This window comes from Actinomyces sp. Z5, from assembly GCF_003287795.1.
GTDB classification, from domain to species: Bacteria; Actinomycetota; Actinomycetes; order Actinomycetales; family Actinomycetaceae; genus Actinomyces; species Actinomyces glycerinitolerans.
The window spans coordinates 1-55,427 of record NZ_QMIN01000082.1; the positions used below are offsets into that span (position 1 = coordinate 1).

General features: G+C 68.5%; 45 protein-coding genes. 31 read left to right on the plus strand and 14 right to left on the minus strand.

The features are described 5' to 3' along the window. Window positions 1-207: 207 nt before the first annotated feature. Together DRB06_RS11770 and DRB06_RS11775 are read left to right on the plus strand one after the other, a co-directional pair. Entirely contained in the window at window positions 208-687 is a 480-nt protein-coding gene (locus tag DRB06_RS11770; protein WP_073330999.1) for a hypothetical protein, read from the plus strand. Window positions 688-893: 206 nt separating this feature from the next. Continuing rightward, window positions 894-2,282 carry an arginine deiminase family protein gene (locus DRB06_RS11775; protein ID WP_073330997.1) on the plus strand — a complete coding sequence of 463 codons (1,389 nt, stop codon included), beginning with the start codon at window positions 894-896 and terminating at the stop codon, window positions 2,280-2,282. A 125-nt stretch (window positions 2,283-2,407) separates the two neighbouring features. On the opposite strand, the gene DRB06_RS11780 is transcribed toward DRB06_RS11775, so the two are convergent. Then, window positions 2,408-3,112, minus strand: coding sequence for a CoA pyrophosphatase (locus DRB06_RS11780; RefSeq protein WP_111820044.1), 705 nt, complete (start codon window positions 3,110-3,112; stop codon window positions 2,408-2,410). Between the two features lie 451 nt (window positions 3,113-3,563). Between DRB06_RS11780 and DRB06_RS11785 the strand changes: the two genes are divergently transcribed. Both DRB06_RS11785 and DRB06_RS16390 read left to right on the plus strand, forming a co-directional pair. Next, a complete protein-coding gene (locus DRB06_RS11785) occupies window positions 3,564-4,739 on the plus strand; it encodes a serine protease (protein ID WP_234415892.1) in 1,176 nt (391 codons plus the stop codon). A 52-nt stretch (window positions 4,740-4,791) separates the two neighbouring features. Beyond that, entirely contained in the window at window positions 4,792-5,313 is a 522-nt protein-coding gene (locus DRB06_RS16390; protein ID WP_199912496.1) for a hypothetical protein, read from the plus strand. 324 nt (window positions 5,314-5,637) lie between these two features. On the opposite strand, the gene DRB06_RS11795 is transcribed toward DRB06_RS16390, so the two are convergent. From DRB06_RS11795 to DRB06_RS11825, 7 genes are all read right to left on the minus strand, one after another. Continuing rightward, window positions 5,638-6,930 (minus strand): galactokinase family protein, encoded by a 1,293-nt coding sequence (locus DRB06_RS11795; RefSeq protein WP_111820045.1) that lies wholly within the window; start codon window positions 6,928-6,930, stop codon window positions 5,638-5,640. After that, complete coding sequence (locus DRB06_RS11800; protein WP_234415891.1) at window positions 6,927-7,736, minus strand: nucleotidyltransferase family protein; 810 nt, start codon at window positions 7,734-7,736, stop codon at window positions 6,927-6,929. The genes DRB06_RS11795 and DRB06_RS11800 overlap by 4 nt, the downstream gene beginning before the upstream one ends. A 4-nt stretch (window positions 7,737-7,740) precedes the next feature. After that, the gene (locus tag DRB06_RS11805) at window positions 7,741-9,165 is read right to left on the minus strand and encodes a phosphoglucomutase/phosphomannomutase family protein (protein WP_108968081.1); all 1,425 of its coding nucleotides are present in this window, start codon (window positions 9,163-9,165) and stop codon (window positions 7,741-7,743) included. Window positions 9,166-9,232: 67 nt separating this feature from the next. Beyond that, window positions 9,233-10,183, minus strand: a complete 951-nt coding sequence (locus tag DRB06_RS11810) for a carbohydrate ABC transporter permease (protein ID WP_199912495.1) — start codon at window positions 10,181-10,183, stop codon at window positions 9,233-9,235. Continuing rightward, window positions 10,183-10,965, minus strand: coding sequence for a carbohydrate ABC transporter permease (locus DRB06_RS11815; RefSeq protein WP_159097683.1), 783 nt, complete (start codon window positions 10,963-10,965; stop codon window positions 10,183-10,185). Before DRB06_RS11815 ends, DRB06_RS11810 begins: the two co-directional genes overlap by 1 nt. 170 nt (window positions 10,966-11,135) lie before the next feature. Further along, a complete protein-coding gene (locus DRB06_RS11820; protein ID WP_159097682.1) occupies window positions 11,136-12,338 on the minus strand; it encodes an ABC transporter substrate-binding protein in 1,203 nt (400 codons plus the stop codon). Window positions 12,339-12,579: 241 nt separating this feature from the next. Continuing rightward, complete coding sequence (locus DRB06_RS11825; protein ID WP_111820047.1) at window positions 12,580-14,502, minus strand: DUF5107 domain-containing protein; 1,923 nt, start codon at window positions 14,500-14,502, stop codon at window positions 12,580-12,582. Between the two features lie 122 nt (window positions 14,503-14,624). On the opposite strand from DRB06_RS11825, the gene DRB06_RS11830 reads away from it, so the two are divergent. The 8 genes from DRB06_RS11830 (at window position 14,625) to DRB06_RS11855 (ending at window position 24,640) form a co-directional block, all read left to right on the plus strand. Continuing rightward, complete coding sequence (locus tag DRB06_RS11830) at window positions 14,625-15,860, plus strand: ROK family transcriptional regulator (RefSeq protein ID WP_111820048.1); 1,236 nt, start codon at window positions 14,625-14,627, stop codon at window positions 15,858-15,860. A gap of 246 nt (window positions 15,861-16,106) precedes the next feature. Continuing rightward, on the plus strand, window positions 16,107-17,162 hold the full coding sequence (gene argF, locus DRB06_RS11835; RefSeq protein WP_111820049.1) for an ornithine carbamoyltransferase: 1,056 nt from the start codon (window positions 16,107-16,109) through the stop codon (window positions 17,160-17,162). 77 nt (window positions 17,163-17,239) lie between these two features. Further along, window positions 17,240-17,842: a hypothetical protein gene (locus DRB06_RS15875; protein ID WP_108968071.1), complete on the plus strand. Its 603-nt coding sequence runs from the start codon at window positions 17,240-17,242 to the stop codon at window positions 17,840-17,842. Between the two features lie 306 nt (window positions 17,843-18,148). After that, window positions 18,149-18,298: a hypothetical protein gene (locus DRB06_RS16240; RefSeq protein WP_159097680.1), complete on the plus strand. Its 150-nt coding sequence runs from the start codon at window positions 18,149-18,151 to the stop codon at window positions 18,296-18,298. 76 nt (window positions 18,299-18,374) lie between these two features. Continuing rightward, the gene (locus tag DRB06_RS11840) at window positions 18,375-19,550 is read left to right on the plus strand and encodes an o-succinylbenzoate synthase (RefSeq protein ID WP_234415890.1); all 1,176 of its coding nucleotides are present in this window, start codon (window positions 18,375-18,377) and stop codon (window positions 19,548-19,550) included. After that, window positions 19,547-21,436: a 2-succinyl-5-enolpyruvyl-6-hydroxy-3-cyclohexene-1-carboxylic-acid synthase gene (menD, locus tag DRB06_RS11845; RefSeq protein WP_111820050.1), complete on the plus strand. Its 1,890-nt coding sequence runs from the start codon at window positions 19,547-19,549 to the stop codon at window positions 21,434-21,436. Before DRB06_RS11840 ends, menD begins: the two co-directional genes overlap by 4 nt. 137 nt (window positions 21,437-21,573) lie before the next feature. Continuing rightward, window positions 21,574-23,115 carry a S1C family serine protease gene (locus DRB06_RS11850; protein WP_111820051.1) on the plus strand — a complete coding sequence of 514 codons (1,542 nt, stop codon included), beginning with the start codon at window positions 21,574-21,576 and terminating at the stop codon, window positions 23,113-23,115. 1,039 nt (window positions 23,116-24,154) lie between these two features. Further along, window positions 24,155-24,640, plus strand: coding sequence for a hypothetical protein (locus DRB06_RS11855; protein WP_258522254.1), 486 nt, complete (start codon window positions 24,155-24,157; stop codon window positions 24,638-24,640). Here the strand turns inward: DRB06_RS11855 and DRB06_RS11860 are convergent. Then, the gene (locus DRB06_RS11860; RefSeq protein WP_073330956.1) at window positions 24,618-25,250 is read right to left on the minus strand and encodes a TetR family transcriptional regulator; all 633 of its coding nucleotides are present in this window, start codon (window positions 25,248-25,250) and stop codon (window positions 24,618-24,620) included. The genes DRB06_RS11855 and DRB06_RS11860 overlap by 23 nt on opposite strands. 27 nt (window positions 25,251-25,277) lie before the next feature. Here DRB06_RS11860 and DRB06_RS11865 point away from each other — a divergent pair, with 27 nt between their 5' ends. The 3 genes from DRB06_RS11865 to DRB06_RS11875 are packed head-to-tail and all read left to right on the plus strand — an operon-like array spanning window position 25,278 to window position 28,539. Then, the gene (locus DRB06_RS11865) at window positions 25,278-26,264 is read left to right on the plus strand and encodes an ABC transporter ATP-binding protein (RefSeq protein WP_073330954.1); all 987 of its coding nucleotides are present in this window, start codon (window positions 25,278-25,280) and stop codon (window positions 26,262-26,264) included. Further along, a complete protein-coding gene (locus tag DRB06_RS11870) occupies window positions 26,261-27,391 on the plus strand; it encodes an ABC transporter permease (protein WP_073330951.1) in 1,131 nt (376 codons plus the stop codon). Before DRB06_RS11865 ends, DRB06_RS11870 begins: the two co-directional genes overlap by 4 nt. Before the next feature lie 8 nt (window positions 27,392-27,399). After that, window positions 27,400-28,539, plus strand: a complete 1,140-nt coding sequence (locus tag DRB06_RS11875; RefSeq protein WP_159097678.1) for an ABC transporter permease — start codon at window positions 27,400-27,402, stop codon at window positions 28,537-28,539. A gap of 64 nt (window positions 28,540-28,603) precedes the next feature. On the opposite strand, the gene DRB06_RS11880 is transcribed toward DRB06_RS11875, so the two are convergent. Together DRB06_RS11880 and DRB06_RS11885 are read right to left on the minus strand one after the other, a co-directional pair. Next, window positions 28,604-30,016: an isochorismate synthase MenF gene (locus DRB06_RS11880; RefSeq protein ID WP_111820052.1), complete on the minus strand. Its 1,413-nt coding sequence runs from the start codon at window positions 30,014-30,016 to the stop codon at window positions 28,604-28,606. Between the two features lies 1 nt (window position 30,017). After that, entirely contained in the window at window positions 30,018-30,758 is a 741-nt protein-coding gene (locus tag DRB06_RS11885; protein ID WP_111820053.1) for a demethylmenaquinone methyltransferase, read from the minus strand. Between the two features lie 342 nt (window positions 30,759-31,100). Between DRB06_RS11885 and DRB06_RS11890 the strand changes: the two genes are divergently transcribed. The 16 genes from DRB06_RS11890 (at window position 31,101) to DRB06_RS11965 (ending at window position 50,069) form a co-directional block, all read left to right on the plus strand. Beyond that, window positions 31,101-32,393 carry a geranylgeranyl reductase family protein gene (locus DRB06_RS11890; RefSeq protein WP_073330943.1) on the plus strand — a complete coding sequence of 431 codons (1,293 nt, stop codon included), beginning with the start codon at window positions 31,101-31,103 and terminating at the stop codon, window positions 32,391-32,393. Then, window positions 32,390-32,749: an NADH-quinone oxidoreductase subunit A gene (gene ndhC / locus DRB06_RS11895; protein ID WP_073330941.1), complete on the plus strand. Its 360-nt coding sequence runs from the start codon at window positions 32,390-32,392 to the stop codon at window positions 32,747-32,749. Before DRB06_RS11890 ends, ndhC begins: the two co-directional genes overlap by 4 nt. 13 nt (window positions 32,750-32,762) lie before the next feature. Continuing rightward, window positions 32,763-33,383, plus strand: a complete 621-nt coding sequence (locus tag DRB06_RS11900; protein WP_073330938.1) for an NADH-quinone oxidoreductase subunit B — start codon at window positions 32,763-32,765, stop codon at window positions 33,381-33,383. Then, window positions 33,380-34,150, plus strand: coding sequence for an NADH-quinone oxidoreductase subunit C (locus DRB06_RS11905; protein WP_073330935.1), 771 nt, complete (start codon window positions 33,380-33,382; stop codon window positions 34,148-34,150). Before DRB06_RS11900 ends, DRB06_RS11905 begins: the two co-directional genes overlap by 4 nt. An 8-nt stretch (window positions 34,151-34,158) precedes the next feature. Continuing rightward, the gene (locus tag DRB06_RS11910; RefSeq protein ID WP_395994452.1) at window positions 34,159-35,529 is read left to right on the plus strand and encodes an NADH-quinone oxidoreductase subunit D; all 1,371 of its coding nucleotides are present in this window, start codon (window positions 34,159-34,161) and stop codon (window positions 35,527-35,529) included. Continuing rightward, complete coding sequence (gene nuoE / locus DRB06_RS11915) at window positions 35,529-36,296, plus strand: NADH-quinone oxidoreductase subunit NuoE (RefSeq protein ID WP_111820055.1); 768 nt, start codon at window positions 35,529-35,531, stop codon at window positions 36,294-36,296. The genes DRB06_RS11910 and nuoE overlap by 1 nt, the downstream gene beginning before the upstream one ends. 71 nt (window positions 36,297-36,367) lie before the next feature. Further along, on the plus strand, window positions 36,368-37,654 hold the full coding sequence (gene nuoF, locus DRB06_RS11920; protein ID WP_111820063.1) for an NADH-quinone oxidoreductase subunit NuoF: 1,287 nt from the start codon (window positions 36,368-36,370) through the stop codon (window positions 37,652-37,654). Between the two features lie 4 nt (window positions 37,655-37,658). After that, window positions 37,659-40,376: an NADH-quinone oxidoreductase subunit G gene (locus DRB06_RS11925; RefSeq protein ID WP_111820056.1), complete on the plus strand. Its 2,718-nt coding sequence runs from the start codon at window positions 37,659-37,661 to the stop codon at window positions 40,374-40,376. After that, entirely contained in the window at window positions 40,373-41,806 is a 1,434-nt protein-coding gene (nuoH, locus tag DRB06_RS11930) for an NADH-quinone oxidoreductase subunit NuoH (RefSeq protein WP_073330923.1), read from the plus strand. The genes DRB06_RS11925 and nuoH overlap by 4 nt, the downstream gene beginning before the upstream one ends. Next, window positions 41,799-42,494 carry an NADH-quinone oxidoreductase subunit NuoI gene (gene nuoI, locus DRB06_RS11935; protein WP_073330921.1) on the plus strand — a complete coding sequence of 232 codons (696 nt, stop codon included), beginning with the start codon at window positions 41,799-41,801 and terminating at the stop codon, window positions 42,492-42,494. The genes nuoH and nuoI overlap by 8 nt, the downstream gene beginning before the upstream one ends. After that, window positions 42,491-43,474 (plus strand): NADH-quinone oxidoreductase subunit J, encoded by a 984-nt coding sequence (locus DRB06_RS11940; RefSeq protein ID WP_108968053.1) that lies wholly within the window; start codon window positions 42,491-42,493, stop codon window positions 43,472-43,474. The genes nuoI and DRB06_RS11940 overlap by 4 nt, the downstream gene beginning before the upstream one ends. Further along, the gene (gene nuoK, locus DRB06_RS11945; protein ID WP_073330915.1) at window positions 43,471-43,776 is read left to right on the plus strand and encodes an NADH-quinone oxidoreductase subunit NuoK; all 306 of its coding nucleotides are present in this window, start codon (window positions 43,471-43,473) and stop codon (window positions 43,774-43,776) included. The genes DRB06_RS11940 and nuoK overlap by 4 nt, the downstream gene beginning before the upstream one ends. A gap of 14 nt (window positions 43,777-43,790) precedes the next feature. Beyond that, window positions 43,791-45,815: an NADH-quinone oxidoreductase subunit L gene (gene nuoL, locus DRB06_RS11950; protein WP_111820057.1), complete on the plus strand. Its 2,025-nt coding sequence runs from the start codon at window positions 43,791-43,793 to the stop codon at window positions 45,813-45,815. Window positions 45,816-45,832: 17 nt separating this feature from the next. Beyond that, the gene (locus tag DRB06_RS11955) at window positions 45,833-47,404 is read left to right on the plus strand and encodes an NADH-quinone oxidoreductase subunit M (protein WP_073330911.1); all 1,572 of its coding nucleotides are present in this window, start codon (window positions 45,833-45,835) and stop codon (window positions 47,402-47,404) included. Then, on the plus strand, window positions 47,401-48,966 hold the full coding sequence (nuoN, locus tag DRB06_RS11960; protein WP_111820058.1) for an NADH-quinone oxidoreductase subunit NuoN: 1,566 nt from the start codon (window positions 47,401-47,403) through the stop codon (window positions 48,964-48,966). Before DRB06_RS11955 ends, nuoN begins: the two co-directional genes overlap by 4 nt. Further along, window positions 48,963-50,069 carry a polyprenyl synthetase family protein gene (locus tag DRB06_RS11965; protein WP_108968043.1) on the plus strand — a complete coding sequence of 369 codons (1,107 nt, stop codon included), beginning with the start codon at window positions 48,963-48,965 and terminating at the stop codon, window positions 50,067-50,069. Before nuoN ends, DRB06_RS11965 begins: the two co-directional genes overlap by 4 nt. 68 nt (window positions 50,070-50,137) lie before the next feature. Here the strand turns inward: DRB06_RS11965 and DRB06_RS11970 are convergent, their stop codons facing one another. The 3 genes from DRB06_RS11970 to DRB06_RS11980 all read right to left on the minus strand — a co-directional run bounded on the left by DRB06_RS11970 (window position 50,138) and on the right by DRB06_RS11980 (window position 54,706). Further along, a complete protein-coding gene (locus tag DRB06_RS11970) occupies window positions 50,138-51,466 on the minus strand; it encodes a hypothetical protein (RefSeq protein WP_111820059.1) in 1,329 nt (442 codons plus the stop codon). A gap of 242 nt (window positions 51,467-51,708) precedes the next feature. Beyond that, on the minus strand, window positions 51,709-53,184 hold the full coding sequence (locus tag DRB06_RS11975) for a hypothetical protein (protein ID WP_111820060.1): 1,476 nt from the start codon (window positions 53,182-53,184) through the stop codon (window positions 51,709-51,711). Window positions 53,185-53,350: 166 nt separating this feature from the next. Further along, the gene (locus DRB06_RS11980; protein WP_146750880.1) at window positions 53,351-54,706 is read right to left on the minus strand and encodes a hypothetical protein; all 1,356 of its coding nucleotides are present in this window, start codon (window positions 54,704-54,706) and stop codon (window positions 53,351-53,353) included. Between the last annotated feature and the right edge of the window lie 721 nt (window positions 54,707-55,427).

Consider the following 55,427-nt stretch of genomic DNA (forward strand, 5'->3'; position numbering starts at 1 on the left):
TAATCACCCCGACTTCCCCGCACCACAGCAACCAAAATCCCGATCTTTAGCAACACGTTCACGCCGATAACTCGAAAATGACCCCCACACCCGAAACGACCACCCACATCACAGCCTCAACCCGAACCACCACACCCACAAATACGAAGAGCCCCTTATGTTAGAATCATTTCTATCAGGCCGTGTTCCCTGACGAGGAGGTCGTAGATGCCTTCCGTGAAGAAGATGCTCACTGTTGCCTGCGCTGCGCTTGGCGTGGTGACGGTGGCTGCCTGCGGCTCGGGCGATGATCGCGTCGCGGAGGACTCGCCCTATTACGGTTCGTTGAGTGAGTTGGAAGCCGCTTCGGATTATGCGCTGCGCATCTCGGTGACCGATGTTGAGGCGAGTGTCGTGGATGGTGCGGCGTGGGATGTTGTCCACTGTGACGTGCTTGCGAGTGATCCGAGTTTCAGTGATGAGGCGGTCACCCTGGAGATTCCAGCGGATACTGGCACGGCCGAGTCGGTTGAGATGGCGTCCGGCGGCGAGTATGCGATCTTCGTCAGAGTTTCCGATGATGGGGATGTGTTCCTGACCTCGGCGGATCAGGGTGTGTTTCCGGTTTCTGACGGCGTTGCTGGAAGCAGCGATGCCGGGACATTCTCCCTAGGTGACGCGGCGAGCCGGCTCGGCCTCAGCGAGTAGCCTACGAGGCCGGCGGACGCCGGTGGAGCAGGCCGTCGCAGAAACACGTGAGGCGTCGCCCATGAGGGTGCGCGCCCGTCGGCGCACAGATGCGCGCGCGTTTCGTGAGTGCAGGCGCGTCCGCTTACGGCGCGCACAATGCCCGGTTCACAGTGCTCGCGCACACGCCCGGCGCTCGACCCGGTTAGCCTGTGCCCATGACGCTCATGACGCAGAGTCCCCAAACCGCCTCGGACCCCGCCGACCGCACGGTCATCGCGCGCTCGGCCGGCGGTGGCCGCGTCGACTCCGAGACCGGCCGCCTGCGTGAGGTCATCGTCCACCGGCCCGGGCGGGAGATCGCCCGCATCACGCCGATCAACGCCAACTCCCTGCTGTTCGACGACGCCCTGAACATCGCCCGCGCCCAGGCCGAGCACGACGCCTTCACCGCCATCCTGCGCGCCGAGGGCGTGATCGTCCACGACTTCCGCGACCTGCTCACCGAGACCCTCGCCGTCCCCGAGGCCCGTCGCCTGGTCCTGGAGGAGACCGTCGGCCCGCAGGCGGTCGGCGTGTCCACGTCCGAGGTGCTCATCGACTTCCTGGGCGGCCTGCCCGACGCCGAACTCGCCGAGGTCCTCCTGGCCGGCATCACCCGCAACGAGCTGCGCGAGCGCCTGGACCCCGGCGACGCCGCCACCCTGTTCGCCACCACCTACCTGTCCACCCTGGAGGGACAGTTCGTGGTCACCCCCCTGCCCAACCACCTGTTCACCCGCGACACCTCCGCCTGGCTGTACGGCGGCGTGTCCGTCAACACCATGGCGCTGGCCCCCCGACGCCGCGAGGCCGTCAACTACGAGGCCGTCTACCGCTTCCACCCCGCCTTCGCCAGCCGAGTCGGCTCCGTCCCGCGTGGGGGAGGGGCGACGTCGTCGGACCGGGACCGGGGCGAGCGCGGCCCGCTGTGGGTGGAGTCGCATGGCGCCTCCCCGGCCACCGTCGAGGGCGGTGACTTCCAGGTGCTGGGCAACCGCACCCTGGTCATGGGGCTCACCCACCGCTCCAGCGCGGCCGGCGTGGAGCGCCTGGCCACTCGGCTCTTCGCCGACGGCGTCGCCGACCGGGTGATCGGCATCCATATGCCCGACCGCGCCTTCTACACCGAACTCGACGCCGTCATGCACCTGGACACCCTCATGACCATGGTCGCCCCCGACACCTACCTGCGCTTCTCCGGCTTCAACGACGTTACCACCGTAGAGATCGAACCCGGCGCCAACCACGGTTCCACCAAGGGCTCTGCCCTGCGCGTCACCGTCCACGACGGCGGCGACATGGACGCCGTCCTGGCCCGAGCCGCCGGCATCGACGCCTTCAAGGTAATCAGCCCCGACATGTCCGATGAGGCCGAGGCACTGCGCGAACTGTCTCGTGACTCCTGCAACGTCGTCGCCCTGGCGCCCGGGCGGGTCATCGGCTACGCGCACAACCAGCGGGCCAACGACGTGTTGCGCCGGGCGGGCGTGGAGGTCATCGAGACGCCCGGCGTCGAGCTGGTGCGCGGCCGCGGCGGGGCCCACTGCATGACCTGCCCGGTCACGCGCGATTGAGCCGAGTGACGCCGAGCTTGCTCGGGTGTCCGAGGCGATTGAGTCGCGTGAGAGGCCTTGCCGTACACGCGCGATTGAGCCGAGTGACGCCGAGCTTGCTCGGGTGTCCGAGGCGACTGCGCCGCTCACTTCCCGACGACGCTGATCTCCCGCGCCTCGTCCCAAGGCACCGTCCAACCCGCGGCATCGATCACCGTGGACAGCACCGCGGCGGTGAAGCCCCATACGAGCGGCCCGTCGTCGCGGGGAACGAAGGCGGGGCCCCGCCACACCTGTCCGCCGCTCTCCAGCACCCACGTACGCCGAGCCGCCGGATCCACGAGCGCACCTACCCCAACCCGCATCGCCCACCTCGTCTCGGTGCCGTCCAGCCGCATATCCCGAGGCGTCGCCCACCAGCCGAGCACAGGAGTCACCAGGTTCGCCGAAGCGGTCAGCGCCGCTTCCGGCAGCGCGCCGAGCACATCCACGTCGGACGGTTCGATGCCCGCCTCCTCCCATGCCTCGCGCAGAGCCGCTGCCGTGGGATCGCCCCCGTCGGTCGGCTCCAGCCCGCCGCCGGGGAAAGCGACCTCGCCGGGGTGGTGACTCACCGCCGCGGAGCGCAGCGTGAGAACGACGTCGAGGTCGTCCACCGATGCCCCCTCGCCGTCGGCGCGCACCCCGCGGGATGCCGCCTGCTCGCCCACCCCGAATAGGACGAGCACGGCCGAGCGCCGCAGGGCGCGCCCCGAGGAGCTAAGCCCCCGCGCACGCTCCCGCTGCGACTCCAACCCGCCCAAGTGGGGTGCTGCCGCCGCCACCCGGCGAAGATCATCAACCACTCCCATGGGGTGAGGCTACGACCTTCTCATAGCCGGTGACGGTTAACGGCGAGTCGGCGGTGGTGACAATGGTAACCAGCTCTGGGACGAGTCGTGTGGTGTCGGCTGACGTGCGCGGCGGCGGGGCCCACTGCATGACCTGCCCCGTCGCCCGCGACGCCGTCTGAGGTCTTCGCCGGTCCGAGCCGGAGCGCTGCCGTTTTTTCCGGATGAGGGCTTGCACCCCGTTTGCGAACACTCGCGATGAGTCTCCTCGGGCGGTTGACTCGATGTGTTCGTACCGTTACCGTGAGTTTTGATCGCTTGCGCGGTCATGTCTCTGAACCCTGCAACATCCAATATCCGCCCGGGCGCTTGAGTGCGTAGTGCTGTTTACGCAAGGCGATTCCGTGGGTGGACATGGAAGGACCTCATGAACGCGAGACTCGCTGGAAAGAACCCCAAGAGACCCCTGAGAGTGACGCTTCTGTCACTGACTGCGATCGCGGCCCTGACTGTTTCTCCGGCGGTCGCCGCGACCTCGGCGTCCGGAACCGCCGCTGCACCGGCCCCGGACGGCGCGGTCACGCCATCAGCGGCTGCCGCGGCGGTTGCCGAAGACGACGCCGCCTCAACCGCCGTCGTCGCACCCAACAGCTTCGGCCAGGAGGCGGTGCTCGCGGACGAGGCCGCGTTGGACAACATTGATGCCGAGTCCGACCAGGACGTAATCGACTACTGGACGGCCGAGCGGATGGCGCAGGCCCAGCCCGTAGACGTCGTCGCGGACTCCGAACAGCTCGCCCAGGCCGAGGCCTCGGCGCTGGCGTCCGCCGCCGATTCCGAGCCGGGAGAGGAGGGCCTCACCGAGCCCGCCGAGCCCGCCGACGACGTGCTCGCGCAGGCGCAGGCCGCCGGCCTTTTCGACGAGGACCTGCAAACGCTGACCGCGGACTCCGGCGAGGAGACTGCGGTGGTCGCGCCGCCGGTGACGAACTACTCCGTTACCAACGGCAAGCTGTTCTTCGAGGGCTATGAAAAAGAGAACGGATACTGTTCGGCGTCCGCGCTCAACACGCCGACTAAGCGCGTGATCATTACGGCGGGACACTGCGTGTATTACCAGGGGGCCTGGTCGCAGAACGTTGTGTTCGTCCCCGCCTACGACGGCCGGAAGGCGGACCCCGATCCGGTGGGAATCTGGACTGCGCGCACCCTGCGCACATTCAACTCCTGGATCGACAACTCGGACCTCTCCCACGACGTCGGAATCATTACCCTGGACAACGGCGGAGACGACAACAGAAGAATTGTCGACGCCGTCGGCGGGCACGGCCTCATGTGGAACGGCTCCAAGAGCTTCGACGTCTCAATCTTCGGCTACCCGAGCAACAAGAGCAATCCGAACGGTCGCTACAGCATGTGGGCCTGTTGGAGTGCTACCCGCGGTGACGACGATCGGGATACGGTCACAGGCTGCGACTTCGGTAATGGTTCATCGGGCGGGCCCTGGCTTGCCCAGTACAACAACCGTACCGGGCTGGGGCATGTTCGGTCGGTGACGTCCACATGGCTGGACTCGGCGGACCAGAACTGGGGGCCCTACTTCAACACCGATGTCAAGAAGATGGTGGACGCCTCGAACTATGACTAGTCCGACTAGTCCGGCGTGCGCCGATGCCGACCACCGAGCACAGGGGGCGATCATGTCGCTGATCAGACGCCGCACAATGACGAGACTTGCGCTTGCCGCGGGCATTGCGATCGCGGGGGCGGGAGGCTGCACGCAAGCGCGGGACTCACCCACCGCCTCAACCGAGCCGACCGGTCCCAATGATGCTACGGACTCGCCGACGGAGCAGGCCACAGCCACCGGTGACTCCGGAGCGGCTGGTTCAACGAGCGTTCCCGCGCCGACCGGTGATGCGACGGGCTCGGTCCAGGTGCTTCAGGCCCGCGACGACCTGGTCTCGCCCGCCGCCGTCGCGTGGGACTCGTGGGAACTGGTCGACCCGCGGACGATCGAGCTGACATTCCTGGCCGGCCCTGCGCAGTGTGAGGGCGTGAGTGCGGAAGTCCTCGAGACCGACCAGGACGTGACAATCAACCTCAGCGTCGGTACCTTGCCGGACGCCGGCGCCTGCCAGGCGATCGCGTTGACTTCAACCACGCGCGTAGCTCTCGGTGCCGACCTCGGCGACCGTACGGTCCGCCAGGACGCCGGTTGACACCCACGCGATCGTGAGGTTGCCAGCCTGTTTGGCAAATGGTGCCCGGAGGTCTGCGAGTGAACGGCAGTCGGCGATGGCCGGGTTTGACTGGCGCGAAGACCGGCGGAAGCGTTGAGCCTGGGAGCTAGGGATGAAACAGATCCCCCGGCGCCGATTCGTAAGGGCCCGGCACTTGGTGCGGGGTTCCTTCGTCAGACGGCCGGCGTGTTGCCGAGGCGGCCTGGTTCCTGAGAGGCTCGGGCTAAGACATCCGCGTCGTCTCAACGGTCGGCCGCCTCCTCGCCAGCCCAAACCCTGGCGCGCCGGATTCCTACATCCCTATCAATTACCCTCCAGCTGTGTAGCGCTGTCCCCCGGTCGAGTGACGAAGGCCGAGGCCGACGGAAGTGCGTCGTACTCTGTTCTGTACCGTTCTATCCATTCGTCTGCGAAAGCGTAGGCATCAGTGCTCGGTACGATGGCATAAACTGAACCGCCCCATCCTGCGCCGAAGGCTGAGGCCCCGATTGCACCCATGTCTCGGGCCAGCGACACCATTGAGTTTGTAGCTGGAACCTGGTTGTGCAAACGCTCGTTTGCTAAACTATGTGAGCGATTGACTATCGCTCCGATTGCGTTAGCGTCGGCCGTTGCGATGGCGTCGGCTCCGGCGGGCACAAGGACTAGCGACTCTATGAGGAATTGTTCAACGCGTCCTCTCTCGTAATCTGACTTTGTGAAGTTGAGCAGCCTTTTTAGTTGTGGGTCTTTCATGGCTTCACTGCCGGTGGCTTCACCGATAAGTGAACGGACCGCGCTTGCCAGCGTGGTGTCACTGCGTCCGCTGGCTTCGTTCCAACGCGCGAGTACTGTCTGCAGGGTTTCCGGTCCGCGGTTATAGTCCGCAAGCGCTGCACCGCTCTTTTCAGCTAGCACGCCGCTGATGCCGACGACGATCGACCACTGTGAGGGAAAAGTGATAAGTCGAAGTATTTGCACAGGGTCAAACTCGGCGTAGAGCAACTTGTCTCTTGCTCCACACAGTATGCCCGTATGGTCTTCGCTGCCGCCCTGCGTCCCTACACCCGTTGTGCCTGGCAGCTCGCGCCAATCCCTCCCATTCTCGACGCTGGCAAAATAGCCGGCGAGTGATAGACGATCAGGAATGTTGCGCTTCCAAACCTCCGAGGAGGACCAGCCGTTGAGGTCCGCCAAGGCGAGGGCGCACGCGCAGACAAGCGCCGAGGAGGAGCTCATACCTGACGCTGGCGGCAGGTCCGAGGTGATTGTCAGACTGGCGGGTACCGACGCGCAGAAGTTGTTAGTCAGCCGATCGAGTACCGTCTGTAAGTAGTGCCCCCAGTGGCCAACTGGCAAAGCCGAGTTGACGTTGGCTGTCAGCGACACGGGCTCACCGCCAGCTGTCGTTGTGGCCGTCAGGGTGCCCATAGCGTTGTTGGAGCGCTCGGCGCAGACGGTGACTCCCCGTTCGACGGCCCCCACCAAGACCCGTCCTCCGGCGTAGTCGGTGTGCTTGCCCAGGATTTCGATACGCCCGGGTACGCGCCAGGCGGAGCGTACGGGGGCGGAGCTGCCGAGGTAGGTCGCGTATGCCGGAGTGCCATGCTCATTCATAGGAGTACCTCGGTGGCGGCGAGACGGGCTTCGACGTCTGCGATGTCGTCACGGCATGTCAGGTCGAGTACCGGGCCGCTCCAACCGATGACTGTTACGGGAGTGTCTAGGGCGCGCACTGCGTCTACGATCTCGTACTCGCTACGCGGTGACGGTGAGATGCGGCGGCAGGCCTCGAAGATGTCTGGCATGAAGGCGAAGCAGTTCATCGAGACTTGTGCATGCGTCCCGGCGGAACTGACCGCCTCTGGCGTTGGTTTTTCGACGATGTCGACTAGCAGGCCATCTTTCGAACATATTAGTGCGAAAGACGCCACTCGCTCGGTCGGGATGTTGGAACCAGCCACGAGAGTAGCGCGGTCGAAACCGAGCAAGGCGTTGCCCTTGTGGGCGGCGAGAGCCCGGATTCCTTCCACCGGGTAGTAGTTGTCTCCGTTGATCATAAGGAAGGGGTCATCACCTATGGCTCCGGCGGCCGATACGACGGCGTCGGCGGTGCCCCGCGGCTCAACCTGGACGGCAAGCTCGACGGCGATTCGACTCAGGCTGAGCGAGTGCAGGTGTGCTGTAAAATCGTCGTGTTCGGGACCGACGACTATTACGATGCGCTCGATGCCGGCATCTGCCAGAGCACTCATGGAGTAATCGACGAGGCGGTGCTCTCCGATGGGCATGAGTGCCTTGTTGCCGCTGGCAGCAGCGGCAGCCTGGTCGGCCCTCATGATGGAGCCGCCGCTGACGGCGCGCATCCGCGTGCCCAAGCCCCGGGCGAGAATGAGAGCCGTGCGGGTGGTCGTGTCGGTCACGTCGTCAACTCAGCTCATAGTAGGTGGCGATGGCGTCGGCAACGGTCTGCGCCTGGCTGCGGGTGGGCATCTCGCAGAACACGCGCAACAGGGGCTCTGTCCCCGAGAAGCGGATGGTCGCCCAGCCGCCATCCGTGAAGTAGATCTTGCAGCCGTCCTCCCAGACGACCTTTTCGGTCTTGTGACCAAGAACAGTGAAGTCCGGTAGGTTATGGTCCTCGAAGATCAGCGAGGCCAGCTGGCTGCGGCGCTCGGCGGTGAAGCCGTAAGCAGCCTCGACTATGACAAGCTCGCCATAGCGCTCGACAATGTCGGCATACAGCTCGGACAGAGACTTGCCGGAGGCAGCCACGGCCTCTACCAGCAGAGAACCGGCGTAGACGCCATCTTTGCCGGGTATGTGACCGCGCACGGTCAGACCGCCAGAAGACTCCCCGCCGATGATGGCGTTTGTCTCGGCCATCTTCGCGCTGATCCACTTGAAACCGACAGGCACCTCGTAGCAGGTTTGGCCGTGGGCGGCGGCGACGCGGTCGAGCATGTGGGTGGTGGACATGTTGCGCACTACCGGCCCGCTCCACCCCTTCCGGGTGAGAAGATAGTCATAGAGCAGGACGAGCACCTGGTTGGCAGTGATGTAAGTGCCGGTCTCGTCGATAATGCCCAGGCGATCGGCGTCGCCGTCGGTGGCGATACCCAAATCAGCCCCCGACTCGAGGACGGCATGACGCAGTGCCGCGAGAGTGTCCTCAGTGGGAGAAGGCACATGCCCGCCGAATAGTGGGTCGTGGCGATCGTGAATAGCCTCAACCTGGCAGCGGGCGGTGAGCAGAATGGTTTGCAGACTCGTCTCGGAGACCCCGAACATGGGGTCGAGGATGAGGTGCATGTGGGCGTTGCGGATTGTCTCGGTGTCCAGCTTGTCGAGAATCGCGTCGAGGTACTGGTTAAGCGAGGTCTGGACGGTGACGAGTGAGTGGGAGCGTGCCTCGTCGGGCGCGACGGCGCGCACGTCTGCTTCCGTGAGAGCGTTGGCGTGCTCGCTGAGAGCGTCGGTGGTGGCGAGGTCCGCGTCACGCCCGCCTGGCAGAACGATCTTGATGCCGTTATACAGAGCAGGGTTGTGCGACGCGGTCACGACCATGCCGTAGGCGGCTCCGGTTTCACGCACGGTCCACATGGTCGTCGGGGTGGGGGCGGGGCGGTCGAGGACGGTGGTGGGCACCCCGTTGCCCACGAGAACCTCAGCTGCCCACCAGGCAGCGGTGTCGGACAGAAAGCGGCGGTCGTAGCCGATGACGACGCCGCGGTCAGTTGAGCCCTCTCGGGCCATACGGTTCGCGAGTGCCTGAGTGAGAAAACGAACGTTGGCGCGGGTGAAGCCATCCGCGATGATGGCGCGCCAACCGCCGGTTCCGAACTGGATCATTGTAAGCCTTTCAAAGACGACGGGCCGGGAAAGGAAATGGAAAGTGGGGCGATTAAGCCGCCGGTTGCTATTTGCCTGAGCCGAGCGTCATCCCCTCGACTAGTCGTTTGCCAAGGATGGCATAGAGCAGGACAGTGGGAATGACGACGATGACGATTCCGGCGAACAGTCCGCCCCAGTCGGACGTGTATTGCATGGTGCCTTGAAGTGCCAGCAGCGATTGCGGAAGGGTGTATTTCTTATCATCCGTGATGAATACCAGTGCAAGGAGTGTCTCGTTCCAAAGGCCCATGAGGGTAAGCATCGCCGCTGACAGTACCCCAGGGCGTGCCAGAGGCCACATGATCTTGACGAAGGTGATCCACGCAGAGGCCCCGTCCAGAGCCGCCGCCTCCTCAAGGTCGGTGGGCAGGGAACGGAAGAAACCCGTGAGCAGAAATACCGCAAAGGGCAGGGAGGTAGCCACATATAACATGCCAAGGCTAATGCGTTCGTCCCACCAGCCGATGGTATCCCACATGAACCCGGAGAGTGCGTTCATTGCGACCCACAGGGGAATCATGACGACTTGAACAGGGATCCCGAGTCCTATCGCGAAAAAGGACGTGATTGGGCCCGCTGTTGGGACGTTGGTGCGCGCGAGCACATAGGCGGCCATCGAGGCGAGGGCCACCGTGATGATCGTGCAGGTGACGACGATGGTCAGCGTGTTGAATAGGCCCCGGCCCAGCGATGATGCAGTCCAGGCGGAGACGTAGTTGGTGAGCGAGACCCTCTTGGGGAGTTCGAGTGGACGGCTGAAGATGGCAGATCCCCCGCGAAACGAATTGAGGATGACCCATCCGAATAATGCGATGTTGAAAAGGCACCACAGTGCGATCATGAGTTTGGTGGCCTGCCATATCAGAGTGCCGAGTGTGCGTCGTATGCGATGGCGGATAGAGTGCTCGGGTAAGGGGGCGGTGCCTTTAGCGGCGACTTGTCTTGTTGTGGTGACTTCAATCGCTTCGTCCGCCATCAGAACTCCAAGGATTCGCGTCGCATGAGTCGCCGTACTCCGATGACGAACAGCGAGATGAGAATGACCATGATTACCCCCATGGCGCTACCCAAACCGAGCTGATACTGGGGATTGCGTCCTCCCGTGGTAGCCAGGAACTGAGCGATAGTCAGGGTGCGGGCCTCTGGTGCCGGCGCATCCCCAGAACCGGTGATGCCATAGATGAACTCGAAGATCTTGATCGAGTTGATGCACCAAAGCACCACGGAGACCGTCAGTACGTCCCAAGTCAGAGGCAAGGTCACGTTGAAGAATGTGCGTAGCCGACCCGCGCCGTCGAGCTCGGCCGCCTCGTAGTAGTATCTTGGAATGCGCCCGATCGCGCTCATCATGAGGGTGAGGTAATAGCCTACGCTTACCCATACGATACCGACAACGATCACTTTGAAAATGTAGTCCGGCGTCAGCCACATCCGCGCCCACGATCCCAGCCCCAGTCCGCGCAACCCGGCGTTGAGAGGGCCATCGGGGGACAGTAATAGACTCAGCGCGATACCGACGGCTATTGCGGAGAGCAGGTATGGGAAGAACATCAACGATAATGCTGCCCGGCTCCAACGCGCCTCGCGGAAAACTGCGGAGAATATGAAGGTCAGTATGAATATGCCGACGCCGCAAAGCACGAGGATGAGGAGCGTGTTGGTGAACGCCTGACGAAACAGAGCGTCCCTCCACAGCCGTCTGTAGTTCCCCAATCCGATGAACTGGGGTGCCTCGCCGCGGCCCGTCCAGGTGGTCAAGGAGATGTAGACGCCGTAGAGGGCAGGTACGATGAGGAGCCCTACATATGCAACGAGCGCCGGAAGGAGTAAGGGCCAGTAGAGACGCCGGCGAGCTGCCTGGGCAGGGGAGGCAACGGACACTGCCGCCCCTGCCCCGGGGGACGACGCGGATGTGCGGAGCCAGGCCATCACTGGTTCCCGTGGTAGGTCACTGTGTTGGCGGCCAGTTGTTCCCGGAATTGGGCGGCGTCGATTTTCGCGCCGAACAAGTCATTGACGAGGGGCTGCCAGACGTCGGTGACCCACTGCGGTTCGGCGACGCCGACGCCGTCGGTGAAGGGTACAACGTCGGAGGCCTCGGCGTACTCCCTACCGTAGTCAGCGAGCTCGGGGCTCTGGTCAATGTCAGTTCGTGCCGTGAGGTTCTTGGCGTCCGAGGCGATACGCCCACAACGTTCTTTATTGGCAAAGTAGGCCATCCAGGTTTTGGCCGCGTCCTGGTTGCGTGCCTTGATCGGGATTGCGAAGCCGGTGGGACCGGAGATCGCGATACCAGCTCCGGCGTTGTCTCCGACGGCTGGGAACTTGAAGGAACCCCACTCCACCGAGTCTGGATCGTCTCCAGATTTCTCTAGGGAGGAGGAGGCCTCGGATGGGAACCAGGTGCCCATGAGAATCATGTCGGTTTTAGTTGACTGGTCGGCGAAGGAAGCCTGTTGCGTGGGGAATTTGGTGCCCTGAAACCCTGCAGGGAAGTAGCCCCCGGCGATGAGTGTGCCGATAGCCTCGGTCGCGTCCACCCACGGTTTGGACCCGAACTTCTCGCCGGTCGCGTCCTGCGCAGCCTCTGTGATGACGCCACGTCCGCCAGCGCGCAGGAGCGCGGACTCGAGCCAGTAGGCCTCGTAATCCTTGATGTCACCGTCGAGGGCGATCGGCGTGCGCCCCGCCGCCTTGCGCTCATCGAGATAGGCGAGCAGATCGTCGAAACTCTGGGGTGGGTTCTCCACCAACTCGGGGGTGATTCTCTTGTTGAAGAAGATGGTCTCACCGGCCACGGAGTAGGGGAAACAGAAGATCTTGCCGTCGGTGCGTAATGCGTCCATAAGCGACTCGGGAACCGACTCGCCCACGGTGATGTCCTCGCCGTCGATGGGCATGGCCCACAAGTCGGTCAGATCTGCGAGATTGTCCAGGCCGAGCTTGGCGGGGAAGTCCGAAGCGGCCTGGTCAACGAGGTCTGGGGGGTTGCCCGAGTTCAGCCGCGGGACCACCTGAGTGAGCACTTCGCGACCTGCCCACTGGGCCTCAACCTGGATGCCTGTTTTCTCGGTGAAGGCCTCGAAGAGCTCTGCCAGGAGCACCTGCTGAGGCTCTCCTTGCTGCCACATGGACCAATAGGTGAAACGCTGGTCTCCGCCTGAGTCGGCGGTTCCGGAATTACCGCAAGCGGCCAGTGTGGCGGTAAGTGCAGCTGTGCTTGACAATGATATGAAGTCACGTCGCGTGAGTGTCATCACGATCTCCTTTGTTCGTGTATTTGGTACTGCAGCTTTGTGTCGCAGTCGTGGTATGTCGGTGCGGCCAAGCCGGGGTGGGAAGGCGCTCACCGTCGAGCGCCGATCTCCTGTCTCAGTAGCGCTCCTCCTGTGTTGGCGTGGTCATTGCGAAGGCATAGGCCTCGGGGACAGGGTCGTGCGTTCCGGCGAGGTGTTGATAGTCCCACCACAGGCGTTCCAGGCCCAGGTCACCCTCACGCAGGTCCGGGAGACTGAGTGGGGTCTCAATTAGTTCGCGAGCTCGCGCAAGATGCCCTGCCCGTACCCGGCCGACGCACTCTAGATACTGCACTCGGGGCAGGCCACGCACGGCGGAGGGCAGAGAGTCGATGAGGGTGAGGGCTTTGTCGATCAGGCCGATGTCGAGTAGGTGGGTGAGTGCCTCGATAGTGATGCCGTGACGATTTGGGGCAAGAGTGTGGGCACGGAGCAGGCCACGGGCGCGTGCTTCGCCGTCGGAGTCGGTGAGGGCCAGAGCGCGTAGGACGTCCGCGGTAAGGTGCGCGCGCTCTGACTTTCGCCATAGTGCACGGGCCTCTTGCGTGAAACCTGCGGCGTGAAGTGCTACCCCAAGAAGGTAGTCGCGCAACCAACTGGGCATTGCGCGTCGCAGGACGGCGATCCAATCGGGTCCGATCATCGCTGACCCGAGCAGGATTGGGTCCAGCTGGCCCGTGCGTGCAGCTTTGAGCCAAGCGCTCTGCTCGGCGTTGAGCGTATCGGTGTTGAAGGGCGTAGCCCAGGAGGCAACTCGATGTCCTGCCAGCACCTCGAGGGCTCCCCATCCCTCCCGTGCTGCGCGCTCTTCCGGGCCATCTTTGAGGGGGACGGGGGTGACCCGGGATTGTTCAAGGGAGGTGAGACGTGCCGAGGCCTCCTCCAGGCGTGCGGGATTGATGACGGCCCGCGCTGTGCGCGCTACGACTGCCTCCCACTGGTCCTCCGGGTTGTCGATGGCTACAGGGCCGTAGCACTCGGTGAAGCGGATGGAGGCGCCCGCAGAGAGGTGTAAGTGCTCCAGTTGGGTGGAGGCAAGCCCAGCCTGGATCTCGGCATAGCGGCGTGTCCTGGACAGTCGGCGTTGCCATGACCGCCCGCCCATGCCGCTTCCCCAGGTGAACAGTTTGCGCCCGTTCAGTTCGTGCGTCGAGTATTGGCAGATTCCGACGCCGTCGCCGTCCACCGCTGCAATCCATGGGATGCGTGATCGGATGCGATAGAAGTAGTCTGCGCCGCCAGCCTGACGCTGGGGGTGGGTGATGTCGCGTCCGTGATGCTCGGGGACGCTGACGATGTCGAGCGCATCGGCGTAGCCGAAGTGGAAGGCCGAGTCGGCGTCGACAATGACTCGGGTGGAGGCGCTCTGCGGAATGGCGATGTTGGACCACCAATAGACGGGAACCTCCCGGGTGGTAGGGTTCTCCAGCAGGATGTGGGTGTAAAGGGAATCGGATCCATCAGGTAGCCAGGCGTCCAACCGCCAGGTGAGTCCGAGCATGCGCTCATACGCCCACATACGCAGGATCCGTCCACCGCGTCCATCCGGGAGGGTTCCTGCGGCCACGGGCTCGTTGGTCAGGCCCCAGTGGCCGGTGGTGCCAAGGTTCCACTCGACGCCGCCGGCGAACCAGGCGTTGCGCAGAGCGAGATTGGCTAGGTCGATTCGTTCGGGTTGGTGTAGAAGTTCACGGCCTGAACGGCGATCCGTCAGGCGCCACAGGCGTCCGCCGAGGTCGAGCAGAAACTCGGCCCGTAGCCGCTGGTTCTCCAGGATTGCGACATTGAGCTCAGACGGTGTGACGCTGCCGTCGTAGGAGTCCTGGTAGCGGTAGGGCAGGAGAGTGGGCGGACCACTTGCGTGGTGCTCCCCGACCTGCAACAGCTCCAGATCGGCGGCGGTCGGAACTCGGCGGTCTCCGCCGTCGAGGATGAGTTCGCCGAGCTCACCGAGCGACGTAACGGGGATCACCGTCGTTTCGAAGCGGATGTCTGACATGGTCCCTCCCTCGGGGCGCGGCGACCACCATGACGGTGAGCGGTTGTTTTTTGTTAGGTAGTAAGTAAACTACTTAAAGAAAAGATAGCACGTCTTGGACGTGTGCGGAAGTGCCTGGAAGGATGTCGGCTGTGGAGGACACGTCCCTTGCTGAACCGCGGCCCGCGCTGGCCGGATCGCAGCGCCACGCGCAACGGGCGAGCATCGGCCGCGGCGACCCAGGTGTGCTGCGCAGGTGGAACGAGTACGCAGTGCTTACTGCGCTGCGCGAGTCCAGCCCGCAGCGCGCATCGCAGTTGAGGCAGACGACGGGTTTGACGGTAGCCACGCTCGGGACGGTGCTGCGTGATCTCCAGAGCAAAGGGTGGGTCGCGGTGGGGACGTCGGCTCAGGGTGCCAAGGGGCGGCCCGCTCAGACGTACTCGCTGCGAGTGCCGTCCGGGTGTGTGCTCGGCCTGGATGTCGGAGCCCACGTGGTCCGAGCTCAGTGTCTCGACCTAGATGGTAAAGAACTCGCGCAATCCGAAATTCGTCTTACCGCCGGGCGGGAGGACGATGAGCGTGACGTTGCTGCCCGACAGGTCGTCGAGCAGGCGTTGAGAGGGGCGCAGTGCTGGTCGGCTGTGCTCGCCGTCGGTGGTTTCGTTGAGGAAGACGGAACTCTGGTGGAGAGTGCGGCAATCCCCTCTTGGAACGGTACACGTCCCCTTGAGCGCTTCGAGTCTCTTCTGGGGCCCGGGTGCCTCATTGTCAATGACGTGTGTGCTTCCGTATACGCGGAGCGCTGCAGGGGAGCAGCGTCCGGCTACGATGACGTTCTTCTGTTGCAAACCGGTCGGCGTCCTACGCTCGGCATCATGCACGGCGGTCGTCTCAGGCACGGTGCCCACGGGATGGCTGGTGACCTGTCGGCAGATGCCCGTGTGCCCACGGAGCACCGTCCCGGCGGGCTGGGGGAGCTCAGCGAGGGGGCGGACGCCTTGGGGCGCGCCGTGCGCGAGGCTAGCACGGGAGACCAGGTCGCCCTGGGGCGCATTCGCCGACTGATGGAGGGCATCACTCCCGCCCTGGTGACTGCGGTGGCGATTGATGATCCCGAACTGGTCGTCGTGGCTGGCGCCCTCACCCCGGTCGCGCATCTGTTCCTCGACGACATCAGAGCCGCGCTCGCTGCAGGGGTCAGGCGCCCCCCGAAGGTCGTGGTCTCGGCGAATGACCAGTTCTCCTCGGCCCAGGGGGCAGCGCTCCTGGCGCTGAATCGGGTGCGTTCCAACCTTGCCTCGCACGACGGCGTGCAGCCTTTCACTCGGGAAGCCTTTCTCGCTCAGGAGCACCGTCCCGGGCGCGCCCTCGTATGATTCGCTTCCAGCTTTCGTGAGCTTACAGGCGGCGGTGGGTAGCTGCCGTCCTCAAAGAGGCGCTCATTGTGGGTGTTCCGCGAGTGTGCGCGACATCCCTGAGGCCGTGCAATGCCCGCCATAAGTCGGGCGAGGCCGTATGCTCCGCCCTGATGCCAGTGCTACTGACAGCGGAGTAATGGGGAAGTGGCAGCGTAGCCGGTAGCCTAGTCTCGGCTCGACTCACAGTTTTGAAAGGATCCCCGCATGCCTGTCGCCATCCCGGCCCCCGACCCCGCCGTCCTCGCCTCCCTGAAGGGACGCAGCTTCCTGCGCGAACTGGACTTCACGCCGCAGGAGTGGATGACGCTGATCGGCCTGGCAGCGCAGTTGAAGGCGGACAAGCGAGCCGGCCGGGAGGCTCAGCACCTGAAGGGCAAGAACATCGCCCTGATCTTCGAGAAGACCTCCACGCGCACCCGCTGCTCCTTCGAGGTGGGCGCCCACGACCAGGGCGCCCACACCACCTACCTGGACCCCTCCGGCTCTCAGATCGGCCACAAGGAGTCCGTGGCGGACACCGCCCGCGTGCTGGGCCGCATGTTCGACGGCATCGAGTACCGCGGCGACTCCCAGGCCAAGGTCGACCAGCTCGCCGAACTGTCGGGCGTACCGGTGTGGAACGGGCTCACCGACGACTGGCACCCCACCCAGATGCTGTGTGACTGCCTGACCATGCTCGAGCACGCCGACAAGCCTGCGGGTCAGATCTCCTACGCCTACATCGGCGACGCCCGCTTCAACATGGGCCGCTCCCTGCTGGTGGCCGGCGCCCTGCTCGGCGCCGATGTGCGCATCGTCGCTCCCAAGGAGCTGTGGCCCGACGACGAATGCGTCACCGCCGCCCAGGCCGTGGCCGCCGACACCGGCGCCCGCATAACCCTCACCGAGTCCGTGGAAGAGGGCGTGGCCGGGGTGGACTTCGTACACACCGACATCTGGGTGTCCATGGGCGAGCCCAAGGACGTGTGGGCAGAGCGCATCGAGCTGCTGCGCGACTACCAGGTCAACGCCGCCCTGATGGCCAAGGCGGGGGAGCAGGCCAAGTTCATGCACTGCCTGCCCTCCTACCACAACCGCGAGACCACGATCGGGGAGGAGATCTACCAGGCCACCGGCATGGACGGCCTGGAGGTCACCGAGGACGTCTTCGAGTCCGAGCGCTCCATCGTCTTCGACCAGGCCGAAAACCGCATGCACACCATCAAGGCCGTCATGGTCGCCACCCTCGGCGACCCGGCCGCGACGGCGCAGGCCGACTGATCCGGGACGCCCGGTCATCCGGAGGGTTTAGAGAATCTGTGGAGGCGCTGGACTAATATCGATACAGGGTCTGGAAGATGAGGACTGATTCTAAGGCTTGCCAGCGGCTTCTGGTTGGGTTCTGTTTCGCCTTGCGGACGGTAATGGTGCTGGTCGGGTTCGCGCTGTTGCTGTGGGGTGCGCAGTGGGCTGCTATGGCCTCAGGCCTTTCGGTGGTCCGGCCGAATATGGCGGCCGACAGCGGGATGGTCACACGGATAATGAAGGGGGATGGAACATTCACTTTTGTTTGGTGGCGCTCCGCGCTGGAGGTGGCGCTCGGTTTCGTTCTCATCCCGAAATGGCACACCAAGGGACGTTATGATGTTGTGGCAGCTATTGCGGTAGCACTAAGTGTTGTTTGTGTGGTGTTCCTTATTCGTCTAACGGCGGGCGCGGGTACCTACGGTACCTGTACCTACCCAGGGTGCTGGCCGAACCCGTGGGATTTAATAGCACTGGCGGCACCATTCTTCGCGGGGCTGGCGACTCTGACAGTGATGGCTTGCTTCGCAGACCGGATCCCTCTGTGGGCGCGCTGCCTGTTTCCAACAGCGGTCTACCTGGTTGGCACGGTGCTGCTCGCCCTGGTCTGGGACCGTTGGCTGCTGCCCTTCTTCGCAGATCCGCCACCCTGGTAGTTCTCCCACTCACATGGAATCTCGCGGCATGTCATGACCTCGCATTAACACCCCGACTCGAGGAACAACCATGCACTCATCCACACCCCAAGACGCATCGTAGCCATTGCGCATGTCCCGACGCAGCCTGATCTGTGGGCTCGGTCTGGGCGCTGGCGCCCCACTGCTGGTGTCAACGGCTCCGCAGGCGCATGCCGCGGGAGTCGAAGTCAGCTTCACCCGTTTTCACCCGGAACCACAAACAAGGTAACGGGCAACCACCGGCGTGACCTGGACCGCGCTGCGCTGGGCCGACGGCTTCCATCTGTGGAAGCCGGATACCGTCGCCCTGCACTCCGTCGGGCCATCGCCGGTGCCTCGCAGACCCAGCGGCTGACCGGGCTTGAGACGGCCACCAGGGAGGACAACGCCGTCGATGCCGCCAGCAAGGTGCTCTACGGCATGGACGAGGAATGACGGCCGAACCATTGCCATTAGGCACTGATCGTCACGCCCGGCCACCACGGCCCGGCCCCCTGGCTATCCTGTCGGCGTGACCATCCCCAACCGCGGCCCGGAGTCCGCGTCCGCCCGCGTGCGCGGCGAACTCGATCTGGACGCCCTGCGCGCCGGCGTCGGCGGGGCGCTGCTGGCCGACATTGACCGAGCCGTCGCCTGGGACGTCCCCCTGAAGACCTCCTTCCGTGGCCTGACCCGCCGTGACGGCGTGCTCCTGCACGGCCCGGCCGGCTGGGGCGAGGTCGCCCCCTTCTGGGACTACGACGCCGACGCCGCCGCCCCCTGGCTGGCCGCCGCCCTGGAACAGACCACCGTCGGCAACGCCGACCTGCCCCGCCTCCGCGAGACCATCCCCGTCAACATCACCGTCCCCGCCGTCGACCCCGACCGGGCGCGCGCCCTGATCGCCGAGGCGGGCACCGCCGCCGGGCCGGCTCGGCATGCCGCCACCCCTCCCAGTGCCCTGCCAGTCACCGTCAAGGTCAAGGTCGCCGGAGCGCGCGTCTCCGACCGCCAGGCCCTGGCCGCCGACCTGGAGCGCATCGAGGCGGTCCGCGACGCCATCGGCCCGCACGGCCGCATCCGCATCGACGTCAACGGCGCCTGGGACCTGGAGACCGCCCGCAGAATCCTGCCGCTGATGAATACCGCCGCCCAGGGCCTGGAATACGTGGAACAGCCCTGCGGCTCCACGCAGGCGCTCGCCGACCTGCGTCGGCTGGTGGACATCCCCATCGCCGCGGACGAGTCCATCCGCTTGGCCGCCGACCCGCTGGCCGTGGCCCGCCTGGACGCCGCCGATGTGGCCGTCCTCAAGGTCGCCCCGCTAGGTGGCGCCCGTCGCGCCCTGGCCCTGGCTGAGCGCCTGGGCCTGCCGGCCGTCGTCTCCTCCGCCATCGACACCAGCGTCGGCATCGGCGCGGGCGTCGCGCTGGCCGCCGCCCTACCCGGGCTCAAGCACGCCTGCGGGCTGGGCACCGTCCGGCTGCTCGCCCGCGACGTCGCCGCCCCCGCCGCCATCCCCGCCGACGGCGCCCTGCCGGTGCGCCCCGTGCACGTCTCGCGAGCGCTGCTGCGCACCGCCGCCGCCGACGCCGAACTCACCGCCCGCTGGCAGTTGCGCCTGAGCCACATCACGGCCGCCCTGCAGCGCCGACGCGAGCGGGAGCGCGCCCACGCCGGCAGCGTCGTGGCCGGACTGCCCCTATGAGCGCCGCCGACTCCACGGGCCGCAACAACGCGCGGCCCGGGACAGACTCGCATCCCGAGCCGCCCTCGCTCGTGGCTGCCCGCACCGTCGTCCGCGCCCTGATTCACGCCGGCGTGCACCAGGTGATCCTCGCCCCCGGCTCTCGCTCCGCGCCCCTGGTTCCGGCCCTGGCCGCCGCCGAGCGGGACGGGAAGCTGCGGGTGCGGGTGGTCCTCGACGAACGCAGCGCCGGCTTCGTCGCCCTGGGGTGCGCCCGCGCCGAACTGCTGGCCGGGCGCCGCCGTCCTGCCGCCGTCGTCACCACCTCCGGCACCGCGGTGGCGAACCTGCATCCGGCCGTCGCCGAGGCCGACGCCGCCGGCGTACCCCTACTGCTGGTGACCGCCGACCGGCCCCACGAGGCGGTCGGCACCGGCGCCAACCAGACCACCGAGCAGACCCGCATCTTCGGGGCCGCAGCGCGCCTGACGGTCGACCTGCCCGCCGACATCACCGCCGACCTGGGGCAGGCCGGCGTGCGCGCCGTCGCCGGCCAGGTGCGTCGGGCGGTAGACGCCGCCACCGGGGCACTCACCAACGACCCCGGGCCGGCCCAGCTCAACCTCCGCTTCCGGCCCCCGCTCGCGTCCGAGCCCGGAGCGGAGACGCCCGCCGGAACCGGGACGGCCCCGAGCGTTGCACCGCCGACACAAGTGGGCCTCCCCGAGACCTCGGGCGGACCCGCCGCGCCGATCGCTCCCGTTCCCGCCGCCCCACAGCGTCCGGGGGCTGCGGAACAACCACGGCAGAACGCGGGGAACGGGTGTCGGGAGGAGCACGGCGTCGTCGTCGCGGGCGACGCCGTCGACGCCACCGGGCGGTACGCGCGCGCCCTGGCCGAGTACCTGGACTGGCCCCTGCTGGCCGAGCCCACCTCCGGGGCGCGCGGCGGCCCCCAGGCCCTGACCCGCTACGCCGAGCTGCTGAACACCCGAGCCGGCGCCCGGCTCGCCGCACAGGTTGAGCGCGTCGTGGTCGCCGGGCACCCCAGCCTCACCCGCCCGATCGGCGCCCTACTGGGCCGCGACGACCTGCGCATCGACGTGCTGACCGGTACGTCCCGCTGGACCGACGTCGCCGGCACCGCCGCATCCGTGGTGCCGCTCATGCCCGCCGCCCACCGGAACGCGCCCGCCGGCACCGCTGCGCCGTCGGCTCCCGCCGACCTGGCGGACGCCCTCGATCTGGGCCAGGGCCCACACGGCTGGACGGCGCGCTGGCACGCCGCCGTCGCCGCCCTGCCGGCCGACCCCGACCCGGCGCGCGCGGATATCCTCAGCGCGGACGCCGCCGTCACCGCCGTGTGGGACGCCACCCTGCGCGCCCCCGTCGGCGCCGCGCCCCTGCTCGTCGTCGGCTCCTCCCTGACCATCCGCCGCCTGGACCGGCTGGCCGCGCCCGCCCGCGGCCCCGCGCCCGCCGCGATCGCCAACCGGGGCCTGGCCGGCATCGACGGCACCCTCGCCACCGCGCTCGGCGCCGCCATCACGGCCGGGCCCGTGCGCGTCGTCGTCGGCGACCTCACCTTCCTGCACGACGCCATGAGCCTGTCGCGCGGAAGCCTGGAGGCCGAGCCCGACCTACAGGTCATCGTCATCGACGACGGCGGGGGAGCCATCTTCTCCACCTTGGAGTACCCGGCCGTCACCCCGCCCGCGGACCTGGCCCGTTTCTTCACCACGCCGCAGGCCACCGATCCGGCCGCGCTCGCGGCCGCGCTGGGCCTCCGGGTGCACCGGCCCCCCGGCCTCGCTGCCTTGCGGGCGCTCCTGGACCAGCCCGTGCACGGACTGAGCCTGGTGCACGTGCGCCTCGCCGCCGAGGCGGGGGATAACAACTCCACGTGACACAGCCCGGTGCGCTCGCTCGGGCCCCACGCCCCGGTTCACAGGCAAGTCCCAGATGAGTGTCGGTGATGCCCCAGGTCGTGCGTATTAGGTGAGATTCGTTTAGTGAACGGGCCAACGGCCCGAGGAGGAGAGCCATGAGCACGAACGAGCCCTTTGCCGCATCCGGCGATGCCGCGCAGTCAGCCGGCGATGAAACTCAGCAGCTGTCCGGCGGTGCGAGTTCATACCAGGGCGGCTCCGGCGGCGGCTCGGTCAGCTCGGGTTACGCGAGCAGTGCGGACTACTCCAGCAGCAATGCCGGCGCGGCCGACTCGGGTTATGCCGATGCCGGCTCCTCGCCCTACACCTCCGCGCCGCAGCCGCCCGCCGGATACAGCTTCGGCCGTCCCTCCGCATCGGCATCCAGCCCCTACGACCGGCCCGCACAGGGCGGCGGCTCCGGGGCCTTCGGCCAGCCCCCCTACCAGCCGCCGACGCCCTCCACCCCTGATTCCGGCCGCCGCGGCCCCGGCTGGGGCGGCGTCGTCGTCACGTCCCTGGTCACCGCGCTGCTAGCCTGCGGCGGGACCGTGGCCGCGCTGCATCACTTCGACGACGACGCTCCCACCGCCTCCGTCTCCGCGCCCACCGCGATCGCCACCGGCGCCACCACCCAGACCGTCTCCTCTACCGGTACCGCCCCCGATTGGGAGGCCGTGACGGCAGCGGTCTCCAACTCCGTCGTATCCATCACCGTCGCCCTGAACGACGGCACCGCGGTGGGATCCGGCGTGATCTACGACGCCGACGGACACATCATCACCAACAACCACGTGGTTTCCGGCGCCAGCCAGATTCAGGTGACGCTCGCCGATGGGCGCATTTTCGACGCGGAGCTGACCGGCACCGACCCGACCACCGACCTGGCCGTCATCGAACTGGTCGACGCCCCGAGTGACCTCACGGTCGCCCGATTCGGCAACTCCGACGAGCTGGTCACCGGTGAGGACGTCATGGCGATCGGCAACCCGCTGGGGCTGTCCTCCACGGCCACCACCGGCATCATCTCCGCTCTGAACCGCCCCGTGGTCACCACCCAGGAGGAAACCGAGGAGCAGTCTGGATCCGCGTTGCCCGGCCAGCTCGGCGGCCTGCTGGGGCAGTCCCAGACCACCACGACACAGGTGTACACCAACGCCATCCAGATCGACGCGGCCATCAACCCCGGCAACTCCGGCGGCCCGCTGTTCGATGAGACCGGTGCCGTCATCGGCATCACCAGCTCGATCGCCAGTCTGTCCAGCTCCGCGGACTCCTCCGCGGGGTCGATCGGCATCGGTTTCGCGATCCCCTCCAACCTGGCGCAGAAGGTCGCCGACCAACTCATCGAGACCGGCACGGCGACACACGCCTACCTGGGCGTGTCCATCGGCGACGGCGGCGCCACCACCTCCGACGGCGTCACGCGTGCGGGTGCCGAGGTCGGCTCCGTCGAATCCGGCTCGCCTGCGGATCAGGCCGGCATCAAGCAGGGTGACGTCATCACCGCGATCGACGGCAAGGCCACCAGCCAGGCGGCCGCCCTGACCGGCTTCGTGCGCCAGTACTCGGCCGGCGACGAGGTGACGCTGACGATCATTCGCGACGGCGAAGAGCTCCAGGTGCCCGTGACCCTCAAGGAGCGCAAAGACTCCTGACCGCGTGGGCCCCTGTGCCCGCTGGCCGGCTCTCCTCTTCGCCGAGGTCGGTTGAAGTAACTGCCGAGGTCGGTAGATATGGGGTTCTTCAGGTTTGTGGGTGTGGTGGTTCGGGTGTGTGGGGTCGTGGTCGGTCCGAAGACGACCCTGTGAGCCCGAAGACGTCCCCGGGCGGTCGAAGACGTCCTCATTGGCCCGAGACCCTCCCGGATGTGGAGGGTTTCGGGCGGAAAAGGTCGTACTCGACGAGTACAGGGGGCTCGAGTACGACCTTGCGTGCCCGAAGACGACCCTCACGAGCCCCACAACGACCCGGCCCGGCCGGGCGAACACGTCCTTGTCAGCCCGAGTACGACCCCGGCCGGCCGAAAACGTCCTGTTCAGCCCGAAGACGACCCTCGCAGCGTAGCCCTGCGCCGAACCATCACGGGCTGTCGGCACGTGCGTGGCGCCTCGGTCCGGCGCGTCGTGGGCAGACCCGCCGTCAACCCCTTCGGTGTTCGCACCGGGACCCCCGCACTCGGACCGCGTCACTTCAGATGGACCGCGTTCGTGCACTTGGGCCGTCTGAGAGTGCGTCTGAGGCGGTTCAACCGCAGGCAGGTGGTCCATCCGCGGGCAGGTGGTCCAAGTGGATGCGGGCGGTCCAATTCCGGGACGAAGGGGGCCGGCCAGTGCCTGGGAGTACGCCTTGCCAGAAGCAGGCGGGCAGGGGTGGGGAACGTGGCGGCGGAGGACGCCCCTGGCGGCGTGCGAGGGCGACGTTTTGCACGACCCTGGGCGACGCTGCACGACCCTCGTGCACGTTGCACGACCCCGGGGTGGTCGTGCAACACACACCAAGGTCGTCAAACGCGGCCCGAGGTCGTGCAAGTACATACGGGGCAGGGTGAACGCCACAACCACCCCACCACCACACCCACAAACCGGAAGAGCCGGATTACCCGAGTTCGCAGATACGGCGGGTGCCCGTACAGGAGCAACCTTCGCGCGCCGTTTCCGCACCATCACCCTCGATGCTATCGACGACACAGCTCTCATGGCCGCGCTGCAGCCCTTTGTCACGGACGGCTGGCCAATCGCCAACGGCGGCGGCGATGCGGATCGAGTGTTCATGGAACCCGCGGCGCAGCGCGCCATCGTGGAGCTTTCTTGTGGAGAGCCGTTCCTTTTCCAGCTCGCGGGGGAGCGCGCCTGGTATGCCGGTACCGGCAATCTCATCACTGCTACGCAGGTGCGAACCGGGTGGCGTGACGCCGCCCCAGAGGCCGAAGCGCACGTACAGCGCATCCTGGATCGACTCCCCGGGCGCGAACGGCAGTTCCTCGAGACCATGGCTGGTTTGGAGCCCGAGGAGCGCACCCTGACCAATATCGCCCGGGCCGCCGGCTATGCGAAGGGGACCGACGCCGGACCTACGGCGCAGCGCTTGGACCTCACCCGACGCATTATCCGCCGCACCAGGCCCTACAGCTTCCGCCATCGCGCCATCGAGGCCTACCTCACCTCCGACTGGCCCTGGTAGCCCCGGGGCTATGCGGCGTCAACGCCGAGCGCAGCGCGGGTGCCAGCTGCGCCACGACGTCGTCGGCCGACAGCGAGGCGACCGGTTCGAGCCGCAGCAGGTAGCGGGTCAGGAACAGGCCGGAGAAGATCGTTGCCGCCGTGGCCGCTCGCCGTTCGGCGTCCGAGCCGCCGATGTGCTCGGTCAGGCGCCCGACCATCTCCGTGTGCAGATATTCCCGCAGCACCCGCAGTGCGGCCTCGGAGGTGAGGGCATCGGCGAACAGGCGGGCGAGCCCATCGCGGTAGCCGGGGCGGTCCCATGCGGACAGCGCCGAGCGCAGCAGCGCCGGCGCCAGGTGTTCCGGCGCGACCTTGGCGGAGACGATGTCGAAGCCCCGCGCCGGGCTCAGCGCCAGCTCCGCGACCGCGCGGAAAAGTCCCTCCTTGGAACCGAAGTAGTAGGTGATCAGGGAGTGGTCCACGTCGGCCTGCGCCGCAATTGATCGCAGCGACGTGCCGGCGTAGCCGTCCTGTTCGAAACGCTTCCGAGCGGCGGCCAGGATTCGTTCGCGGGTGTTCGAGGGACCAGAGGGGCGGCCACGCCGTTTATTCACCACAGTAGAAATCATGGTGGGCGCAGGCGTTTCCTGGCAAGCATGAGCCCTTCGGAAGCCCTCGCCATCAGCCCCTCGGAAGCCCCCGCCATCAGCTTCCGCGAACTGCGCATGGAGTTCCGACGCCGCCGATCCCGGCCCCTGGTCGCGCTCGACTCGCTCACCCTCGACGTGGCCCCCGGCCAGGTCTTCGGCCTGCTGGGGCCCAACGGCTCCGGGAAGACCACCTCGGTGAATCTGCTATGCGGACTGCTACGCCCCACCGGCGGCACGGTACTGGTGGAGGGCATCGACGTGCGCGACGACGTCACCGCGGTGCGGGCGCGTCTGGGCGTTGTCCCTCAGGAAACCGCCCTGTACAACGACCTGAGCGCCGATGAGAATCTTTCCTTCCACGCGCGCCTGTACGGCGTCGCCCGCGCGCAGCGCCGCACCCGCATCAACGAGGTACTCGAGCTTGTCGGGCTGGAGGAGCGTCGCGGTGACCGCGTGGGCACCTACTCCGGGGGTATGCAACGCCGGCTCGCCCTGGCTCGGGCACTGCTGACCCAGCCGAGCGTCGTCGTCCTTGACGAGCCCACGCTGGGGGTGGACGTGCAGTCCCGCGCCGCCCTGTGGGAACGAGTGCGACGCATCGCCTCCGAAGGCGGCACCGTACTGCTGACCACGAACTACATGGAGGAGGCACAGGCGCTGGCGGACAACCTCGCCATCCTCGACCACGGTGCGCTGATCGCCACCGGCACCCCGGACCAACTGCGCGGACGCCTCGGCAAGACCTTCATCGACGTGCGCTGCAGCCGCCCCGATCCCGGACTCGAGCATCTGGCCGGCGTCACGGGAGTCTCCTGGCGCGACGGCGTCGCCGCGGTGGCCGCGGACGGCTCACCCGCCACCACCCGCGCCATCCTCGACTGGTTCGCCGAGCACGATCCCGGGTCCGCCCTGGTGGGGGTGCGCCGCCCCGACCTCAACGACGTGTTCCTGGACCTGACCGGCAAGGCACTGCGCGACGGGGGAGAGTCATGACCGGCGCCCGGGCCGCCGTTGCCATCGCGGTTAAGGACTGGACCAGGTTTGTGCGTCAACCCTTCCTCATGGTCATCAGCGTGGTCATCCCGCTGGTGTTCATCTTCTTCTACTCCCTGGTAATCCCCGTATCCAACAACAACCCGATCATGATCGCCGACCTGGACGGCGGTCCCGTCGCAGAGCGCCTGAGCGAGGTCATGCGCACCATCCAGTCCGACGAGGGCCCCTACTACGACGTGCGCACAACCGACCCCGAAACCGCGCTGAAGGCCTTCGATGACACAGAGGCGCTCGCCGTCGTCATCATTCCGGACGGGTTCTCCCAGGCCGTCGCCGCCGGGGACGCCCGGGTGGAGCTGCGGCTGAACAACATCAACTCCGACTACTCCAAGAACCTGCGTCTGCGCCTGGACGCGGCGGTAGGCGCGCTCAATGAGGAACTGGCCGGCCCGGTGGTGGAGGTGGAGGAGACCCGCTGGCTGCCCACCGACCCCACCATGCTCGGCTACATCTCCACCAGCCTGCTCCTGTTCGGCTGCCTGTACGCCGCCATGGTCAACACCGGCCTGCAGATCGCCGCGGAGTGGAACGACCGCACCGTCAAGCACCTGCTGCTGGCGCCGCTCGGACGTGGCGCGCTCGTGGCGGGCAAGGTGATTGCGGGGCTGGGGCAGTCGCTGGCATCGGTGGCTCTGGTGCTCCTGGTGCTCGTGGTCGGCTTCGACTTCCAACCCAGCGGCAGCCTGCTGGCCATGGCGGGCATCGTCGGGGTGGTGCTGCTCATGGGAGCAGGCATCGGCATGGTGGTCGGAGTCGCTTCGAAGAAGACCCTGGCGACGGCGTCGGGCCTGATCACTGCGGCGGTGGCCCTCTTCCTGGTGTCAGGGAACGAGGAGTCCATGCGCGGGCTCGCCTGGGGACAGCCGATCACCGCGCTGTGGCAGCTGTCCCGGACACTGCCCACCACCTACGCCTTCATGAGTGCCCGCTCCATCTTCCTCACCGGCGACACCTCGGATCTGGCCCGCAACCTCGCCATCGTGCTGATTTCAACGGCGGCGATTCTGGGCCTGGCCGGATGGCTGCTGCGCCGCGCCTACACCCACCTGACCGGAGGACAGTGAAACAGACCATGATGCAGAGCAGCCAGACACGCCGAATCTCGGGGCACTTGGACCGCGTGGGTGCCGTCGCCCGCAAGGATCTGCGTCAGTGGGCCCGCGACCGACAGGCCCTGGCCGGCCCCATGCTCATCCCGCTGGTGCTGATGTTCCTGTGCGGCATCCTGTTCGGCTTCGGTGGAGACGAGTGGAACATCGGACTGGTCAATGAGGGGGAGGGGCCGCACGCGGCCGCCTTCGAGGCGGAGGTTCGCGGCCTGCGCAGCAACATCAGCCCCTACTTCCGCGTGGTGACCACCGACGCCGAGCGGGCCGAGCAGTTGGTGGCCGCCGGCCGCCTGCACCTGGTGGTCACCATCCCAGCCGACTTCGATGAACGCGTCGAGGCGGGGCAGACCCCGGTACTGCACACCAGGACCTACAACATCAACACCGACATGATGAAGAACGCCCGCCTGCGGCTGAGTCGCGCAATACAGGACTACGCCGCCGCGCAGGCGCCCGGCGCCGCGCCGGTCACCGTCATCCAGACAACCACCCGCTCAGACGACGTATGGCGGCGCACCTTCATCGGACACAGCGCCGTCATCCTCGCAGTCATGGTCGGCTCCGCCCTCAACGCTGCGATCATGGTTGCGCGCGAATGGGAGCACCGCACCGTCAAGGAGGTGCGGCTCGCGCCCCGGCCCCTGGGCGATGTCACCGCCGGAACACTGGTCGCCGCCGTCATCGCCGGAGGCATCAGCACCCTGGTCACGCTGGCGGTCGCGGCGGCCGTCTTCGGGGTACGCATTCCCATGGGGCGCTTACCGGCGCTGGCGGCCCTGGCCGCATTGACCTCATTGGCGTGTGCCGGGTTCGGCGTCGCGATCGGTGCCTGGCTGCGGGACTATCGCACCGTGCAGCCACTGCTCATGATCACCTTTGCGGGATCGTTCTTCGCCTCGGGCGGCTTCTCGTCGCTCGCCACCCTGCCCCGTGCGGTGCAGACATTCGACCGCTTCTGGCCACCGGCCTACGTGTTCGAGACCATGCAGGCCCAGGCGTGGATGACCGCGCCACCATCGGCGATGCCGGCGCTGACCGGCTGCGCCGTGGCCGCCGCGGTGGGAGTTGGGCTTGGGGCGTGGGCCCTGCGCCGGCGGCTATAGGCGGGCTAGCCAGTTCGAGGGCGTGGTGTCTGACGGGTCCAATCAGCATGGATCCGCTCGACGGCTAGACGTCCGCGCCCAGGGCGGTGAGCATGGGGCGCATCTTCGCCGTGGTTTCAGCCAGTTCGTCGGCGGGCACCGACTCGGGCATGATCCCGCCACCGCCGAACACCCGCGCCGGCGCCTCCGGTCCCACCCCGCCGGGCGGCAGCGCGGCACTGCGCAGCGCGATGCACCACTCGCCCTCGCCGTGCCAGTCCACCCAGCCGACCGGACCGGCGTACCGGCCCCGGTCCATGCCCTCGACCTCGGCGATGACGCGGGCGGCCGCGGCAGTGGGGGTGCCACAAACGGCGGCGGTGGGGTGCAGCGCGCCCACCAGGGACAGCGCCCCCGTGTCCCCGGCGACCACGCCGGTGATGTCGGTGGCCAGGTGCAGTACGTTCGGCAGTGTCAGCACCCGTGGCGCGGCGGCCTCCACCACCGAGCACAAGGGCTCCAGGGATGAAAGCGCCGAGGCGCGCGCGAACTCGTGCTCGGCCCGGTTCTTCGCCGACGCCGCCAGCCACTGCGCAAGTCGCTCCGCCTCGCGCTCGCGGGTCGCCGCGTCACCCGGGTGACGGCGCGCGGTGCCTGCCAGCACCCGGCTGGCGAGGCGCCGATTCTCCAGCCGCACCAGCAGCTCCGGGGTGGCTCCCACCATGGAATCCACGGCGAAGGTCCAGCACGACGGGTAGTTCGCCCCCAGGCGCCGCAGCAGATCACCGGTCGCCAGGGGCGCTGCCGGCCTCACCAGCAGATCCCGCGCCAGCACCACCTTGCGCGCCTCGCCGACGGCTATGCGCCGACGCACCTCCGCGACGGCGGCCAGGTAGTCGGCCTCGAGCAGTGCCCCGGCCGAGACCACGGGGGCGTCGGGGGAGGGGACATCCGTCTGGGCGGACGCCGGCGGGCGCAGCCGGGCCAGTACCTCCGCCAACTCCGGGTGCGCCTCGCCATCGGCCACGGCGGTGGTCAGCCACGCCCCGGAGTCATCCAGGCCCACGAGCACGCGCGGCACCGTCAGCACGGAGACGGCGGCGGAGGCGGGGGAGAAGGCGATGGTGCCCAGGGCCACCGGGCCGGTGCCGGGCCGCACCAGCGCGTCGCGCCACCAGGAGGCGTACACGGTGGCCCGCCAGGCGCTCCGCAGCGCCTCGATCCGGTCCGGCCCCTGCGCCTCCAGCCGCAGCGCCTGCCCCCAACCGACCAGGCCGCGCCCGTGCCGCACCCAGCTGACGACATCCTCCCGCCCCGCCAGGAGGTCGAGCAGTCCCGTGCCGCCGTCGCCGCCCTCCGGGGTGATGACGCCATCGGGCAGGGCGACGGTGCGGAAGGACAGGCGTGTCGGGGCGGTGGTGGCTCGCCACGCGGACGAGGTCGATGCGGCGGGCGCGGGGTGGGCCGAGGAGTCCGGGGCGGGCCCGGGAGCACCCACCTCAGGCCTCCGGGGCCGTCGGCGCGGCGTCGGCGTCGTCCGCGGGGATCCCCGGCTTGGTGGCGCGGTGGATGGCCACGATCCCGCCTGACAGGTTCTTGTAACCCACGCCCCGCCAGCCGGCGTCCTGGATCAGTGCGGCCAGGGCCTCCTGGTCGGGCCAGGCCAGGATCGACTCGCCCAGGTAGCCGTAGGCGTCGGCATTGGAGGACACCAGCCTCCCGGCCGCCGGCAGGGCAGTGCCCAGGTAGAAGCGGTACAGGCGCCGGAACGCCGCATGCACGGGGGTGGAGAACTCGGCGATCACCAGCCGCCCACCGGGCCGAGTCACCCGCGCCATCTCCGCCAGCGCCGCCGCCGTGTCCTGCACATTGCGCAGTCCGTAGGAGACGGTGACCACGTCGAAGTCGGCGTCGGGGAAGGGCAGGGCGGTGGCGTCGCCGACCACGAACTCGATCTCGGGGTGGCGGCGGCGTCCCTCGGCCACCATGCCGGCGGACAGGTCGCAGGCCACCACCTGTGCGCCGTCGGCCGCGTAATCGACGCTGGAGGTGCCGGTGCCGGCGGCCAGGTCCAGCACCCGCATGCCGGGGCGGGCCGCGACGGTCGCGCGCGTGACCGCGCGCCACATGCGCACCTGCCACAGGCTCATGACGTCATTAGTCAGGTCATAGCGGCGCGCGACGGCGTCGAACATGCCCGCGACCTCGCGCGGGTCCTTGGCGAGAGAGGCTCGACTCATGGGCCGATCCTCGCAGATTCCGCGGCCGCCTCCGACACGCCGGGCCGCCCGCGTCGGGGGAGTGCCGGCGCCGCCGCGTCAACGGCGACTAATTCGCAAGGCAAGGTATGTCTAAATAGGTGACCCGTGCTGCCCTCCCGGGGCCGCCCCCGAGCGCGTCGGGAACACGAAGTTCTGGGAATTCCGGGGGAAAACCGCTCGGCCCGCGCCGAGCCGCCGCCCCCTGCCTGCGGCGCCGGGAACAGTCGGTAATGTCTTCGGCGGTCCCGTCTGCCTGCAGGGCCGTGGCCGTCCGGCGGCCAGCATCCCCACCCGTACGAGCGCAAACGAAGGAGGCGCGCAGTGACGACCGAGCAGCTGAGCGCCGACGTCGTAGTCGTGGGGGCCGGTCCCGCCGGATCCTCCGCCGCCTACCACCTGGCGAAGCTCGGTTTGGACGTGCTGCTGCTCGAGCGCCACGAACTCGGCCGCGACAAGGTCTGTGGGGACGGGCTCACCCCCTCCGCCGTGCGTGAACTGGTCAACATGGGTGTGGACACCTCCACCTGGCGGCGCAACCGGGGGCTGCGCGTCATCGGCGGCGGGCATCAGCTGCATATTCCCTGGCCCGAGCAGGCCAGCCTGCCCGCCTATGCGCTGGCGCGACGCCGCAGCCAGCTGGATCGGGACCTGGCCACCCACGCCGTCGTCGCCGGCGCCCGTCTGCTCACCGGCGTCACCGCCACCGCCCCCGTCACCGGCCCCTCGGGGCGCGTCACCGGCGTGCAGGTCCGCCCCACCCCGCGCCACCCCGAGCCCGGCGTCGAGGCGCCCACCACCATCACCGCCCCGCTGATCATGGACGCCGGCGGGGTCTCCGCCCGCCTGGCCACCGCCGTCGGCCGCACCCGCGACGAGCGCCGACCGCTGGGAGTGGCCGTGCGCGCCTACTTCCGCTCCCCGCGCGCCGACGACGACTGGATGGAGTCCCGCCTGGAACTGTGGGACGGACCCGCCGGCCACTCCGACCTGCTGCCCGGTTACGGCTGGATCTGGAGCGTGGGCGACGGTCTGGTCAACGTGGGCCTGGGGTCGGTGAGCTCGACGCCGGCGGCCGCCTCCACCCGTGGCATCGACTACCGCGCCGTGTTCAAGCGCTGGCTCGCGCACGTGCCCGCATCCTGGGGCTTCACCCCCGAGAACCAGGTCGGCCGCATCGCCTCGGCCGCCCTGCCCATGGCCTTCAACCGCAAGCCCCACTACGCCGACGGGCTCATGCTGCTGGGCGACGCCGGCGGCATGGTCTCGCCCTTCAACGGGGAGGGCATCGCCCAGGCGCTCGCATCCGGGCGCCTGGCGGCCGAGGCGGCGGCCCAGGCGGCGGCGCGTCCCACGGCGTCGGGCCGTGAGCTCGCCCTGTCCCAGTACCCCGCCGCCCTGGAGGCGCAGATGGGCGGCTACTACACGCTGGGCCGCATTTTCGTGGCCCTGATCGAGCATCCCGAGGTGATGCGCGTGTGCACCCGCTACGGGCTGCCCCGCAAGCGCCTCATGCGGCTCGTCGCCAAGCTCCTGTCCGACGGCTGGGAGCGCCGCGGCGGCGACGGAATCGACCACTTCATCCAACTTCTGACAAGGATGGTGCCGGCAGCATGAACCCCTACGTCTCTCTGCTCATCATGGCGGCGGTCGCCATGGTCATCGCCATCGGTGGCCTGGTGCTGTCCGCCATCGTGAGCCCCAACCGGCGCAACCGGGTCAAGGTCGCCAACTACGAGTGCGGCATCGACCCCACCCCGACCAACACCGACCACGGGCGCTTCCCGGTGGCCTTCTACCTGGTCGGCATGACCTTCATCATCTTCGACGTCGAGGTCGTCTTCCTCTACCCCTGGGCCACCGCCTTCGCGCAACTGGGCTTCTTCGGGTTGAGCGCCGCCCTCGTCTTCATCGCCCTGATCACGGTGCCCTACGTCCTCGAGTGGCGCCGCGGCGGCCTGGACTGGGAGTAAGGAGTAACCCCTCATGGACATGCACGAGTACCGGGAGAAGATGCTCCACATCCCCTCCAAGCGGGATGACCCGTACGCCCAGGCGCTGGAAAGCGTCGAGGGCCCCGGCTTCATGCTCACCACGGTGGAGAAACTCGCCGACCTGGCGCAGGCGCGCTCGCTGTGGCCGGTGACCATGGGCCTGGCCTGCTGCGCCATCGAGATGATGGCCACCGGCACGCCCCGCTTCGACATGGCCCGCTTCGGCTGGGAGGTCTTCCGCGCCTCCCCGCGCCACTCCGACGTCATGATCGTCTCCGGCCGCGTCTCCCACAAGATGGCGCCGGTGGTGCGCAACGTCTACGACTCCATGCCCGAGCCCAAGTGGGTCATCTCCATGGGGGCCTGCGCCTCCTCCGGCGGCGTGTTCAACAACTACGCCGTGGTCCAGGGCGCCGACCACATCGTGCCGGTGGACATCTACCTGCCCGGCTGCCCGCCCCGCCCCGAGATGCTCCTGAACGCCATGCTCGAGCTCACCCGCCAGATCGAGCGCAAGCCGATCTTCGCCCACCGCGAGGAGATCGCCCGCGCCGTCGAGGCCGCCGCCCTCAAGGCCACCCCCACCGCCGAGATGAAGGGGCTGCTCGCATGAGCACCGACAACGCCGCGAACCCCACAGCCGAGCCCGACGCCGTCGCCGAGACCGCTCCCGCCGTCCCGGAGATCGCCGGCCAGCCGGTGCGCGAGGAACTGCGCCTGGAGGTCATCGGTGCCCACACCGGCCAGTTCGGCGCCGCCGACGCCGGCGACACCACCGGCTACGGCGACACCACCAGCGTGGTCGCCCTCGCCCCCGCCGCCACCCGCCCCTACGGGGGGTGGTTCGACGACGTCGTCGACGCCCTGATCGAGGACCTCACCGAGGCGGGGGTCGAGCCGGCCGCCGCCATCGAGAAGGTCGTTGTCGAGCACGACGAGCTGACCGTGTTCGTCACCCGCGAGCACCTGCTGGACGTGGCCCGCCCCCTGCGTGACGACCAGGACCTGCGCTTCGAGCTGTGCCTGGGCGTCACCGGCGTGCACTACCCGGGCGACGCCGGCCGCGAGCTGCACGCCTGCTACGAGCTGATCTCCCTGACCCACGGCGCCCGCGCCCTGCGCCTGGAGGTCACCTGCCCCGCCTCCGACCCGCACGTGCCCTCGCTCGTGCCGGTGTACCCGGGCAATGACTGGCACGAGCGCGAGGCCTGGGACCTGATGGGCATCGTCTTCGACGGCCACCCCAACCTGACGCGCTCGGCCATGCCCGACGACTGGGTCGGGCACCCCCAGCGCAAGGACTACCCCCTCGGCGGCATCCCCGTCGAGTACAAGGGCGCCTCAACCGCCACCGCCGACACCCGGAGGTCGTACCGCTGATGAGCAACATGCACGCCACCGGCCCCGCCACCGACTCCCTCGCCGACGGCGCCCCCCAGTTCACCGCCAACGGCGGCGACTGGGACGACATCGCTGCCCAGATCGCCGCCCGTGATGAGGAGGACCGCCTCCAGCACGACCGCGTCGTGGTCAACATGGGCCCGATCCACCCCTCCACCCACGGGGTGCTGCGCCTGCTGCTGGAGACGGACGGGGAGACGGTCACCGAGCTGCGCGCCGGCACCGGCTTCCTGCACACCGGCATCGAGAAGAACATGGAGTACCGCACCTGGGTGCAGGGGGAGACCTTCGTAACCCGCATGGACTACGTGGCCCCCTTCTTCCAGGAGGTCGGCTACGCCCTGGCGGTGGAGAAGCTCCTGGGCATCACCGACGACGTCCCCGAGAAGGCGACCGTCGCCCGCGTGGTGCTCATGGAACTCAACCGGATCGCCAGCCACGTGGTGGCCATCGGCTCGGCCGGCAACGAGATGGGCGGCACCACGCTGATGACCATCTCCTTCCGCTGCCGCGAGAACATCCTGCGCGCTTTCGAAATGGCCACCGGGCTGCGCATGAACCACGCCTACGTGCGCCCCGGCGGCCTGGCCCAGGACCTGCCGGAGGGATTCACCGACTTCGTCCGCTCGGTCATGCCCAACATCAAGAACGACCTGGGCGAGCTGGAATCCCTGCTCATGGCCAACCCGATTCTGAAGTCCCGGTTCGTGGGCATCGGCGAGATGAGCCTCGCCGCCGCCATGGCCATGGGACTGACCGGCCCGTGCGTGAAGGCGGCCGGCTATCCGCTGGACATGCGCAAGCTGCGCCCCTACTGCGGGTATGAGACCTACGACTTCGAGGTCCCCGTCTACGACAACTCCGACTGCTACAACCGGCTGCGGGTCCGCTTCGACGAGTGCTACCAGTCGCTCAAGATCGTCTCCCAGGCGCTGGACCGGCTCGACCAGATCGCCGCCCGCGGCGACGAACCGTCCAACACCGTCATGGTCGCGGACCCGACCATCGCCTGGCCGGCCCGCATGGCCATCGCCACCGACGGGCAGGGCCAGTCCCTGGAGCACGTCAAGGAGATCATGGGCACCTCCATGGAGTCCCTGATCCACCACTTCAAGCTCGTCACCCAGGGGTTCCGGGTACCGGCCGGGCAGGTGTACCAGACCGTTGAGCACGCCAAGGGCGTCCTCGGCATCCAGGCCGTCTCCGACGGCGGCACCCGCCCCTACCGGGTCCACTTCCGCGACCCCTCCTACTCCAACCTGCAATCGCTGGCCATGATGTGCGAGGGCGGCATGATCGCCGACGTCGTCGCCTCACTGTCCTCGATCGACCCCGTCCTGGGAGGCGTGGACCGCTAATGAGCACCCTTGAGAACACCCCCGCCCCGGCCGACGCCGCCGGCATCGCCCTTGGCTACGCCCCCGACGTGGCCGCGCAGCTGGACGCCGACATCGCCGAGATCATGTCCCGCTACCCGGCCGGGCATGAGCGCAGCGCCATCATCCCCATGCTGCACCTGATGCAGAGCGTGGACGGCTACGTGTCCCCGGCCGGCATCGCCCTGGTCGCCCAGAAGCTGGGGCTGACCCGCTCCGAGGTGTCCGCCGTCGCCACCTTCTACAGCCAGTTCCGCCGGCATCCCGCCGGCGAGTACCACGTGGGCGTGTGCACCAACGCGCTGTGCGCCGTCATGGGCGGCGACGACGTCTGGCAGGCCGTCAGCGAGCACACCTGCCTGGGCAGCGACGAGACCAGCGCGGACGGCCGCATCAGCCTGGAGCGGGTGGAGTGCAACGCCGCCTGCGACTACGCCCCCGTGGTGATGGTCAACTGGGAGTTCTTCGACAACCAGACCCCCGCCTCCGCCGTGGACCTGGTTGAGCGGCTCGAACGCGGCGAGGACATCACCCCCACCCGCGGCCCGGAGACCGTGCCCACCTTCCGGGAGAACGAGCGGCTGCTGGCCGGCTTCGACGACGGCCGCGCCGACGAGGGCATTGCCGCCGGCGAGTCCAGCCTGCGCGGTCTGCGCCTGGCTCGTGAGCACGACTGGACCGCTCCCCGCGAGCAGCCCGCCGCCGAGGCGGCCCACACCGACGCACCCACTCAGGAGGAGGACAAGTGAGCGAGCAGACTCCCGGCTCTGCGGAGCCGACCTTCACCGCCCCGGGCACCCTCACCCCGGTCGTCACCGACATGTGGGACAAGCAGCGCTCCTGGACGCTGGACGCCTACCGGGACGCCGGCGGCTACCAGGGCCTGGCCCGCGCCAAGACCATGAGCGCCGGTGAGCTGGTCGATCTGGTCAAGGCCTCCAACCTGCGCGGCCGCGGCGGCGCCGGCTTCCCCACGGGCCTGAAGTGGTCCTTCCTGCCCGCCCCGGATGGCCTGCCCCGTTACCTGGTGGTCAACGCCGACGAGTCCGAGCCCGGCACCTGCAAGGACATGCCCACGCTGATGGCCAACCCCCACGCCCTGGTCGAGGGCGTCGCCATCACCTCCCGCGCCATCGGCGCCGACCGCGCCTTCGTATACGTGCGCGGCGAGGTCGCCCACGCCTACCGGCGACTGCTGCACGCCATCCACGACGCCACCGACGCCGGCCTGCTCGACGACGGCTTCGGCCTGGACGGCCAGCAGCCGCTGAAGATCGTGGCGCACGCCGGCGCCGGCGCCTACATCTGCGGTGAGGAGACGGCACTGCTGGACTCCCTGGAGGGACGGCGCGGCCACCCGCGCCTGCGGCCCCCCTTCCCGGCCGTGCAGGGCCTGTACGCCCGCCCCACGGTCATCAACAACGTGGAGACGATCTCCTCCGTGCCCGGGGTGCTGACCCGCGGGGCCGCCTGGTACTCCTCCATGGGCACCGAGCGTTCCAAGGGACACGGCCTGTTCTCCGTGACCGGGCACGTGGTAAACCCCGGCCAGTTCGAGGCCCCCTTCGGCATCACCATGCGCGAGCTGATCGAGCTGGCCGGGGGCATGCGGCCCGGCCACAAGCTGAAGTTCTGGGTGCCGGGCGGCTCCTCCACCCCCATCTTCGGTCCCGAGGAGTTGGACGTCCCGCTCGACTACGAGTCCGTGATCAGTGCCGGCTCCCTGCTGGGCACCCGCGCCCTGCAGGTCTTCGACGACACCGTTTCGGTGGTGCGGGTGGTGTCCCGCTGGACCGAGTTCTACCAGCACGAGTCCTGCGGCAAGTGCACCCCCTGCCGCGAGGGCACCTACTGGATGCGGCAGATCATGACCCGCCTGGAGGCCGGGCAGGGCCGGCCCGGTGACGTGGAGAAGCTGGAGGACATCGCCGCCAACATCTCCGGCCGCTCGTTCTGCGCCCTCGGGGACGCCGCCGCCACCCCGATCGCGTCGGGCATCAAGCGTTTCCGCAGCGAGTTCGAGGCCGGCTACACCACTCCCGCTGCCGAGCTGTTCCCGCCGGCGGCCTCCTCCATTGTCAACAGCCAGGCTCAGAGCGGACGGTGACCAGATGACTGACACGGTCAACATCACGATCGACGGCACGCACCTCGAGGTTGAGAAGGGCACTCCGATCATCCGTGCCGCCGAGCGGGCCGGCGTGCGCATCCCGCGCTTCTGCGACCACCCGCTGCTGTCGCCGTCGGCGAACTGCCGCCAGTGCCTGGTGGAGGTGGCCGCGCCCGGCCGCGACGGCGTGGTCCGCCCCATGCCCAAGCCCCAGCCCGCCTGCGCCACCGCCGTCTCCGACGGCATGGAGGTCTCCACCCAGGCCACCAGCCCGATGGCCGCCAAGGCGCAGGCCGGCAACATGGAGTTCCTCCTGATCAACCACCCGCTGGACTGCCCGGTGTGCGACAAGGGCGGCGAGTGCCCCCTGCAGAACCAGGCGCTGGAACTCATGGCGACCGGCGCCCAGGCGGTCACCCGTTTCACCGACGTCAAGCGCACCTTCCCCAAGCCGCTGCGCCTGACCAGCAACATTCTGCTGGACCGCGACCGCTGCATCCTGTGCCAGCGCTGCGTGCGCTTCGCCGACCAGATCGCCGGCGACCGCTTCATCACCCTGCAGGGGCGCGGCGCCGGCCACGCGGGCGGCGAGATCACCGGCGGGCTCTACTCCGAGCAGATCGGGCGCTTCGACGCCGGCGTGCTCGACTTCTACAACCCCGAAGCCACCGCGCCCACCCAGACCGTGCGCGGCGGCGAGCACCTGGTGACCGAGGACGACCTCACCGGCCCGGGCGGGCAGCCCGGCGTCGTCGACGGCACCGTCTACGGGCCCGGCACGCTCGGCGGGGCCGAGGAGCTGGACGTCTCCGGGCGCCCCTTCGCCTCCTACTTCTCCGGCAACATCATCCAGATCTGCCCGGTGGGCGCCCTGACCAGCGCCCGCTACCGGTTCCGGGCCCGCCCCGACGACCTGGTGTCCACCGACACGGTCACCGAGCACGACGCCTCCGGCTCCGCCCTGCGCGTGGACATGCGCCGCGGCGTGGTGCTGCGCCGACTTGCCGGCAACGACCCGGAGGTCAACGAGGAGTGGATCACCGACAAGGACCGCTTCGCCTTCCCCTGGTCCACCCTGGAGGACCGGCTGGACGTGCCGCTCGTGCGTGACGAGAACACCGGTGAGCTGGTGCCCACCTCCTGGTCCGACGCCCTGGACGTGGCCGCCCGCGGCCTGACCGCCGCCCGCGCCGACGGCGGGGTGGGGCTCCTGCCGGGCGCCCGCCTGACCCTGGAGGACGGCTGGGCCTGGTCCCGGTTCGCCCGCACCGTGCTGGGCACCAACGACATCGATCAGCGCGTGCGCGACCATTCCCCCGAGGAGGACTCCTTCCTCGCCGCCCGCGTGGCCGGCACCGGCCTGGGCGCGGTCACCTACCGGTCGCTGGAGAGCGCCGGCCAGGTGCTGCTGATCGCCCTGGAGCCCGAGGACGAATGCGGCTCGCTGTTCCTGCGGCTGCGCAAGGGGGTGCGCGCCGGGGGCGTCAAGGTCGCCACCGTCGCGAACCTCGCCTCGGCCGGCTCGCGCAAGCTCGACGCCGATGTCATCCTCGCCGCCCCCGGCACCGAGGCCCGCGCCGTCGCCCTGCTGTCCCAGACCCACCCGGAGCTGACCCGGGCCCTGGGGGAGGACGGCGCCACCATCCTGGTGGGGGAGCGGGCCGCCGCCGTACCCGGCCTGCTGTCCGTGGTGGACACGCTCGCCAAAGCCACCGGCGCCCGCCTGGCCTGGGTGCCGCGCCGCGCCGGTGAGCGCGGCGGCATCGAGGCCGGCCTGCTGCCGCACCTGCTGCCCGGCGGCCGCCCCGTCGCCGACCCCGCCGCCCGCGCCGAGGTCCAGCAGCTGTGGGCGCCCGGCGGCGGCCTGAACGCCCCCGACCCGCTGCCCGCGCAGCCGGGCCGTGACGCCACCGCCATCCTGGACGCCCTCGCCGACGGCGAGCTCGGCGGCGTCGTGATCGGCGGCGTCGACCTGCGCGACTTCCCCGACCCGGGCCTGGCCCGCACCGCCCTGGCCGCCTCCGGCTTCACCGTGCAGTTGGAGGTGCGCCGCAGCGAAGTCAGCGAGCACGCCGACGTGGTGCTGCCGGTGGCGCCGCCCGTGGAGAAGAACGGCACCTTCGTCAACTGGGAGGGACGCGTGCGCCCCTTCGGGCAGGCCCACGTCTCCCGCGCCCGCACCGACCGGCAGGTGCTGGCCGCACTTGCCGCCGAGATGGGCACCGACCTGGGGGTGGACACGCTGGAGGACGTGCACGCGCAGGTGGCCGCGCTGGGCCTATGGGCCGGAGCGCGTCCAAGCGTCACCTTCAGCCCGCAGGCGCAGCCCGCCCCGGCCGCGACGGAGGCGGCGGACCAGCCGGGCCGCTCCACGGTCTCCGGCCTGGACGCCGTCCTGGCCACCCACAAGCCGATGCTCGACTCCGGCCGCCTGCAGGACGGTGAGCCCTTCCTGGCCGCCACCGCCCTGCGCCCCGTCGCCCGCGTGGGCGTCGATCTGGCCGCCCGCCTGCACCTGACCGGCGGCGAAAGCGTCGCCGTGACCGGCCCGGCCGGCACCATCACGCTGCCTGCCGCCATCGGCAACGTCCCCGACGGAACCGTCTGGCTGCCGGAGTGCTCGCCCGGCTCCACGGTCCGCCAGAGCCTCGGTGTCGGCCACGGCGCCGGCGTCTCCCTCTCGCTCACCACTGTGGACAGCCCGGAGGTGGCCCAGTGAATCCGCTCAGTGTTTCCGCTATCCCCGCCGCCCTGCCGGCGGCACTCGCCGCCCAGGGGGGTGTGGTGGCCGACTTCTCCGACGAGACCTGGTGGCTGACCCTCATCAAGGCCGTCTTCATCATCGTCTTCCTGATCCTCAGCGTGATCGTCGCGATCTGGGCCGAGCGCCGCATCCTGGGGCGCATCCAGACCCGCCCCGGCCCGAACGTCAACGGTCCGCTCGGCCTGCCGCAGCTGATCGCCGACGCCGCCAAGCTGATCATGAAGGAGGACTTCTGGCTCAAGGGCGCCGAGAAGTTCATCTACGTCCTGGGGCCGGTCATCGCCGCCTTCACCGCCTTCATGATCTACGCGGTCATCCCCTTCGGGCCGCAGGTGAGCATGTTCGGCCACTCCACCCCGCTGCAGCTGACGGACTTCCCCGTCGCCATCCTGTACGTGCTGGCCATCACCGGCTTCGGCGTGTACGGCATCATCCTCGGCGGCTGGTCCACGCACTCCACCTACCCGCTGTTCGGCGCCGTCCGCTCGGCCGCCCAGGTCATCTCCTACGAGCTGAGCATGAGCCTGTCGATCCTGACGGTCTTCCTGGCCTCGGGCACCATGTCCACCTCCGGGATCGTCGCCGCCCAGGAGCGCCTGTGGTGGGGACTGGCCATGATCCCCAGCCTGCTGATCTATCTGGTCTCCATGGTCGGAGAGCTCAACCGGCTGCCCTTCGACCTGCCCGAGGGCGAGGGCGAGCTCGTCGCCGGGCACATGGTGGAGTACTCCTCGATGAAGTTCGCCTGGTACTACCTGGGCGAGTACCTGAACATGCTCAACGTCTCGGCCGTGTGCACCACCCTGTTCCTGGGCGGGTGGCGCTCCTTCATCCTGGCCAGCTTCTGGGACGGCGCCAACTCCGGCTGGTGGCCGATGCTGTGGTTCCTGGCCAAGGTGTGGTGCGTGATGTTCCTGCTCATCTGGACCCGCGGCACACTGGTGCGCATCCGCTACGACCACTTCATGAAGCTCGGCTGGAAGTTCCTCATCCCCGTCTCCCTGGTGTGGTTCGTACTGGTTGCGATCGTCCAGGGCTACCGGGCCTTCTCCGGCGGCTCCACTCAGGGGCTGCTGCTCGTGCTGGCCGCCATCTTCCTGGTGGCCATGATCATCCTGCTGGTCCTGCCCGAGGGGGAGGAAGAGGAAGAGGCAACCACCGCCGCGGCCGGCGTGGACATCACCGTGCCGGGTGAGGAACTGGACGCCTTCGCCGGCGGCTTCCCCGTCCCGCCGCTGCCCGGCCAGCAGCTGCCGCCCTCGCCGCGTTCCCGCCGTGCCGCGCAGACGGCCGCCCCCGTGCGCGACGCCGCCAGTGACCTGGCGATTGCGGGCGCCACGACCACCGACTCCGACGTCACCGTTCAGGAGGAAACCGATGACTGACCCCACACCCCAGGCCCCCCGGGGTCGGGAGGGCACCGACCACGACCAGTGGCTGCGCGACGAGCCCAGCGCCCTGGGACGCGTGTTCGCCCCCGTCGCCGGCTACGGGGTGACGCTCTCCTCCATCTTCAAGCCCACGGTCACCGAGCTGTACCCCTTCGAGAAGCCGGTGCTCATGCCCCGCTACCACGGGCGGCACCAGCTCAACCGGTACGACGACGGCCTGGAGAAGTGCGTCGGCTGCGAGCTGTGCGCCTGGGCCTGCCCCGCCGACGCCATCTACGTGGAGGCCGCCAGCAACACCCCCGAGGCGCAGTACTCGCCCGGCGAGCGCTACGGGCGCGTCTACCAGATCAACTACCTGCGCTGCATCTTCTGCGGCATGTGCATCGAGGCCTGCCCCACCCGCGCGCTGACCATGACCCACGAGATCGACGAACTGGTCGGCCCCAACCGCACCGGCCTGATCTACGAGAAGCAGGACCTGCTGGCGCCCGTCCCCGACGGCGCCCTGGCCGCCCCCCACCCCATGGTCGAGGGCACCGAGGACGCCGACTACTACCGCGGCGCCATCACCGGCCCCACCCAGGGCCAGGTCGACTGGGTGCGCGCACACCGCCCCGACGACCCGACGCTCGCCACCGCCCGCCCGGTCCCCGCGCCCCGGAAGGAGGCGGTGCACTCATGACGCCCGCCATTGCGGCCGCATCCGCCCTGCCCGCCACGCTCACCGCCTCCGGCACCGTCTCGGGCGGCGAGGCGATCCTGTTCGCCGTCGTCGCCCTGCTCACCGTCGGCTGCGGCATCGGCCTGTTGACCGCCAGGCGGGCCGTGATCGCCGCCGTGAGCATGATCATGATCATGCTCGGCCTGGCGGTGCTGTACATCGCCGGCGAGGCGCCCTTCCTGGGCATCACCCAGGTGGTCGTCTACACCGGCGCCGTCATGACCCTGGTGCTGTTCGTCATCATGCTGGTCGGCGTGGGCGGGGACGAGCCCATCGCCGCCCACTCCACCGCCACGAAGGGCCTGGCCGCCCTCTTCGGCGCCGGCCTGATCGTGGTGCTCTCCGCTGTCGTGTGGCGCACCGTCTTCCCGGCCGCCACCGGCCTGGCCGACGGCGACGCCGCCACCCCCCAGACGCTGGCCGCCGTGCTGTTCGGCGACCACGTCGTCACCATGGAGCTGACCGGCCTCCTGCTGATCATCGCCGCCGTCGGGGCGCTGACCCTGACCCACCGGCAGCGCGTGCGCCCCCGCCTGACCCAGCGCGACCGGGTGGAAGCCAAGATGCGCGCCTACGCCGAAACCGGCGCGCACCCCGGCCAGAAGCCCATGCCCGGCGTCTATGCCGCCACCAACACCGCCGCCGCCCCCGCCCTGGCCGCCTCCGGCGAGGCCCTGGAGGAGTCCATTCCCCGGGTGCTGCGCGTGCGCGGGCAGGACCTGGAACTGTCCGACGTCTCCCCGGAGATGGGCGCGGCCCAGCGTGCCGGCCGGATCACCAGCCGCGAGGACGCGAGCGTGGGCCGCTCCGGCATGCCGGCGATGCCCGGCGCGCCCGCCCCGGACGTCGTCCAACCCCTGGCCCCGGCCGAGGCGCCGGCGGACGTCGCCGACGAACCGGCAGACCCGGCCGCCCCGGCCCAGAAGGAGGAGCACAAGTGAGCGTCCCCATCACCGCCTACGTCGTGCTGGCCGGGGTGCTGTTCACCCTCGGCGCCCTGACCGTGCTGCTGCGACGCAACGCCATCATCGAGCTGATGGGCGTGGAGCTCATGCTCAACGCCGTCAACCTGGTCCTGGTTACCTTCTCCCGCCTGTACGGGGACCTGACCGGGCAGGTGTTCGCCTTCTTCGTCATGGTGGTGGCCGCCGCCGAGGTCGTGGTCGGGCTGAGCATCATCGTGTCCATCTTCCGCACCCGCAGGTCCACGTCCGTCGACGACTTGAACCTGCTCAAGCACTGAAGGAGCCCGAGACCATGACCGCATCCCCTCTCGTGCTCTCCACCGGCCTGCTGGCCGCCGAGTCCGTCGTCGGGGCCGCCGCCCCGGCCACCGGCGCCGCCGCACTGGCCTGGCTGCTGATCGCCGTGCCCGCGGCCTCGGCCGCCATCCTGCTGCTGGCGGGTCGGGCCGCCGACGCCTGGGGCCACTGGCTGGGCGTGGCCGCATCGCTCTTCAGCGCCGTCCTGGGCCTGATCATCCTCGCGCAGGTGCTCGGCCTGGACGCCGCCGACCGGGTCCTGGGCGTACCACTGTGGCGCTGGTTCGGCGCCGGCGACCTGAACGTGCAACTGGGCCTGCGCCTGGACCCGCTGTCACTGACCTTCGTGGCACTGGTGACCTGCGTCGGCTTTCTCATCCACGTCTACTCGGTGGCCTACATGGCCCACGACCGGGACCGCCGCCGCTTCTTCGCCTACCTGAACTTCTTCATCGCCGCCATGCTCACCCTGGTGCTCGGCGACTCCTACATCGCCCTGTTCATCGGCTGGGAGGGCGTGGGTCTGGCCTCCTATCTGCTCATCGGCTTCTGGAACACCGCCGACGCCGACGCCCCCCAGGCGGAGCAGTTCACCAGCCGGGAGAACGCGGCCGCCGCCAAGAAGGCCTTCGTCATGAACCGCATCGGCGATGTGGGCCTGCTGCTGGCCATGATGGCCTGCATCGCCCAGGTCGGCTCGGTCGCCTACGACGCGGTGCTGCCAGCCGCCCAGGAGGGGACCATCTCCACCGGCTGGCTGACCGCCATCGGCTTCTTCCTGCTGCTGGCCGCCTGCGGTAAGTCCGCCCAGTTCCCGCTACAGGCCTGGCTGGGCGACGCCATGGCCGGCCCCACCCCGGTGTCCGCGCTGATTCACGCCGCCACCATGGTCACCGCCGGCGTCTACCTGATCGTCCGCTCCGGTGCCGTCTTCGAGGGCGCCCCCGACGCCCAACTGGCCGTCGCCGTCGTCGGCGCCATCACCCTGGCCCTGGGAGCCGTCATCGGCTGCGCCAAGGACGACATGAAGAAGGTGCTGGCCGCCTCCACCATGAGCCAGATCGGCTACATGATGCTGGGGGCCGGTCTCGGCCCGGTCGGCTACGCCTTCGCCATCTTCCACCTGCTCACCCACGGCTTCTTCAAGGCACAGCTGTTCCTCGGCGCCGGCAGTGTCATGCACGCCATGAGCGACCAGGTGAACATGCGCCGCTTCGGCGGGTTGCGCCGCGCCATGAAGCTCACCTGGATCACCATGGGCATCGGCTGGCTCGCCATCATGGGCATTCCGCCCTTCTCTGGCTTCTGGTCCAAGGACAAGATCATCGAGGCGGCCTTCGTCGGCGACGGCGCCCGTCCTTGGATCCTGGGCACCATCGCCCTGCTGGGGGCGGGACTCACCGCCTTCTACATGTCGCGGCTGTTCTTCATGATCTTCCACGGCACTCCCCGCTGGACCACGGCCAAGGACATTGAGGGCGAGGTCCACCCGCACGAGTCCGGCTGGCTGATGACCCTGCCGCTGATCGTCCTGTCGGTCTTCTCCGTCGGCCTGGGCTGGGCGCTGAGCATCGGCGACACCTTCGTCACCTGGCTGGAGCCCGTCACCGGGCAGGCGGGCGCGCACGGCGAGCCGGTCCTCCCGGCCACCGTCATCATGGTCTCCACTCTCGCCCTGGTGATCGTCGGCGCCGTCGTCGCCTGGGTCATGTACGTCCGCCGCGCGGTGCCCACGGTGGTGCAGCGCTCCAACGTGATGGTGGAGGCCGCCCGCCACGACATGTACCAGGACACCATCAACGAGGCTGTCGCCATGCGGCCCGGCCAGGGACTCGTCCTGGCGGCCGGGGCCACGGACCACTACGTCGTCGACGGCGCCGTCGAGGGGCTCGCCAAGGGCACTGCGGCGCTGGGCCGGCTCACCGCCCGCACCGAGTCCGGCAGCGTCCGCTCCTACGCCGGCTACATGCTCGGCGGAACGGTGCTCGTACTCATCGCCGTCCTGGCCGGCAGGTTCTGAGAGGACACGACAAGCCCATGAATGCAACGTTCCCCGTACTGACCACCATGGCCATCGTCCCGCTGGCCGGGGCACTGCTGCTGTGGCTCGTGCCGCCGCTGCGCCGCCAGGGTCGGGTCATCGGCCTGCTGTTCGCCCTGGCCACCCTCGGCGTGGGAATCTGGACGCTCGCCGTCTTCGACGCCTCCCAGGCCGGCGCCATCCAGCTGACCGAGACCCACTCCTGGATTCCGATGCTGGGCGTGTCCTGGGCGCTGGGCGTCAACGGCCTCGGCCTGGCCATGCTGCTGCTGACCGCCTTCCTGGTGCCGCTGGTGCTATTGGCCAGCTGGGGTGAGATCCCCGCCGACCAGCAGGGCCTGTTCAGCGGCCTGGTGCTGGTGCTGGAGGCCTTCGTGGTGGTCATCTTCGCCGCCCGCGACGTCTTCCTGTTCTACATCTGCTTCGAGGCCATGCTGGTGCCGGTGTACTTCCTGATCGGCCGCTTCGGCGGTGAGCGCCGCCGCCGCGCTGCTCTGAAGTTCCTGCTGTACTCCCTGGCCGGCGGACTGATCATGCTGGTCGGTGTGGTGGCCCTGTACGTGTACGGGCCGCGCGGCGAGGGCGCCTACCTGGTCGAGAACCTGGTCGGCCAGATCACCGCCTCCACCACGGCCGGCCGCTGGATCTTCGCGTCCTTCTTCATCGCCTTCGCCATCAAGGCGCCGATGGTGCCGGTGCACACCTGGTTGCCGGACACCGCCGAGCAGGCCACTCCGGGTACCTCCGTGCTGCTGATCGGCGTGCTGGACAAGATCGGCACCTACGGCATGGCCGCCCTGGTACTGCCCCTGTTCCCGCGTGAATCCGCCTGGGCCGCCCCGGTGATCCTGGTGCTGGCCGTGGTCGGCATCATCTACGGCGGCCTGGCCGCCGTCGCGCAGGACAACCTCTACCGGCTGATCTCCTACACCTCCATCAGCCACTTCGGCTTCATGGTGCTGGGCCTGTTCGTCGGCAGCCAGATCGCCGCCACCGGCGCCATGGTCTACATGGTCGCCCACGGGCTGTCGATCGCCGGGCTGTACCTGGTCACCGGCTTCCTCGCCCGCCGCACGGGCACCGTGGCCATCAGTGAACTCGGCGGCATGCAGCGAGTCATGCCGCTGATCGCCGGCACCTTCCTCATCTCCGGCTTGGCCTCCATCGCCCTGCCGGGCCTGAGCGGCTTCGTGCCGGAGTGGATGGTGCTGACCGGCACCTTCTCGAAGTCGGTGCCGCTCGGCGTCGTCGCCGTGCTCGGCGTCATCATCGCCGCCGTGTACGTGCTGCTGCCCTACCAGCGGGTGTTCACCGGCGCCCCCGCCCGTGAGCGGGTGGGCAGCGCCGACCTGGACGGACGCGAGAAGCTGGTCCTGGTTCCGGTGATCGCCGCCATGCTCGCCGTCGGGTTGGCACCCGCACCGCTGACAGACGCCTTCGAGGACGTCGCCGGCCAGGTCGCCGCCGCCGTGGAGGCCCCCGGCGAGACCGCCGCTCTGGCCACCGTGCCCACCGCCCCGGCCGACCCCGCTGTCGCCGTCGTGATCGCAGAAGGGAACACCAAGTGAGCTTCACCGCCCCGGTCATTGAATGGGCCGGCCTCACCCCGGTACTGATCATTCTGGGCGCGGGCGTCGTCGGCGTCCTCGTGGAGGCCTTCGTGCCCCGTAGCGTCCGCCCGGCCGTCCAGGCCCTCTTGAGCCTGCTGGCCATCCTCGCCTCCGCCGTCGCCCTGTCGGGCCGCTGGAGTGTTGTCGTGGCCGTCGGCAGCGGCCGGGAGCTGACCACCGGCATCGCCGAAGACCCCTTCGGGGTGGCCGCCCAGGGCATTCTGCTGGCCATCGGCCTGCTGGCCGTCCTGGTCATGGCCGACCGCACCACCGCCGACGACGGCGCCTTCGCCGCACAGGCCGCCGACCGGCCCGGCAGCGCCGAGGAGGAGGAATCCATCCACGCCGGCTGGGTCGCCACCGAGATGTTCCCCCTGACCCTGTTCTCGCTGGGCGGCATGATGCTGTTCCCGCTGGCAAACGGCATGATCACCCTGTTCGTCGCCCTGGAGCTGGTGTCGCTGCCGCTGTACATCATGGCGGCCATGGCCCGCCACCGCCGCCTGCTCAGTCAGGAGGCCGCCCTGAAGTACTTCGTGCTGGGCGCCTTCTCCTCCGCCTTCCTGCTCATGGGCGCCGCCTTCCTATACGGCGTGTCCGACTCGGTGGCCTACAGCGTCATTGCCATGGCCATCGGCGGTGGGGGAGTGGCCGGCATGGACTGGCTGGCGCTGGCCGGGGTCGCCCTGGTCACCGTCGGGCTGCTGTTCAAGACCGCTGCCGCCCCCTTCCACGCCTGGAGCCCCGACGTCTACCAGGGGGCGCCGACCCCCGTGACCGGCTTCATGGCCGCGGGGGTCAAGGCCACCGCCTTCCTCGCCCTGGTGCGCTTTTACTACGTGCTCGGCGGGACGCTCGGCTGGGACCTGGCCCCCTTCCTGTGGACCGTCGCCATCCTGACCATGGCCGTGGGCACCGTCGTCGGTGTCATCCAGAAGGACGTCAAGCGCATGCTCGCCTACTCGGCCATCGCTCACGCCGGCTACATGCTCATCGGCATCATCGCCTGGAACGGGATGGGCGTGAGCGGCCTGCTGCTGTACGCGCTCACCTATGGCATCGTGACCGTTGGCGCTTTCGGCATCATCGGCCTGGTGCGCACCAGCCACGACGGTGCCCCCGGTGCCGAAGCCAATGACCTGGAGGCCTTCACCGGCCTGGGCCGCCGCAGCCCCTGGCTGGCCGGCGCCATGACCGTGTTTCTGCTGTCCTTCGCCGGGATCCCGCTGACCGCCGGATTCATGGCCAAGTTCGAGGTGTTCATCGCCGGCATCGCCGGTGGGGCCACCTGGCTGGTGATCGTCGCCATCGTCAGTTCCGTGGCCACGGCCTTCTTCTACATGCGGTTGATCGTGCTCATGTTCTTCCGGGAGCCCGACGGCGACCGCGTGGTCGTGGTCGGCTCGATGGGCCCGGCCGCGTTGACGATCGGTCTGGCGGCCGCCGCCACCGTCCTGATCGGCGTGCTGCCGCAGGCCGTGCTCGGCTCGCTGGCAGACGCCGCTATGCTCCTGCCGTGATTGGAACGCTGCCACTCAGCCTGCCGCAGCTCGAAGAACGGATTGTTCCGGAGCTCGAGACCGTCGAGACGCGCCTGCTCGAGGTCGTCAGCAGCGCTGACGCGACGATCAACCCGCCGACCTCCCACCTGGCGGCGGCCGGTGGGAAGCGGCTGCGCCCGGTGCTGACGCTGCTGACCGCCCAACTGGGCGACCCGGAGTTGGCGACGGGCGAGCTGGTGCGAGACGCCGGCGTCGCGGTCGAGTTGACCCACATCGCCACCCTCTACCACGACGACGTCATGGACGAGGCCCCGCTGCGGCGCGGCGCCCCGAGCGCACAGACCGTTTGGGGCAACTCCGCCGCCATCCTCGCCGGCGACGTGCTGGTGGCGCGCGCCTCCCAGCTGGTGGCGGCGCTGGGACCGCAGGCGGTGCTGGCCCACTCCAAGACCTTTGAGCGGCTGTGCATGGGGCAGCTGCATGAGACCCTGCCGCGCCCCGCGGGCACCGATCCGGTGGCGCACTACCTGCAGGTGCTGGCGGACAAGACCGGTTCGCTGATCGCGGTCTCGGCCCGTTACGGTGCCATGCTCACCCGAGCGGGGGAGGCTACCGAGGCGATTGTGGAGGCCTTCGGGGAGAAGATCGGCGTGGCCTTCCAACTGGCCGACGACTGCATCGATCTGACCAGCGACGCCGCCACCACCGGCAAGACGCCGGGCACAGACCTGCGGGAGGGCGTGGACACCATGCCGGTGCTGCTGCTGCGTCAGGCGCTTGCCGCCGGCGAGCTGGACGCCGCCGGGCAGTCGATCCTGGCGACCCTGTCTAGCGCCGACCTGTCCGACGACGCGGTCCTGGCCGGTCTCGTCGCCCAGCTTCGGGTGCATCCGGTGTTGAGCCGCACCCGGGAAATGGCGACGCATTGGGCGGACCAGGCGATCGCGGTGCTGAACGGACTGGAAGAGACTGTGCTGGCCGGTACCAAGGATCGTCTGGATGCCGCGGGCGTGACCGGATCTGCGCGCGAGGCCGCCCTGGCCGACGCGCGGGAGCGGGCGGCGCTGGTGCACGACGGCATGGTGCAGTTCGCCCATCTGCTGGTGGACCGCGCCGCCTGACCGTCAGCCGCGCCGAGACCGGCACAAGTAGCGCACCCGAACCGGCGGAAATGACATGGCGACAGGGATCAGTCCAGCCATGCGGTGGCGGGGTAGAAGCTGCCGCCGCATGCCAGGCCCCAAGCCGTGACCGCGATCGGCCAGTCAATCCCCACCCCGGCGACCTCGCCCAGTGGCTCGCCGGTGGTGACCGAGGTCAGCTCGACGTCGGCGGTTGTGTCCGCCCCGGCCGCGGGAACCGTGTACAGCACGTCGCCGAAAACGCAGGCGGCCTGCGGTGCCGGCCGACTCTTGTCCCAGCCGGGAGCTCCGGTGGTCGAGCTCGGTGGGTCGAGGTAGTAAAAGGGGCCGTCGGTGAAAAGAAGTTGGCGCTGATCGCTGAATATGCCTGGCACGTGATACGAGCTGCCGATGGCATAGGACACGGTTGAGCCGTTGAAATAGGAGTCCGTGACGTCGAGGGCAATGGTCTGTCCTGTTGCCATTTCGCGGGCGTAGCAGCTGTTGTTGACGGAGCGTGTGGGAGCGCCGTAGTAGTAGAGCCAACCGTTCCAGGCGAAGAACGGTTCAGCGGCCTCTATGGATACTTCCTGTCCATCTGCCAGCGAGATGACGGAGGTTGCGCTGCTGTTGATCCTCACAGCCTCGCCGTAAAGGTCGAACGGCCCAAGGTTGGGTACGTCGGCCAGGACATCGAGCTCGACGGAGAGATCCTCGGTGGACAGACGCAGCCCCAAGGGCTGGGCGTCGTAGGAGTCGCTGGACGGATCGGCGGATAGCAGCAGGCCGGTGCGGTCCGGCGACAGGGACAGGTACAGTCCGCTGCGAAGCCCGCCTCCCGGGTGGCGCGAGCTGGTCGGCACGATGACGTCCTTGATGGGCAGCCCTTCGCTGATCGTTGTAGACGCCTCCAGAGCACCGTTAGTCAGGTTGACCTTAACCAGGCTGACCGGGAAGTTCATGGAACCGCGGATGGTTTCGCCGGGGTAGGCATAGTCAACGGCGGCTACCACGAGGTATGCGTGGGTGCCATCAATGACGGCGGGGCCAGCGCTCAGCGCCGTATAGGGAAGGCCGGGGGTGGGAGAGGCGGAGTCGTCGGAGGTGCCGAAGGGATCGAGGCGGGACGTTGCGGGAGAATCTTTGAGCTCGACCTCCTTGGTGATCAGTTCCCCGTCCTCGTCCAGGAGTACCGCCCAGGTGGTGGGACCATTGAGATCCACCACCACGGGACGCAGGCCGTTGGTTTCGGGGAGTAGGTCGTCGTTAACCTCAGCAGTACCTGCCAGGTAATGCTCGTGGACAGCGGTGATGGCGGAGGGCACATTGGCAGTGGGCCACAGTACCCGGGAGGAGAAGCCTGAGGGGCAGGAGGTGGAGGACGGTGGCGCGGGCACAGGCGGCTGCTTGATGGTCGCAGCCGGAACGGGCGAGGGGGTGGGCGCTATGACGTTGCTTTTGCCGGAGGATGAACAGGCGGTGAGGCCGGCGAGAGCTCCGGAGCCAAGGGTTGTGGCAAGGGCAGTGGCTAGGACGGTACGACGACGCATGGCTGTTCCTAAATGCCTGATGGCGAGTGTTGGGCGAGCGGTGGGTTGCTGATGTGGGATGGGCACCGGGGACGACGGTGAAGGTGCCGCTATCCGGTCGGGCTGGAGGAGGCCTGGGGTGATGCGGGGCCGGGACTGGCTGTCCCCGTGGGCTGCTGGGGGACGCCGTCGAGCCACTGTGTGGCCGCGTAGAAGCGGTCGCCTACGGCAACTCCCCAGGCGGTTACCACAGGGGAGTCATCCACTGTCACCGTCATCTCCCCGGTCTCACACGTGCCCAGGGCGTCGCCCTCCTCCCCCTCACTCAGCGAGATCATCTCCACGCGCAAGTGGCCACTAGCGTCCTCTTGGTACCAGGCATAGAGGACATCCCCGCATACGCAGGCGCCATCAGGCACCTTGTCCTCGCCATTCCAGGACACGGTCGGGGTGGTCTGGCCGGGGCGTAACACACGGAGAGCTTCTATCCCCGAGGCCGAGCTCCTGCCGATCTGGATGATCTCCGGTTGATCGGAGTAGATCTCCGGCCAGTAGCTCCCATTCGATGTCTGAATGTCCATGTCCGTCACGGTGATGGCCTCTTTCGAACCGAGCTCCTGGGCACGAAGGGAACGCTCTTGCTGGTAATAGAACCAGCCATCCCGCACCAGGTGGGGGTAGGCGTCCTCAGACGGCCTGATAAGCGTGCCGTCCTCGAGGCAGACCAGCAGCCATTCCCGGCCGAATTCGGTTTTGCCCACCACGGCCTGGCCACAGGGGGAGACCATGTCGTAGCCTCGGCCGCGCAGAAGGTCGTGGCTGTCCAGCTCCACGGAGAGATCTTCGGTAGACAGACGCAGCCCGATGTGGGCGTATGTCTCCTTACGGAAGGATCCCTCGTCGGTGTCGGGAGCGCCGGTGAGTAGGAGACCGGCGCGGTCCTGTGTGAAGGACAGGCAGAGATGGCGTATCGCGCTGGCCGGCCAGCTCTCGCTTACGGTGGTTACGGCATCCAGGGACCCGTCGGCCAGGTCGACCTTAAGCAGGCTGACGGGGCAGGCGTCGTCGGGCTGGGAGTAGTACTCCTGGTTGTACGGCACGCCGGCCAAAGCGGCCACGACGGTGTAGGCGTGCGTGTAATCAATCACCGCCGGACCGGCGACGAGCATGGTCGTGGGCTGGTTGTCGTCCGGGTCGCGCTCGCCCGGCCCGGCCTTGCTGTCCGGCACTACCTGCCTAGTGGTCCACCGTCCGTCGTCGTCGAGGAGGACGCCCCATGTGGTGGGACCGTTCAGGTCCACCACCACCGGGCACATCCCCTGGACGTAGGCCGTGGCCTCGGTGGCCTGAACGGCCCCGGTAAGGAAGTGTTCGCGCACTGCGGTGACAGTGGAGCGCACGTGAGAGCCACCCGGCCACAGGTGCTGGTCGCTCAGAGCATCCGGGACGGCGTCCGGGCCGGGCGGCATGGCCGGTGACGGCGTCGGCGCCGCACTGGGGGAGTTGAAGACGGAGCAGGCGGGCAAGCCGATGAGCGACCCGACGGCACCCAAGGCGGCGGCGGTTAGAACAGTGCGTCGACGCATCGAGACTCCTACCGGGCCTGCACCCGGGGACGGGGATGGAGACGGTCCCAGTGTCCCGGGGTGCTCCCGATATGCCCATGGGCAGGGCTGCCCGCCGCCCTGTTGCTAAGACCGGCACCAATGACACCCCCGGGCTGGTAGGACGTTGTGTACCGGGAGCTGCCGGTCAGTGCAGCCAGTCGGTGGCTGCGTGGAAGGTACAGGCCCCGCCTCGGCTGTAGAAGTAGCCGGCACCGACCTCGGAGACGGCTAGCGCCTGCGGCTCACGATCGATTCCGTCCTCCTCGGTTCCGAGCCTGGCGGTGGCCAGCTCTTCGCCGGTGGCGAGATCGATCAGGTGCAGCTCATGCGCGGCGGAGGGATAGGCTGCATAAACGACATCGCGGTGGACGGCAAGCGCTGCGGGGATGGTGTCGTCGGCGTCCGCAGACAGGGATAGTGTCGCCGTCGGTGAACCGAGGGGGCGCACATCCAGCGCCGAGTCGGTGCGCACGACCGAATAACCGCCCGTCTCCCACACCGTCGGGCGCGCGTCCGGCGCGCCTACGGGAGGCTGATCGGCCATGGTCACCTCCTCGCCGGTGGTCACGTCCATGACGCGCCAGGCGTCGAAGGCCGTCTCCAGCCAATACAGCCAGCGGCCGAGCAGGTAGGTGTCGGTGTTGTTCTCCTGGGTGACCAGGTTGCCGGACTCGAGCGAGTAGACGATGTAGGGCGGGTAGGCGCCCTCGGAGTAGGGGGAGCTCGCCGTGCCTGTCAGTAGGGCGTCGCCGTTGACCTGATGGAAGGTGTCATAACCAACTTGATGCGGATCCTTAAGGGCAATCTCCATCGACTCGGTGTTGATGGCCCAAACGCGGGTGTCGCCACGGATTCTCCCGGTACCGACGCCCAGGTTGATGCCGTCGGTGTCTAGCGCCATCGCCCAGTTGCCGATCGTGGTGTCGACTGCGGCGTCGACGTCTAGCGGCAGCACTGCCACGACAGCCGCAGCCTCCAGATCCACCTTGAGCAGATGGGCCTGCCAGGCGGATTCCTGGGTCACCCCGGTGCGTACCGCCGTTACGACGACATAGCCGAAGTGGGCAGCGGCGTCGACGACCATGATTTCGTCGGTGAGAATCTGAGCCGGTCCGACCTGCGGTGCGAGGTTCTGAAGCTCTTCGGCGGAGCCCATGGCTACCAGTTCCATGGAGTCGGCGTCGGTGCCGTCGGCTGTGAAGTACCAGTAGTTCATGGCGGATGGATCCCCGTACCACCAGGTGTTGCCGCTGCTGCCCACGAGGTAGCCGCCACGGAGCCAGGTGAACGACTCGGGTCGGAAGTCTGATCCCGGCAGACTCCCGGCGTCGTCGAAGGCGGTCGGAATACGCGGGGTGGACGCTGCAGAGGGTGCTGCGCTCGCTCCGGCAGTGGGCGTACGAGCGGTGGGCCCGCTCGACGGCGTCCGCGGGCGGCATGCGCTAGTCAGGGGGAATGCGGCAGCTGCCAGCATTCCGCCGAGAAGATGACGGCGCTTCATGAGACTCCTCAATCCAAACGAAAGAATTATTTCAATTCTATATCGGGCGGTGTTGGTGTGTCCCTGCCGCGGAAACGTGGCTCTTCGTGTTTGGGGGTGTGGCTGGTGGTGTGTTCTGGTTGGCCTGAGAACGAGTTCTGCCGAGGACGACCTCTCCCGCGCCCGCGCGCAGCCTCACGTGCCCGAAGGCCATCTCCCGTGCCCGAGGGCGGCCTGCCGGGCCCGTGGATGGCCTCCGTGCGGTTGTTCCGAGCGGTCGCACCCTCGAGTGCGAAGCGCTGGTCGGCGCTGGTTTCCGATCTTGGGGTGTGGTTTACGACCCCGGGGTGGTCGTGATTCGCACCCCAAGGTCGTAAATCGACATGACAGCCGTCTCACGGGAGCACAGCCGGCCGGGGAACACGGGCCCCGCCAACCCCGGGCCACGGGGGTCGGGTCCCCGTCCCTGGAGCCCAGGCCCACGCCGCCGGGCGCGGGCCGGGCGCTGACCCGCACCGCCGGGCGGGCCAGGCGGACTGCCGAGTGCGGTGTGTCGGAGGGCACTGGCACGCGGGCCGTCATGGTGCGGCGTCAGGGGGTGGCGTGATGGGGTGGTGTCGTGGGGTGGACGGTTCGTGTGTTCCGGTGACGGTTCGTCAGGTAGCAGTAACGGTTCGGCATGAACGACGACGGTTCGTACCTGTTATGTCTCAGGACATCGGTGACAGTTCTGTGTCAGGAC

Excerpts from the sequence above, each read along its gene's own strand:
- DRB06_RS11770 (WP_073330999.1), top strand. The coding sequence starts at position 208 with ATGCCTTCCGTGAAGAAGATGCTCACTGTTGCCTGCGCTGCGCTTGGC.
- DRB06_RS11775 (WP_073330997.1), top strand. The coding sequence starts at position 894 with ATGACGCAGAGTCCCCAAACCGCCTCGGACCCCGCCGACCGCACGGTC.
- DRB06_RS11780 (WP_111820044.1), bottom strand. The coding sequence starts at position 3,112 with ATGGGAGTGGTTGATGATCTTCGCCGGGTGGCGGCGGCAGCACCCCAC.
- DRB06_RS16390 (WP_199912496.1), top strand. The coding sequence starts at position 4,792 with ATGTCGCTGATCAGACGCCGCACAATGACGAGACTTGCGCTTGCCGCG.
- DRB06_RS11795 (WP_111820045.1), bottom strand. The coding sequence starts at position 6,930 with ATGAATGAGCATGGCACTCCGGCATACGCGACCTACCTCGGCAGCTCC.
- DRB06_RS11805 (WP_108968081.1), bottom strand. The coding sequence starts at position 9,165 with ATGATCCAGTTCGGAACCGGCGGTTGGCGCGCCATCATCGCGGATGGC.
- DRB06_RS11810 (WP_199912495.1), bottom strand. The coding sequence starts at position 10,183 with ATGGCGGACGAAGCGATTGAAGTCACCACAACAAGACAAGTCGCCGCT.
- DRB06_RS11820 (WP_159097682.1), bottom strand. The coding sequence starts at position 12,338 with ATGTGGCAGCAAGGAGAGCCTCAGCAGGTGCTCCTGGCAGAGCTCTTC.
- DRB06_RS11825 (WP_111820047.1), bottom strand. The coding sequence starts at position 14,502 with ATGTCAGACATCCGCTTCGAAACGACGGTGATCCCCGTTACGTCGCTC.
- DRB06_RS11830 (WP_111820048.1), top strand. The coding sequence starts at position 14,625 with ATGTCGGCTGTGGAGGACACGTCCCTTGCTGAACCGCGGCCCGCGCTG.
- argF (WP_111820049.1), top strand. The coding sequence starts at position 16,107 with ATGCCTGTCGCCATCCCGGCCCCCGACCCCGCCGTCCTCGCCTCCCTG.
- DRB06_RS15875 (WP_108968071.1), top strand. The coding sequence starts at position 17,240 with ATGAGGACTGATTCTAAGGCTTGCCAGCGGCTTCTGGTTGGGTTCTGT.
- menD (WP_111820050.1), top strand. The coding sequence starts at position 19,547 with ATGAGCGCCGCCGACTCCACGGGCCGCAACAACGCGCGGCCCGGGACA.
- DRB06_RS11850 (WP_111820051.1), top strand. The coding sequence starts at position 21,574 with ATGAGCACGAACGAGCCCTTTGCCGCATCCGGCGATGCCGCGCAGTCA.
- DRB06_RS11855 (WP_258522254.1), top strand. The coding sequence starts at position 24,155 with ATGGCCGCGCTGCAGCCCTTTGTCACGGACGGCTGGCCAATCGCCAAC.
- DRB06_RS11860 (WP_073330956.1), bottom strand. The coding sequence starts at position 25,250 with ATGATTTCTACTGTGGTGAATAAACGGCGTGGCCGCCCCTCTGGTCCC.
- DRB06_RS11865 (WP_073330954.1), top strand. The coding sequence starts at position 25,278 with ATGAGCCCTTCGGAAGCCCTCGCCATCAGCCCCTCGGAAGCCCCCGCC.
- DRB06_RS11870 (WP_073330951.1), top strand. The coding sequence starts at position 26,261 with ATGACCGGCGCCCGGGCCGCCGTTGCCATCGCGGTTAAGGACTGGACC.
- DRB06_RS11875 (WP_159097678.1), top strand. The coding sequence starts at position 27,400 with ATGATGCAGAGCAGCCAGACACGCCGAATCTCGGGGCACTTGGACCGC.
- DRB06_RS11885 (WP_111820053.1), bottom strand. The coding sequence starts at position 30,758 with ATGAGTCGAGCCTCTCTCGCCAAGGACCCGCGCGAGGTCGCGGGCATG.
- ndhC (WP_073330941.1), top strand. The coding sequence starts at position 32,390 with ATGAACCCCTACGTCTCTCTGCTCATCATGGCGGCGGTCGCCATGGTC.
- DRB06_RS11900 (WP_073330938.1), top strand. The coding sequence starts at position 32,763 with ATGGACATGCACGAGTACCGGGAGAAGATGCTCCACATCCCCTCCAAG.
- DRB06_RS11905 (WP_073330935.1), top strand. The coding sequence starts at position 33,380 with ATGAGCACCGACAACGCCGCGAACCCCACAGCCGAGCCCGACGCCGTC.
- DRB06_RS11910 (WP_395994452.1), top strand. The coding sequence starts at position 34,159 with ATGCACGCCACCGGCCCCGCCACCGACTCCCTCGCCGACGGCGCCCCC.
- nuoE (WP_111820055.1), top strand. The coding sequence starts at position 35,529 with ATGAGCACCCTTGAGAACACCCCCGCCCCGGCCGACGCCGCCGGCATC.
- nuoF (WP_111820063.1), top strand. The coding sequence starts at position 36,368 with ATGTGGGACAAGCAGCGCTCCTGGACGCTGGACGCCTACCGGGACGCC.
- DRB06_RS11925 (WP_111820056.1), top strand. The coding sequence starts at position 37,659 with ATGACTGACACGGTCAACATCACGATCGACGGCACGCACCTCGAGGTT.
- nuoI (WP_073330921.1), top strand. The coding sequence starts at position 41,799 with ATGACTGACCCCACACCCCAGGCCCCCCGGGGTCGGGAGGGCACCGAC.
- DRB06_RS11940 (WP_108968053.1), top strand. The coding sequence starts at position 42,491 with ATGACGCCCGCCATTGCGGCCGCATCCGCCCTGCCCGCCACGCTCACC.
- nuoL (WP_111820057.1), top strand. The coding sequence starts at position 43,791 with ATGACCGCATCCCCTCTCGTGCTCTCCACCGGCCTGCTGGCCGCCGAG.
- DRB06_RS11955 (WP_073330911.1), top strand. The coding sequence starts at position 45,833 with ATGAATGCAACGTTCCCCGTACTGACCACCATGGCCATCGTCCCGCTG.
- DRB06_RS11975 (WP_111820060.1), bottom strand. The coding sequence starts at position 53,184 with ATGCGTCGACGCACTGTTCTAACCGCCGCCGCCTTGGGTGCCGTCGGG.
- DRB06_RS11980 (WP_146750880.1), bottom strand. The coding sequence starts at position 54,706 with ATGAAGCGCCGTCATCTTCTCGGCGGAATGCTGGCAGCTGCCGCATTC.